This is a genomic window from Streptosporangium sp. NPDC005286 (assembly GCF_040607515.1).
Lineage (GTDB): Bacteria > Actinomycetota > Actinomycetes > Streptosporangiales > Streptosporangiaceae > Streptosporangium.
Genome location: NZ_JBEXGU010000003.1, coordinates 1 through 56766, shown reverse-complemented (window position 1 = coordinate 56766; position 56766 = coordinate 1). Strand labels below are relative to the sequence as shown.

The following is a 56766-nucleotide window of genomic DNA, read 5'->3' as shown; positions in this document are numbered from 1 at the left end:
CGGTAGGCCCCGGGCCTGACGAACTTGGTGAGGTGGCCGGTCGTGTAGTACTCGATGGTGTAGTCGACCTGGCCGGCGCGGGAGCCGCCCTCCTGGACGGTGATCAGGCCGGTGCAGGTGCCGCAGCCGCCGTTGTGCGGTCCCATGCTCTGGTTGAGCGCGAGGCTCCACTTGACCAGGCTGCCGCTCCAGTTGCGGGTGTAGCTGACGATGTCGGAGAGATCCTCGTTGTGCTGGTTGCCGATCCAGGTACCGCCCGAGTGCTCGGTGCTGAACTGGCGTACCGCCGGGTACTGGTTGTGCACCTGCGTGCCGACCGCCGGGTCACCGAAGTAGCCGTGCCAGGCGATGCCGCCGAAGAGCGGGTCGTTCCGCACGCCCGCGTCGTTCAGCACGCCTGAACCGAAGTTGGCGTAGTCGCCGTAGTTCCAGTCGTGGACCAGAACCTTGGTGGTGATGCCTGCGGCGCGGAAGGCCGGGTAGACGTGGTTCTTGGTGAACTCGGCCAGCCCCGAGGGGTTCCAGCTCATGCCGGGGTAGTTCATCGCGGTCGGGTTGCCCGCCTGGCAGCAGTTGGGCTCGTTCTGCACCGAGATGTAGTTCACCGGGATTCCGGCGGCCTGGTAGCTCTGGATGTACTTGACCAGGTACTGGGCGTACATGGGGTAGTACTCCCACTTGAGCCAGCCCATCTGGTCCATCCGGCCGTTGTCCTTCATCCAGCCGGGGGCGCTCCACGGCACGCCCTTGACGCGCAGATCCGGGTTGAGCGATTTGGCCTGCCCGGTGAGCAGGCGCACGTTGGTGTCGTACCCGTTCGCGCCGAAGTCGCCCAGGTCGCAGCAGGTGTCGTCGAGGGAGACGTGGCCCGGCCGGGAGAGATCGGAGGCGCCGATCGGGTTGCGCACGAACGACAGGCCGATGCCGTCCGTGGGGTGGAAGAGCTTGCGCATCACGGTGTCGCGGGTGGTCGCGCTGATCGCTCCGCCGCGCAGCAGGTAGGCGGTGGTGTCGGTGATCGAGGCGCCGCCCCCTTCGAACTGCTGGTAGGTGGTGCCCTCGTTGACGGTGATGGTGTGGTTGGCGCTGCCGCCGGCGGGCCCGAAGGCGATGGGGGACTGCTGCTGGAGGCCCCGCGTGACGGTCCGGCCGCCCGAGTCGGAGGTGGTGGTGAGCCAGATGTTCACGGGCTCACCCGCGGCGAGGGCGGGCGAGGCGACGCCGGGCCCCGCCATCCACAGGGCGGCGACGCAGGCGAGGGCCAGGGTGAGGGCCCGGCGGGGAGGTCGAAACACGGCAGGGGTCCTTTCGGGGGGTGCGACAGGGGCCGCGGGTGGGGCCGCGACGCTCTGGGCTGCTCGAATCGGGTCGCATTCGGCACCCCGGGAGCCGTCACTGTAACAAATGTAACAAGTAAGAAACCTGTCTGTTACAGAGAAGAACAACACGGTCGGGAATTGGTTGTCAAGGCCAGAATTACAGTGCTTCGCGCGCGCTTTGCCGAGGGCGAGTCAGCACTGAAACAAATGAAACAATCAGTAAGGGGCGGGTCCGGTGGAGCCGCGGACGACCAGGTCGGTCCCCAGGGAGACGTGCAGCGCCTCCAGCCTGTGCCGGCTGAGCAGTCGCGTCAGCAGCGTGACCGCCATCCGGCCCATCTCCTGCAGGGGCTGGCGCACCGTGGTCAGCATCGGCAGGGTCGCCCTGCCGATGTCGATGTCGTCGAAACCCGCGACCGAGAGGTCGCCGGGGACGCTCAGGCCGCGCTCGGCCGCCGCCCACAGCGCGCCGACCGCCATCTTGTCGTTGAACGCGACCAGGGCCGTCGGCCGCTCGGGCAGGTCGAGCAGTTCACAGGCCGCGCGGTAGCCGTTCTCCGTGTTGGGCTCCGGCACGTTGCGCAGCAACTCGGCCGAGGGCAGAACACCGACGTCGGCCAGCGACGCGGTGTAGCCGGCCAGCCTGGCCTCGCTGGGCAGCCACTTCACCGGACCGCCGATGATGCCGACCCGGCGGTGACCGAGCTCGACCACGTGCGCCATCAGCCTGCGCGCGCCGGCGAAGTGCGCCGCCGACACCGCCACGATGTCCTTGGGAGGGGGTGTCCTGGGGTCGATCACCACGAAGGGGAAGCGCCGGTCACGGAGCCGTACGAGCTCGTCACCCGACTCCGGGGGAAGGATCAGGATCGCGCCCGCGATGTCGGGGCGGTCGGGCAGGCCGGAGAGCACCGGGGTGTGCTGGGCGGACTCTCCGGTGCTCAGGATCATCTGCCCGCCGTGCAGTTCGACGGTCTCCCCGACGGAGGAGACGATGAGCCCGAAATAGTCGGTCAGCAGGTAGGGGCAGCGCACGTAGATCGTGCCGCCGGCCATCGCCTCCTGCCTCGCGCGCGGCCGGGGGGCCTGCTCTCCGAGGCGGCCGACGGCCTGTAACACCAGCTCCCGGGTGTGCGGGGCGACATTGGTCTGCCCGTTCAGGACCCGCGAGACGGTGGCGATCGACAGACCCGTCTCCGCCGCGATGTCGCGCACGGTCGCCCGCATCCCGGGTCTGGCCATTCGCGCCCCCTGGTCGCCGCGTCCCTGCCGTCAGAATAACCACCGGTGACCCTGACCCGCCTCGCCGGCCGCGTGATGCCCGGGGCATGACGCCTTGCGGGGATAGCGGGTCACCTAGTCTGATGCGCGAAGGGTGAAGAGGAGGGTTGGCTCTCTGTCGTGGAGGCGTCTGTCGAGCAGCTGGTGTACGTCCGGGAGGACGAGTACACGATCGCGCGGATGAGCGCCGAGGGCATGCCCGGCTTCGTCGCCTCCGGCCGGGCTCTGGGCGGGGTCCAGCCGGGGGAGACGCTCCGGCTCATCGGCGCGTGGGGCGAGCATCCGCGTCACGGCAGGCGTTTCGAGGTCACGGCGTGCGAGCGGCTGGTCCCGGCCACGGTCAGGGCCATCCGGATCTATCTGGGCTCCGGTCTGATCCGGGGTATCGGGCCGAGGCTCGCCCACGCCATCGTCAGCCACTTCGGTGACACGACGCTGACCGTCATCGACACCGAACCCGGACGGCTCACCGAGGTCGTCAACATCGGCCCCGCGCGGCAGGCCCAGATCGCCGACGCGTGGCAGGAGCAGAAGGCGATCGCCGAGCTGATGGTGACCCTGCAGGGGTTCGGGATCAGCCCGCTGCTCGCGGCCAAGATCTACCAGGTGTTCGGAGCCGAGTCGGGCGACATCCTCACCTCCGATCCGTACCGGCTCATCGGCAAGGTCAGGGGCATCGCGTTCACCACGGCCGACCGGATCGCCCTGCGCTCCGGGGTCTCCGAGAGCAGTCCGCAGCGGATCAAGGCGGCGATCCTGGACAGGCTGGAGACGGCGGCCAGCCGCGACGGGCACTGCTACGTACGGCTGATCGCCCTGGTCACCCGGTCCGCGGAACTGGTCGAGCAGGACCACGACCTCGTCCGCCGGATGCTCGACGCCCTCGTCGCCGACCGCAGGGTGGTCGTCGAGGTGTCGCCCGACGAGGCGGGGCAGGCCGTGGTGTACCTGAAGGAGACCCACAGCCGCGAACTCACCCTGACCGCCCAGCTGACCAGGCTCATCCAGGCCACTTCGACGCTGCCGATGCGCGCCTTCCAGGAGGATGCCGGGCTGGACGAGGATCAGCGGGCGGCGGTGAACATGGCGCTGACCAGCACCGTGTCCATCATCACCGGCGGTCCGGGCTGCGGGAAGAGCCATACCGTCAGGACCATCGCGGCGACCGCGAAGGCGATGGGCGGCTCGGTGACCCTTACCGCGCCGACCGGCAAGGCGGCCAAGCGCCTGTCGGAGCTCACCGGCATGCCCGCGATGACCGTGCACCGGATGCTGGCCCACCAACCGGACTCCGACAGCGGTGCGCTGTTCGAGCAGACACCCGCGCAGGCCGACCTGATCGTGGTCGACGAGGCCTCCATGCTGGACCTGCACCTGGCCACCCGGCTCACCGCGGCCATCCCGGTGGGCAGTCACCTGCTGATCGTGGGCGACAGTGACCAGCTGCCCAGTATCGCCCCCGGCAGCGTGCTGGCCGACCTGCTGCGTGTCGAGGAGATCGCGCGGATCCGGCTGACCCGTGTCTTCCGCCAGGCCGAGGGGAGCGGGATCATCAGGGCCGCTCACCGGATCCGGACCGGAGAGGTGCCTCCGATCCCCGGTGGCGGGGGCTTCTGGTTCGAGGAGGTCGACGACCCCGAGCAGGTCGCCGAGCGGGTGATGCACCTGGCGACGGTGGCGATCCCGCGCAAGCAGGGGGTGAGTCCGGACCAGGTCCAGGTGCTGTGCCCGATGCGCAGGGGCCTGACCGGGACCGCCGAGATCGGCCGGATGATCCAGGAGCGGCTCAACCCGGCTCGCGAGGGAGTCGCGGAGCACTGGTCGGGTGCCTCGGTCTTCCGGGTCGGCGACCGGGTCATGCCGATCCGCAACAACTACGACAAGGGTGTCTTCAACGGAGACACCGGCACGATCACCGCCATCACCCCTGAGGAGAGGCTCGTCGAGATTCGCACCGACGACGGGCAGATCGTGAAGTACGGCTTCGGCGAGCTCGACGAGCTGACCCACACGTACGCCATCAGCATCCACCGCTCCCAGGGCAGTGAGTATCCCTTCGTGGTCGCGCCCCTGGTCACCGAGTCCGGCGGCGTCATGCTCCGCCGCAAGCTGCTCTACACCCTGATCACCCGGGCGCGGTCCTGGGTGGTCGTCGTCGGTGAGCGAAAGGCTCTGGAGTTGGCCGTCCAGCGGCTCGGCCACCGCCGCAACACCGGGCTCGCCCGCCGGCTCGCGCTGAGCCTCGGAACCGTTCTGACCGATGACTGACGAGGACCTCCGAAGTGACTCCTCCGCTCCCCGGCCGGGGCAGGCGCCGGCCGGGCCCTGACCGTTTCGAACACCGGAACCATGCCGGGTGAGCCCGGCAGGGGAATCGCCGAACATGACGACGGGTGAGCGGGAGGGCTCAACCGGGTCGTCCGGCTCCCTCAGAGGGTGAAGATGAGGTGCCAGATCATGGTGCGCCCGCCCTGGGGTGTGCGTCTGCCATGAGATATGGGGATAAAGACCTGCATATGCAAAGGTATGGTGATTGTTGTGACGACGTTTCGGATCAGTGAGGCCGCCGCGCTGCTGGGGGTGAGTCCCGACACCGTCCGCCGCTGGGTGGACGCCGGGCGGCTCGCGGCCCGGCGGGACGAGCACGGTCACCGGATGGTGGCGGGTGCGGATCTGGCGGCGTTCGCGCGTGCCCAGATCGAGTCCGAGAACGGCTCGGGGCTCTCCTCGGCGCGGAACCGTTTCCGCGGGATCGTGACCGAGGTGATCAAGGATGCGGTGATGGCCCAGGTGGAGATCGCCGCGGGTCCCTACCGGGTGGTGTCGCTGATGAGCCGCCAGGCCGCCGACGAGCTGGGCCTGGAGGTGGGGGTGATGGCGGTCGCCGTGATCAAGTCCACCAACGTCGTCGTGGAGATCCCCGACCACGCCCGTACGGCGGGCTGACAGCCAGATGAGCGGCGGGGCACGTGGCGTGGCGGGCGGTCCGCCCAGCGGTACGGCGGGTGCCTCTTCCGGTGGGGTGGCGGGTCGCCTGCCCTGGGTGCTGGTGCTGCCCGCGGTGGTCGGCATGATCTTCCTGACGCTGCCGCTGGCCGGGCTGCTGGTGCGCGCCCCCTGGTCCACGCTGGTCGAGAGGCTGGGCGAGCCCCATGTGCTGGAGGCGCTGCGCCTGTCGCTGGTGACCGCGACCCTGGCCACGCTGGTATGCCTGCTCCTCGGCGTGCCGCTGGCCTGGCTGCTGGCCCGTGTCGACTTCCCCGGCCGCCGCCTGGTGCGGGCGCTGATCACGGTTCCCCTCGTGCTGCCCCCGGTGGTCGGCGGGGTCGCCCTGCTGCTCGTGCTGGGGCGGCGCGGCCTGATCGGCCAGTGGCTGGACGCCACCTTCGGCATCACCCTGCCGTTCACCACGGCGGGAGTCGTCGTCGCCGAGGCGTTCGTCGCCATGCCGTTCCTGGTCATCAGCGTCGAGGGCGCGCTGCGCGCGGCCGACCTGCGCTTCGAGGAGGCCGCCGCGACGCTGGGAGCGTCCCGCTGGATCATCTTCCGCCGTGTCACCCTGCCCCTGATCGCCCCCGGCATCGTCGCCGGAGCCGTGCTGTGCTGGGCCCGTGCGCTCGGCGAGTTCGGCGCCACCATCACCTTCGCCGGCAACTTCCCCGGCCGGACCCAGACCATGCCGCTGGCCGTCTACCTCGCCCTGGAGACCGAACCCGAGGCCGCGATCGTGCTCAGCCTCGTCCTGCTCGCCGTCTCGGTGATCATCCTGGCCGGCCTGCGCGAGCGGTGGGTGAGTGCCCCGTGACGCTGAACGCCCGTCTTGTCGTCACCAGGCCCCGCTTCCACCTGGACATCGAGCTGGAGGTCGCCGCGGGACAGGTCGTCGCCCTGCTCGGCCCCAACGGCGCGGGCAAGACCACGGCGCTGCGCGCGCTGGCCGGGCTCACCGCCCTGTCCGGCGGGCAGATCAGCCTGGACGGCGAGGCGCTGCACACCCTGGCGGCCGAACGACGCCCGATCGGCGTGGTCTTCCAGGACTACCTGCTCTTCCCGCACCTGTCCGCGCTGGACAACGTCGCCTTCGGGCCTCGCTGCCGTGGCGCCTCCAGGGCGGAGGCGCGGCGGGGGGCCGCGGTCTGGCTGGAGCGCGTCGGCCTGGCCGGGCACGCCACGATGAAACCCCGGCAGCTCTCCGGCGGTCAGGCCCAGCGCGTCGCGCTGGCCCGCGCCCTCGCGGTGGAGCCGCGCCTGCTGCTGATGGACGAGCCGCTGGCGGCCCTGGACGCCCACACCCGCCTGGAGATCCGCTCTCAGCTCCGCCGCCATCTGGCCGACTTCGGCGGCGCGACGGTCCTGGTCACCCACGATCCGCTGGACGCCATGGTGCTCGCCGACCGCCTGGTCGTCATCGAGAACGGCGCCGTCGTGCAGCAGGGCACCCCCGCCGAGGTCGCCCGGCGCCCGCGTACCGACTACGTCGCCCGCCTGGTCGGCCTCAACCTCTACCGGGGCACCGCCGCCGGACAGCAGGTCTCCGTCGGAGAGGTGCTCTTCAGCGTCGCCGAGCATCTGGAGGGCCCCGCGTTCGTCGCCTTCCCGCCCAGCGCGGTCGCGCTGTATCGGACCCGTCCCGACGGCAGCCCGCGCAACCTCTGGCAGGCCACGATCGAGGGCATCGAACGGCACGGCGACAGCGTCCGCATCCACCTGGCCGGGCCGATCGCCGCCGCGGCCGACGTCACCCCCGCCGCCGTCGCCGACCTCGACCTCACCCCCGGACAGCGGATCTGGGCGTCGGTCAAGGCCACCGAGACCCACGTCTACCCGTTCTGACGCCCTGGCCGGCGGGATGGACGGCGATCCGCGTGGCGGCACGGCCGCCAGAATCCCGGTGAGCATAATGACGTGGAGGGGGGATGACCTATGCGCGTTGCCGTGCTCGGGATGGGCATGATGGGGCGGGCGCTGGCCCGGCGGTTGCTGGGGCTCGGTTTCCAGGTCACGGTGTGGAACCGTACGCCGGGCCGGGCGGACGAGCCGGTCAGCCTCGGCGCCGTCGAGGCGGCCTCGCTTGGAGAGGCGGTGCGGGCGGCCGATGCGGTGCTGCTGTCGCTCGCCGACGGCCGGGCGGTCCGCGAGGTGATGGCCCAGCTCGTCCAGGCAGGCCCGATCGAGTCGACCAGGCCGGTCGTGGCCGACCTGAGCACCGTCGCCCCGGCCACGGCCCGCGAGATGCGGGACCTGGCGCCGGGAGGCCGATTCGTGGCGGCCCCCGTGCTCGGCGGTCCCTCGGCTGTCGCCGAGGGGAAGGCCACGGTCCTGGTGGGTGGCGAGCGCGACCTCGTCGACGAGCTGAAGCCGGTGTGGACGGAGGCCTTCGCCTCCTACTCCTACTGCGGCGCCGACCCCGGCGCCGCGCTCGCTTTCAAGCTGCTGAACAACTACCTGCTGATGTCCGGAATCGCGGCGCTCGCCGAGGTGACGGCCACGAGCCAGGCCGCCGGCCTCGACAACGTGCTGCTGCACGACTTCCTCTTCCAGTGGCCCACCGTCGCGCCCGCCCTGCACAACCGGATCGACGACGTCCTGGCCGGCGACCACCAGGGGTGGTTCACGACGAGGCTCGCCGCCAAGGACGTGCGGCTCGCCGCAGAGCTGGCCGAGTCGAGCGGTCTTGAGCTGCCCGTCGCCCGGCTGGTCGAGCGGCGTTACGAGGAGGCGGCCGAGCGCGGCTGGGGCGACGCCGACATCGGCGCGATCGTCGAGCTGTTGCGCGGCGGATCACGCTAGGCGTACTGCCCGGACGTCGCCCATGACTCCGTCATGAGCTCCTCCTCCGCCGTGCGGGGCGTCCGTCCGGCCGATCCGCAGCACAGGCGAAGATCCACAGAACACGTCCTCGGGGCGTCCTCCCGCGGCCGGGCCGGCGTCAGCGGGTTCTCGCCACCTCGGCGGCCACGGCGCGGAACGCGGCCAGCGTCTCACCCTGGTTCTGGTCCGAGGCGGAGCGGGCCGACTTGACGACGACCACCCCGTGCCTGGGCGAGACGTAGATGTACTGCCCGCCGAGCCCGGCGGCCATGAAGTCGCCCCGGCCGTCGCCGCCGAGCCACCAGTGCAGCCCGTAGCCGGGGCTGAAGGAAGCGGAGGGGGTGGTCGACTTCCTGACCCAGGAGCGCGGCACCACCTGGTGCCCCCCTGCCCGCCCGTCGCGGAGGTAGAGCAGGCCGAACCGGGCGAAGTCGCGGTCGGTGGCGTGGTAGCAGCAGTAGCCGAGGCTGTCGCCGCCTGAGTCGCTGTCGACGCGTACCGTGGACGCCATGCCGGCGGGCTTCCAGATCTTCTTCTCCACGTACCGGTGGTACGGCGTGCCCGTGGCGCGGCTGACGAGCTTGGCGAGCACGAAGGAGTTCATGCTCGTGTACTCGAACCTGCTGCCGGGTTTCCAGCCGCGTACCTGCCGCGCCGCCAGTTTCGTGACCGACTGGCCCCGGATGGCGCTCATGTGCAGGTCAGGCACATCGGAGCGCTCGTCCCAGTCGATTCCCGACGACATCCGGAGCAGGTCGCGGATGGACACTCCGTTGTAGCCCGAGCCGCGTAGTTCGGGCAGGTAGCCGGTCACCGGGTCGTCGATCGAGCGGATGTGCCCCTCGTGCAGGGCGATGCCGACCGCGGCCGACGTGAAGGACTTCGCCATCGACCAGGACTGGAACCGGGTATCGGGATCGGCCTGGACGTAGCGCTCGTTCACGATCTTCTGGCCGTCCAGGACGACGAAGCCGTTGGTCTTCGTTCGTGCGAGAAAGCTGTCAAGGGTGTGCTCGCGTCCCTTGTAGGTGTAGGTCACGGAGAGCCGCCTGGGGGCGCTCCGCAGTTCGACCGGATGTGCCGACGGCCACATGAGGTCGAAGGAGTCCGCCCTGGTGGCGGCCGGGGTGAAGGAGACCGGCGCCGTCCGGGCCAGGGCGGGAGCCGCCCCGGCGGTCAGTGCGAGCGCGGTGATCGTCGCGACGACCGGTCCTCGCAGGCGGTGGCTGATGTCGATCCTTTCCATGTTCCCTCCGGTGAGCTCGGCGGTGGGGGAGTCGCTCGCGTACGGAGGGGATCGTGGCACGCTTTTCTGGCAGTTCTCTAGCAGGGGCCGGCTGGTTTCCCATACGGTCACCGCCCGGAGTCCTCCGGGTGAGGTCTCCCCGGCGAGGGCTCCCGGTGGTGGGCGCGGGCGGGCAGCCCGCCCGGGTCACGAGCCGCCCGATGGCCCGATGCGCCCGTACAGCACGAGGGCCCAGGCAAGGCAGCCGAAGGCGGCGACGCACGCCACGGTGCGGGCGAGGTTCCAGCGAACCCACATCGCCTCGAACCGCTCGCGCACCGCCGCGAGGTCGGCGACGCCGTCGGGCTCCCCGGCCGCGTCGAGCGCGTTGTTGAGCGGCACGTTGACCCGCATGGTGATGACGAGCACCACCACGTACAGGACGAGCGCGGCCACGATCCAGGGCAGCACGGGGCGTCCCTCCCGGTGGAGGTGGAGCAGCGCGGCCAGGACGGTCAGCACCAGCGCGCCGCCGAAGCAGACGGCGAACCAGCCGTTGAGGATCGCCACGTTGATCCGCCGCATCGCGCCGACGAAGGTCCGGTCGTCCGTCTGGCCCAGGCCGGGCATGACGGAGCAGGTGTAGGCGTAGAAGAGGCCCGCCATGAGCCCCACGGTGATCGTCGCCGCGACCAGCGCGACGCCTCGGAACAGCATCAACATCACATCCTCCATGACTGTCGTCGAAACTCCGGCGGCGGGAGCGGACGCGCTCGCCGCCACCGGGGCCCCGGGCGGGCGGAACCCGGGCGGGGTGGCACCCGTGCGCCCCGCTCGCCGCCACCGGGCCGTCGGTCCAGAGCGACCGCGACTGAGATCGCGACCGTGGCGGAACCCGGGCGGGGTGGCACCCGTGCGCCCCGCTCGCCGCCACCGGGCCGTCGGTCCAGAGCGACCGCGACTGAGATCGCGACCGTGGCGGAACCCGGGCGGGGTGGCACCCGTGCGCCCCGCTCGCCGTCGTCCCGCTAGCCGCCCCAGACGCCGGTGGCGGCGGCCTCTCGCGCGTAGTCGGTGAAATCCCCGGGCTCCCTGCCCAGGGCACGCCGGACGCCGTCCGTCAGGTGGGCGTTGCGGCCGTCCAGGACATCGGTGAAGAGCCCGGCCAACTGCGTCGCGTACCCGGCCGGTACGCCGTGCTCGACCAGCCCGGCCGCGTACTCCCCGGGGGAGACCGGCAGGTAGCCGATCTCGCGGCCGGTCGCCTTGGAGATCTCCGCGGCCGCGTCGGCGAAGGTCAGCAGCCGGGGACCGGTCAGCTCGTAGAGCTCGCCCGCGTGCCCGTCCTCGGTCAGCGCCGCGACCGCGACGTCCGCGATGTCCTCGGCGTCGACGAACGGCTCGGCCACGTCCCCCGCGGGGAACGCGATCTCGCCGCCCATGACCGGCTCCAGCAGGTAGTCCTCGCTGAAGTTCTGGCAGAACCAGCTCGCCCGCAGGATCGTCCACTCGGCGCCGGACTCCCTGACCGTCCGCTCGCTCACCTGGGCCTCCTCCTCGCCCCGGCCGGACAGGAGCACCAGCCGTCGGACGCCGCTCCCGACCGCCCGCGAGACGAACGAGCGGACCGAGTCCGCGGCCCCGGGGAACGCCAGGTCCGGGTAGTAGACCAGGTACACCGACCCCACCCCCCGCAGCGCGGCCGCCCATGTCGCCTGGTCCTCCCAGTCGAACGGCGGCTCGCCCGAGCGGGAACCGACCCGCACCGGCAGGCCGCGCGCGGTGAGCCGCTCCACCACCCGGCGGCCGGTCTTGCCGGTGCCTCCGAGGACCAGCGTCGTGCTCTTCTCGTGCGTGTTCTCCGTCATACCACCAGTGAACCGGGCAATGCTGAGACGGTCCATGGTTGAGAAGCGCAATTCCATGTTCCAACGTCTAGAGTGAGTCCGTGGACGCACTCACCGACCTCCTGGACGGGCCGAGAGCCCGGGGAGCGTTCCTGCTCCGCTCGATCCTGAGCCCGCCCTGGTCCCTCCGCATCCAGGATCGGGCGCCGCTCGCCCTGGCGGCCATGGTGCGGGGCGAGGCGTGGGTGGTCCCCGACGGCGGTGACGCGGTGCGCCTGGGCCCCGGGGACGTCGCGATCATCCGCGGTCCCGATCCCTACACCGTCGCCGACGACCCGGCCACGTCTCCCCAGGTGGTGATCCACCCCGGGCAGCACTGCACCACCCTCGACGGGCGGGACCTGGCTCAGGCGATGGATCTGGGCGTCCGCACCTGGGGCAACAGCCCGGACGGGTCGACGGTGATCCTCACCGGCGCCTACCAGATGCGCGGGGAGATCAGCCGGCGTCTACTGGAGGCGCTGCCCACGCTGCTGGTCCTGCCGGAAGGCGCCTGGAACTGCCCCATCATCCCGTTGCTCGCCGACGAGATCGTCAAGGACGAGCCGGGGCAGGAGGCCGTTCTCGACCGGCTGCTCGACCTGCTGCTCATCGCCGTCCTGCGGGCCTGGTTCTCTCGTCCCGAGGCCGGGGCCCCCGCCTGGTACCGGGCGCACAGCGATCCCGTGGTGGGCAAGGCCCTGCGCATGCTGCACAACAACCCCGCCCACCCCTGGACCGTGGCCGCCCTGGCCACCGGGGCCGGCGTCTCCCGCGCGGCCCTGGCCCGCCGTTTCACCGAGCTGGTCGGTGAGTCCCCGATGGCCTTCCTCACCGGCTGGCGGCTGGCCATGGCCGCCGACCTGCTGCGCGAGACCGACGCCACGGTCGGCGCGGTGGCCGCTCAGGTCGGGTACGGCAGCTCGTTCGCGCTCAGCACGGCCTTCAAGCGGGTACGCGGGGTCAGCCCGCAGGAGCACCGTGCCGGGGCGAGGTAGCCGGCTCCCCGGGCAGGAAGTCCTCGACACAGGTCGTGACCTGGGTGTTCATTCTCGTACCGACCGGGAAGGCTAGCCGGTCGAGGGGGACGACATGGAATACAAGGACTTCATTCGCGCCGTGGCGGAGCGCGCGGCCCTGTCGCGCCAGGAGGCGGAAGACCTCGCTCGCGCGACTGTGGAGATGCTGGGAGATCAGCTGAGCGCGGGGGAGGCCAGGCGTCTCGCGACATCACTGCCGGAACCCCTGCGGGGTTCGCTTCACGTACGGGACAGGGGCGAGGACTTCGGGCTGCACGACTTCGTCACCCGGGTCAGCGAGCGCACCGGCCTGACCATGAAGGAGGCCACCGCCGGGGTGCGGGCCGTTCTGGTCACGGTGCGCGAGATGGTCGACGACGAAGTTTTCGATCATGTTCTGGCACAGCTTCCCGGGGAATTCCAGGAGATGGTGGAGACCACCACCTGACCCGGGGGGCCGGCGGGCGGGGGGCCTGGCGAAGCGGACAGCCTGGTTCCCCGCCGCGGACCGGAAATCCCGGAACCGGTGGGCGTGACGGCAGGTGTTCCCGAGCAGGGCGACCCGAGGGGAGGAAAGGGCTCATGACAGCGGATCCATCGGTGAGCGCGCTGCACGGCCCCTCTCCCTTCCCGCCCATCGCCGACTACGCGTTCCTGTCCGACTGTGAGGTCACCGCGCTGATCGCGCCGAGTGGGAACGTCGAGTGGCTCTGCCTGCCCAGGATGGACTCTCCCAGCGTCTTCGCCGCCATCCTCGATCGGGGCGCGGGAGGCTTCAGGTTCGGTCCCGCGGATCTGAGGGTGCCCGCCGCGCGCCGCTACCTGCCCGGCACCATGATCCTGGAGACCAGCTGGGGCACGCCCACCGGCTGGATCATCGTGCGCGACCTGCTCCTGGTGGGACCCTGGCACCACCACGAGGAGCTCTCCCACACGCACCGGAGGGCACCGACCGACTACGACGCCTCCCACGTGCTGCTCCGCACGGCGCGCTGCGTCAGCGGGGAGGCACAGGTCACGCTCGGCTGCGAGCCGATGTTCGACTACGGCCGCATCCCCGCCCGCTGGTCGTACACCGACAGGGGCTACCACCAGGGCGTCGCGAGGGCGGCGGGGCAGAGCCTGGAGCTCAGGCTCACCACGGACCTGCGGCTGGGGTTCGAGGCCGGGCGAGCGACGGCGCGCACCCTCCTGAAGGAGGGGGACACGCGCTTCTGCGCGCTGTCGTGGACCGTGCACGAGCCGCCGTACACCTTCGAGGAGGCCTACGAGCGGTTGGTGTGGACCGCCCACCACTGGCAGCACTGGCTCGCCAGGGGGAACTTTCCCGACCACCACTGGCGGAGCTACCTGGAGCGCAGCGCCCTCACCCTCAAGGGCCTGACCTTCGCCCCGACGGGCGCGCTCGTCGCGGCGGCGACCACCTCCCTGCCCGAGACCCCGGGGGGCAGCCGCAACTGGGACTACCGCTACTCCTGGATCAGGGACTCGACCCTCGCCCTCTGGGGCCTCTACACGCTGGGCTTCGACTGGGAGGCCGACGACTTCTTCTGGTTCATCGCCGACGTCGCGGAGCGGGACGAGGAGCTCCAGATCGTGTACGGCGTCGACGGTGAGTGTGAGCTGAAGGAGTACGTCCTCGACCATCTTCACGGATACGAGGGCGCCAGGCCCGTCCGGATCGGCAACGACGCCTACCAGCACCGCCAGAACGACGTCTGGGGTGCCGTCCTCGACTCCTTCTACATCCACACCCGGTCGCGGGACCGCCTGGACGAGCGGATCTGGCCCGTCCTGAAGCGACAGGTCGAGTCGGCCATCAGGCACTGGCAGGAGCCCGACCGGGGCATATGGGAGGTGCGCGGAGAGCCACGGCACTTCACCTCCTCGAAGGTCATGTGCTGGGTGGCGATCGACAGGGGCACCCGGCTCGCCCTGCTCAGGGAGGAGTTCGAGCTGGCCGCGCACTGGCAGGCGATCGCCGACGAGATCCACGCCGACGTGTGCGCCAACGGCGTCAGCGAGCGAGGCGTGTTCAAGCAGCACTACGACTCCGACGCTCTCGACGCGTCACTCCTGCTCATCCCGCTGGTGCACTTCCTGCCGGCCAGTGATCCCCGGGTCCGTGCCACCGTTCTGGCCATCGCCGACGAGCTGACAGCCGACGACCTGGTCCTGCGCTACAGGACGGAGTACACGGACGACGGCATGTCGGGCGAGGAGGGCACCTTCACGATCTGCTCGTTCTGGCTCGTCTCGGCGCTGACCGATATCGGGGAGTACACCCGGGCCCGCAGGCTCTGCGAGAGGGTCCTCTCCTTCGCCAGCGCCCTCGGGCTCTACGCCGAGGAGATCGACCCGGTGACCGGGCGCCACCTCGGCAACTTTCCCCAGGCGTTCACCCACCTGGCACTCATCAACGCGGTGATCCACATCATCCGCGCGGAGCGAGAGCAGTTCATCCCGACCGCCTGGCCGACGTAGGAGACGTAGGAGCAGTCAGACCGCACGCGGACGTGCGAGAGCACCCGAACGGCCTGGCTAGGCTTTCGGGTATGAACCGTCGGGTGATTGCGATAGTGGTGCTCGTCGGCCTGCTCGCGACGAGCGGTCTGTCGGTGGTGCTGGCCTGGGGACTCAGCGGCTGAACACGCGGGGCCGCTGAGTGGCCGAGCCGTCGCGCACGCCCCCCGACGCCGCGACCGCTCCCTCCGCGGCTGTCGCTAGGCGACCACCATCGAGTTCTGGCCTGCGGGCTGTGCGTTCTGCTGAGGGGTGTGCGCGGGCTGCGGGTGCGCGACCGGCTGCTCCGCGACGGGCTGGGGCTGCTGCTCGGTGACCTGCTCGGCAGGGGCCTGCGCGGCAGGGCAGCCGCAGTAGCCGTTGGTCAGGATCAGGCGACCTCGCTGTGCCGTGTAGGTGCGGGAGTCGGTGGCGAGGAGAACGCCCGTACATTTGACGCAGACGACGGACTGATGATCCATGGCCGGCTTCCTTCCTTGAGGGTAGCCGTCGAACGTCTCTCTGTCCGGCCGGCTGGCTGCTCGTGCCCCGCCGGAGAGAGGTGAATCTCCCTATTGGGGTTTCTATCTTACTTCGTAGCGCAGGGCGATCATTGAGCGACCCCAAGTGACAGATGTGAGACTTGGTGACGCTGCTTCATAACGGTCTCATGTGAAGCGATCCCGCGGGTGGGGAATGTCTCTCTCACCCCTCGGCTGATTCCTGGTACGACCGGGTGTCTCCCCGTGGTCTCGGGGCCTTCTCCCTCTCCCGCACCACCGGCCGGAACAGCAGCGCGTTGGCCGCCACCGCGATGCAGACCAGGCCGAGCAGGAAGCCCCAGCTCACGTCGCTCAGGTGGTGCATGCCGCGATACATGCGCGAGTAGCCGATGCCGAGGGGGATGCCCAGGCCGACCAGCCACCACAGCACGTTCAGGATCTTGTAGCGGTGGGTGTGGACGGTCAGCACCAGGGCGACGCCGCAGTAGAAGGCGACAGCGGCACTGGTGTGGCCCGAGGGGAAGCTGGAGGTGGGCGGGGCGGGGTCGAGATGCTCGACGGCGGGTCGCTTGCGCTGGGCGAAGACGGTGGCCAGCAGGAAGATCGCCGACTGGGAGAAGACCGCCAGCGCGAGGAAGATCGATTCGTTCCAGCGCCCGAAGACCAGCCGGAAGCCGATGACGAGCAACGCGGTCGCAGTGATGATCACCGGGGTGTCGGACAGGCCCGACACCACGTCGGTGATCGAGCTCCAGTAGGCGGTGCGGCCCTGGGCCAGCTGCTCGTTGACCCCCTGGTCGTTCGCCACGAGGGTCGTCGTCTGCAGGATCTTGGTGATGAGGAGTCCGACGCCGATCGTCAGGGCGGCCATGATGGCCAGCGGCACCAGGATGAGGCGCGTCACGCCTCTGAAATCCACCGACATTTTTGACATGGCGCGCCAGCTACCCCGAATGGCCTCACCGGAACGCCTCGGGTTCGATGCCCTCCATGGGCGGCTCGACGGGTTTGCGGCCCTCTCCCCGGCGCCAGGCCTCGAAGCCCGCGGCCGTCCCCACCACGACCACCACGCCCAGCGCGACCCCGGCGACGACGTCGCTGGTCCAGTGGACGCCGAGCGCCACCCGGCTGTAGGCGACGAACACCACGACGACCGCCGCGACGATCCAGGCGGCGATCCGGGAGGCCGGAGCCCGCAGGAAGGGCAGCAGGATGAGCACGAGGATGCACGCGCCCAGCGCGGCGCCCATCGCGTGGCCGGAGGGGAAGGAGGCGCCGGGCGCCGAGGCCACCGGATCGGGCAGGTCGGGCCGGGCGCGGTCGACGATCCCCTTGACCGCGAGGTTCAGCAGGCCGCCGAAGGTGATCGTGGCGACCGCCCAGGCGGCCAGCCGCGGCGCGCCCCGGTACCAGAGCCAGGCGGCGGTCAGCAGCACCAGCCCACGCCATGTCCAGGGGCCGAACACCTCGGTCGCCACGTTGAGGAAGGCCGTGTAGCCGGGGTGCTCCAGTGCCTGGGCGTGCAGCTGGAGGGCGATGCTCTCGTCGAAGCTCCTGAGCGGTGAGGAGGAGGTCTTCACGAGCACGAGCAGGACCACGAACGGCACCGTGAAGATCGCCACCGCCACCACCGCAAGCGTCAGGCGTATGCCCAGGCGCAGGTCGGCGGAGTTGTCATCGGGATTTCCGTGCGCTGGTGACTCACCTTGGACAGTTCGGACCATCGTTCATGGCTACCCGATTTCCGGTGAATATTCTTTCCACTTCGGGTAAAGCCTCAGGCCGCGGGCCGGGATTCGCGCCGGGTGGTCCAGCGCAGGACGTCGCAGTGCCGCCGCTCGGCCTCGGCGAGTGCCGCCTCGTCCGTGTAGGCGTCGAGGACGGCCCGTAGCTGCGGCATCTGCGCCGCGACGTCGTCCCATGCCTGGGACGGGTCGTCGACGCCGAGCTCGATCAGCGCGTCCAGATGCGCGGCGTAGGCGGTCCACCACTGCCGGCTCAGCTCGGCCAGAAACCCGCCGAGTCCGTCGAACTCCCGCTGGATCTCCTCCTCCCACCAGACAGGGACTGTGACATCACCGGTTTCCGCGAGGTCGCGGAGCACGATGTGCGCCAGGGTGCGCCGCCGCCGGGCGATGGCCGAACGTGACAGGGTGTTCATGTACCCACCCTGCCGATCTCTGTTTGCCGAACGCTTAACGATGTGTTGACGGCGATATGTGGCCAGGGAGAGGAACCGCTTGGCCGGAGTCATCGGGCAGCACTAGGCTCTGATCCGCAGATCATTCCGCCCTGTGTCCGCGGAGCTACCTCGACGTGGAGGAAGCCCGCCCATGACACAGGCCCTCGAACTCTCCCGGCTCATCGATCGCACCCTCGGTGCTCTCGCCGACGTTCTCGGCGCCGACGGCGCGGCGCTCATGCTGATAGACGACCACGACCGGTTGCGAGCGATCGGCGGTTCCGACGACCACGGCCGGCGCCTGGAGCTGATCCAGGAGCAGATCGGTTCCGGGCCGGCCATCGAGAGCCTGGCCCGAGGGGAAGACGTCACGGTCGACGACCTGCGGGCGGCCAGCCCCCTCGGGTTCCCCGGCGTGGCCGCGCGGGTCTCGGAGGTCCGTGCGGTGCTCTCGGTGCCGTTGCGAACCGAGGAACAGCTGATCGGCACCCTGAATTTCTACGACCGGATGAGCCATGAATGGCAACCCGCGAAAGTCCGGGCCGGAGAACGCCTCGGCGAGCTCATGGTGATGGTTCTCCAAACGCTGGCCAATAGATCTCCTATTTCTGGGCAGTCGTAGTGTGCATGTCAAGTAGCCAGGTCGACGCTGAAAGGCGCCCCACATATGACTCACATTGATCCGGAAGCGCTGGTCGCGAGCTTGAGAAAGCTCAGGACGACCTCGTCCGCCACAGGCATAGTCCATCAGTTGGAGCGTGCCGTGGACGTGGTGAACTCGCTGTTCGGGTATTCGGGTGCGGGGTTGATGTTCGCGGAGGAGGGCAAGGATCTTCGTTATTTGGTCGCCACCGACGATCCGGGGCGGAGTCTTGAGGGCGCGCAGCTCCATCTTGGTCAGGGGCCGTGCGTTTCCGCGTTTGAAGAGAATTGCGCGGTGACCTCAAGCGACGTGAGCGTCGACCCGCGCTGGCCGAAACTCGCCGACCGGCTCCACCCGGAGGTGCGGGCGGTGGCCGGGGTGCCCGTCCGGCTCGGCAGCGAGCCGGTGGGTACGTTGAACGTCTACCAGGCCACGGTTTACCAGTGGGACGAGTCGGACATTCAAGCCCTCTACGGCTACGCGGACGTGATCGAGCAACTGCTCGCCGCCGCGATGGCCGCCGAGGAGAAGAGCGCGCTGGCCGAGCAGCTCCAGTACGCCCTCGACTACCGCGTGGTCATCGAGCGGGCGATCGGCTACCTGATGGGAAAGCACGACCTGACCGCCACCCAGGCCTTCACCGGCCTGCGCAAGCAGGCCAGGGACAGTCGCCGTCGCGTCGCCGACCTCGCAGCCGAGCTGCTCGGTGAGGGAGCCGGAGAAATGCGGTGATCCTGCTCACGTCACGGGGCTGAGCCCGATGGATGCCCGCTGATCAGGCACTCCGGCGACCTGGCCGACGCGTGCCCTACCCCGTAGGGGCACTAACCTGATCGGTGATGTACAGATTCGTCTTCTCGCAGGTCCTCAGCCGCCTCGACGCGGAGGACGCGCACCATCTGACGGTGCGCGCGCTCCGTGCACTCTCGGTCACGCCCGTGGTCAAGAGGCTGCTTCACCGCAGCCTCGCGCCGCGCGATCCCGCACTGCGCGTGCAGGCCTTCGGCGTGCACTTCCCCGGCCCGTTCGGGCTGGCGGCCGGCTTCGACAAGGACGCCGGCTGCGTGGAGGCCATGTCCGCGCTCGGCTTCAGCCACGTCGAGGTCGGCACGATCACCGCCCACGCGCAGCCGGGCAACGCCCGGCCCCGGCTGTTCCGCCTCGTGGGAAACCGGGCGATCATCAACAGGATGGGGTTCAACAACGCCGGAGCCTCCGCGGCGGCCCGGCTGCTGAGCAGGCCCAGGGGCGTTCCGGCGATCGTCGGCGTCAACATCGGCAAGACCAAGGTGGTGCCCGAGTCGGGGGCCGTCGACGACTACGTGACCAGCGCCAGAAAGCTCGCTCCACTGGCCGACTACCTGGTCGTCAACGTCAGCTCGCCCAACACCCCCGGGCTGCGCGACCTCCAGGCCGTGGAGCTGCTCGGCCCGCTGCTGCGGGCGGTGAAGGAGATCGCCGACGCCACCCCCAAGCGCACCCCGCTGCTGGTCAAGATAGCGCCCGACCTGGCGGACGACGATGTGGACGCGGTCGCCGACCTGGCCCTGGAGCTCGGTCTCGACGGCATCATCGCCACCAACACCACGATCAGCAGGCAGGCGCTGACCGGCACGGAGCGTGACCGGGCTCAGCAGAGCGGTGGTCTGTCCGGCAGGCCGCTGAAGGCCAGGTCGCTGGAAGTGCTGCGCAGGCTGCGCGCGAGGGTGGGCGACCGCCTGGTGCTCGTCTCCGTAGGCGGCGTCGAGGACGTGGACGACGTCTGGGAACGCCTGCTCGCCGGGGCCACGCTCGTTCAGGGCTACAGCGCGCTGATCTACGAGGGGCCCTTCTGGGCGCATCGCGTCAACCGCGAGCTCGCCCGCAGGCTCCGCCGTCACGGCGTGGTGGACCTCCGCCAGATAATCGGCCGTACCGCGGCCTGATCTGCCCCCTCCAAGGAGGCGATATACCCTGGGTGGGTAACCTTGGGGCATTGGAGGCACGATGAGCGTGATCACATACACCGTCACCGGCATGACCTGTGGCCACTGCGTGAGCTCGGTCAAGGAGGAGGTCGGCGAGGTCTCCGGCGTCACCGGTGTCGACGTCGACCTCGAAACCGGCAGGGTCGACGTCTCCGGTGACTCTCCCGACGACACGGCCATCCGCGCCGCCATCAAGGAGGCCGGCTACCAGGTGGCGGGCTGATCCGCTGCCGGTCCTCTCCGGCCGACCGGGGCGGTCAGGGGTCCTCCGCCCCGGCCCGCTCCGGCCCGCCGGGGTCAGAGGCTGGGCCGGGTCGAGTCGGCGTCGTGGGTCTTCTCCTCCAGATGCCTCATGGCCTCGTCCGCCCTGACGACCCCCGGCCGGTGCCGCCGATGGCCGGTACCGCCCAGCTGCCAGGGGTGCGGGCCGGCCGGCGGCCGGTACTCGACGCCGAGCGCGTCGAGGCGGCCCAGATGCGTCTCCAACCGGGCGTCGAACCCGGCCCCGGCCGAGCCCGACCAGGTGACCTCGGCCAGCGCGCACCCCCGGGGCCAGGCCCGGTAGTCCACCGCGCGCCCGTCGGGCAGCCGCTCGCTCCACAGCTGGAACTGCGCCCCGAGCACGCGCTCCCGCTCCCCGGCCGTCCACTCCGGTGGCGCCGGGGCGAAGGCCGCGACGTCCGAGACGGTGATCGCGTCGCCGATCGCCACCGGCTCCAGCTCGGACGCGGCCTCGGCGTAGTCGAAGTACAGCGGGAAGACCGGAGTCTGCACCACGTCGTGCCCGGCCGCGGCGGCGCGCCTGGCCACCCCGGGGCCGCGCCAGGGCATCACGATCGTGTCGGGCCTGAGCATGCCGCTGACGAACGCCTCGTCCCACACCACGGCCCGGCTGCCACGCGTCGCCAGCACGTCCGCCAGCCGGCGCAGGAACCAGGCGTGCAGGTCGGCGAGGCTTCCCAGCCCCAGCTCCGCCTGGAAGGCGACGATCTCGGGGGAGGCCGCCCAGTCGTCGAGCACACATTCGTCCCCGCCGATATGGACGTACGGGGTCTCGCCCAGCGCCGCCAGGATCTCGTCGAACACGTCGGTCAGGAAGTCGACGGTGCCGGGCAGCGGGGACAGGATCGCGGGGGAGATGCCCCAGCGCTCCAGCACCCGGAAGGGCTCGGGTCGCCGGCCGCCGGTGGCGCGGGCGTCCAGCTCGGGATAGGCGGCGAGGATCGCCGAGGCGTGTCCCGGCACGTCGATCTCGGGCACGACGGTCACGGCGCGGGCCCGCGCGTAGGCGCCGATCTCGGCGAGGTCGTCCAGCGTGTAGTAGCCGCCGTGCGGCACGTCGTCGAAGGCGAGGTCCTCCCGGTAGTAGCTGGTGACCGTGCGCGGGCGGTGCGAGCCCACCTCGTGCAGCCGCGGGTGCCTGCGGCTCTCGACCCGCCAGCCCTGGTCGTCCACCAGGTGCAGGTGGAGGCGGTTCAGCTTGTGCGCCGCCATGAGGTCGACCATCCTGAGCACCTCGCGCTTGGGCATGAAGTGCCGTGCCACGTCCAGGTGCACCCCGCGCCAGGAGAACCGGGGCGCGTCCCGCACCTGGCCGAGGGGGACGCTCCAGCCCGTCCCCGCCACCGCGCGGAACGCCGCGGCGGGGAGCAGCTGCCGGAGCGTCTGGCCCGCGTAGAAGGCCCCGGCGCGGTCTCCGGCCGCGATCCGCACGCCCTGGGCCGTCACGTCCAGGGTGTACGACTCGGCGCCGAGCGACGCGTCGGGTTCCACCCTGATCACACCTGCCCCGTCGGGACGCGGGTCGAGTACGGCGAGTGCGAGCCGTACCGCGTCGACCAGCCCGGCGGGGCCCTGGACACCGACTTCGGGAGAGAGCCCGAGGGAGCCGTCCACAGACGTGTACGCGGCAGGAAGCGGAAGGAGGTCAGTCATGGTTCGCATCATGCCAAACCCATCGGCGGATAAGCCGTTTACTTTGCCGATCCGGATCATGAGGCCAAGAACCACCCAAGACCGGCGGGGGAGGAACGCGGAGGATCTTCCAGATGGACATGCTGCTGCTCATGTTCCAAACGTCCTGGCATTCGGCCCGTACACCGCTGATGACCCTGATGGCGATACTGCTGGTCGCCGGATGTGGCGCCACCGCCGAGCGGCCCGCGGAGCCGCCCTCGCCCACTCCCTCGACGTCGGCGTCCGCGGTGCGGAGCGCCGGGGCGGCGGACGCCACCGCGATCGAGAACGCCAGGCCGGGCACCCCTGACTGGCGAGTGCGCCACCGCGGCGCCGAGCACGAGATCGAGGGCTTCGCCGACCGGGTGAGCGTGCCGCCGGGAGAGAGCTTCCGGCTGTACGTCTCAACCACCGCCGACCGCTACACCGCAAGGGCCTTCCGCATGGGCTGGTACGGCGGAGCCGGGGCCAGGCAGGTCTGGCGGGCGAGCGGGCTGCCCGGCATGAGGCAGGCCCCGGCCAGGACGATCGCCGCCACCCGCACGGTGACCGCCGCCCACTGGAAGCCGGGCCCCGAGGTGGACACCTCCGGCTGGCCGGAGGGCTCCTACCTGATCAGGCTGGACGCCGCCAGCGGAGGCAGTCGCTACGTGCCGCTCACCGTCAGGTCCACCTCCACCAGGGGACGCCTGGTCGTCGTCAACGCGGTCACCACCTGGCAGGCGTACAACGACTGGGGTGGCCGCAGCCTCTACAGAGGGCCCGGCGGCTTCGAGGACAGGTCCCGCGCGGTCAGCTTCGACCGCCCCTACGACACATCGGGAGCGCGGCTCTTCCTGGACATGGAGCGCGACGCCATCGAGGTCGCCGAGCACAGCGGTGTTCCGCTCGCCTATGTCACGAGCGCGGATCTCGACCGCGACCCGCACCTCCTCGACGGGGCAAGGGGCCTGGTCTCCCTGGGCCACGACGAGTACTGGTCGGCACGCATGCGCCGCACCGTCGAGGCGGCCCGTGACCACGGCACCAACCTCGCCTTCCTCGGAGCCAACGCCGTCTACTGGCGGATCCGCTTCGCCGCGACGCCTCTGGGCCACCGCCGCCTGGTCGTCTGCCACAAGGACGCCGCCGAGGACGCCCACACGGTCCTGTGGCGCGCGACCGGCAGGCCGGAGAGCTCGCTGACCGGCCCGATGTACGACTGCTTCCCCTCCGAGTCCGCCTACGTGGTCTGGCGTCCCGGCAACTGGATCTTCAAGGGGACCGGGGTGCGGCGCGGCACCACCTTCCCCGGCATGGTGGGGGTGGAGACCGACCGGGTCGGTGCGGGCGTGCCTCGCCCGATGGAGGTCCTGTCCGTCTCCCCGGTCGACTGCGGCGGACGCTCCACGGTCGCGCACAGTGCCTACTACACGGTGCCGAGCGGCGCCGCCGTGTTCTCCTCGGGCACGATGCGCTGGGTGTGCGCGATGCGGGGAGCCCGCTGCGGCCACGGCGTCACGGAACGGGCCGCCTCCTTCGTCCGCAGGGCCACGGGGAACATCCTGCGGGCCTTCGCGGCCGGTCCGGCCGCGCGCCGCCACCCGGCCGAGGACAACCTCAGGTCGCTGGGCCTGGCCGGTCCGGCGAGAGGCTGAGCGGGCCTCAGTGGGTCAGGTACTGCTGCAGCCCGTTGGCCAGGGAGAGTGCGATCTTCTGCCGGAACGCCGCCTGCTGGAACTTGGCCGCCTCGGTCGGGTTCTTCATGTTGCCGCACTCGACGAAGATCTTGGGAACCGTGGAGAGGTTCAGTCCGCCGAGGTCGTTGCGGTAGTCCAGGGCCGCCTTGCCGATGTAGGTGGAGTACGACAGGCCGGTGCCGCGCTTCATGGCGTCGCGCACGTCGATGCCGAGCCCCTCGGAGTCCTTGACCACCGGGTCGACCGGGCCGTTGATCTTCTTCGGCATGATCACGTGGAAGCCGTGGTTGGCGGGGCCCGCCCCGTCGGCGTGAATCGAGATCGCCGCGTTCGCCTTGGCCTTGTTGCCGATCGCGGCCCGCTGGGTGATGCACGGTCCGACGCCGTTGTTGTTCTGGCGGGTCAGCACCACCTTCGCGCCCCGGCTCTTGAGGATCTTGTCCAGGCGCTGGGAGACGTCCCAGGCGAAGGCGGCCTCGCTGTAGCCGTTCGCGGTGGCGGTGCCCGTGGTGTCGCAGGCCTTCCGCTTGGTCAGCACGTCGACCTGCTTGTTGATCTCCGCAGGGTGACGGTAGTTCTGCCCGTTGTGGCCGGGGTCGATGACCACGACCTTGCCGCTCAGCGGTTTTCCGGCCGCGGTGGGACTCGCCGCGGAACCGCTCGCCGCGCCGGCCGCGGGGCCGGTCAGGGGGGCGGCCGTGTCGCCGGTCACGGGGCGGGCGGTCGTGGCGGCCGCCGGTGGGACTCCCACACGATCTCGCGCGAGGTCCGCGGTGCCGCCGCCGCAGGCGGCGGCGCTCAGGCCGCACAGGACAAGGGCCGTCGCGAGTGCTCTGCCGGTCACGCTCATCGCCCCCAAGTAGGTCGTCAACCACCCAACTTACGCGGCGCGACGACATGGGTAGGCCGTTGTCGCGATATGTACCCGGCTGTCACCTTCTGTTACCAGGCGTGCTCGCCGACCTCCTGCTTCTGCAGGAGCGAGGCGAGTTCCCTGGCGTCCTCGGCGTCCAGCCCGAGGACCACGCGCGGACGCCCCCACGGGTGGTCGATCGAATGGGCCACGTAACTGGCGACGGACTCGGCTCCGGCGTCTCCGCTGCGGCCCCGGGCGGCCCGCCAGTGCGCCCACGCCCGCTCAAGCTCGGCGGCGGCCCGCTGGGCGCATGACACCAGTTCTGGATCACGCATTGTTACCCCCCTCGTCTCGGCCAGAGTCAACACCGGCGGCACACCGGCGTTCGCGATGTTGACCTGATTTTGGGGAGTTGATGAAGCCTGCCTGGGCGTCCTGTAACGCTCCAGGCAGGCGCTTCAGCGCTCGGTGGAACTCGTGCTGTTCCGTACGACCAGCTGCGGCGCGACCTGGCGCAGGCGTGAGGCCTTGCCGGGGTCGCCGATCCGGTCGTTCAGCAGCGCGGCGGCGGAACGGCCCATGGCGCGGCGGGGCTGGTCCACGGTGGTCAGCGAGATCGGCTGGGTCCCGGCACGGTGGATGTTGTCGTACCCGACCACCGACAGGTCCTCGGGAACCCGCAGGCCCAGCTCGGCGGCCGCGGAGAGCACGCCCATGGCCACCAGGTCGTTGGCGGCGAAGATCGCTGTGGGCCGGGGGTCGCGGGTGAGCAGGCTGTGCGCGGCCCGCGCGCCGCCCTCCTCGCTGGAGGCCCCCTCCTCGACCATGATGTACGGGGCCAGGGAGTGCCTGCGCATCGCGACCAGGTAACCCTCGCACCGGAAGCGCCCGGAGGAGATGCCCGAGGCCTCTATGTGGGCGATTCGGCGGTGGCCGAGCTCCACGAGGTGGTCGACGGCCAGACGGGCGCCGAGTTGGTCGTCGTCGACAACGATGTCCACGCCGCCGAGGTCGATGTCGCGCTCGCCCACCACGACCGTGGGCGTGTAGCCGGTGGCCTCGATGAGCGTCCCGCTGGTGGGCGCGATGCCGAGCAGGACGAGCCCGTCGACGCGCAGTTCGAGGAATGCCTCGACCGCCTCGTCCTCGAAGGCGGGGTCCCACTGGCTGTTGCCGATGAGGAGCCTCAGCCCGTCGCCGTGCAGGCTCTCCTGCAGGCCGTCCAGGAACTCGGCGTAGAACGGGTTGTGCAGGTCGGCGACGAGCGCCCCGACCAGATGGGTACGGCCCTCGACCAGGCTGCGCGCGACCGCGTTGGGCCGGTAGCCGAGGTCTCTGGCCGCCTGGAGCACGGCCTGCCTGCGATGCTCGCTGACGTGTGGCGATCCGCGCAGAACGAGCGAGACCAGTGATTTGGAGACACCGGCCCGTTCGGCCACATTGCGGATCGTGGGTCTCGGGCGTGGTCCGCACCCGTCGGATAAGACGGGCTCGGCGAACCCGCGGGCTCGGGTGACGGTGGTGTTGACCGGCGGTCCTGACATGGCTCTCCCCCGCGATGGTGGATGGGCACCTGTCACTCAAAACGATCGAGTTCCGAATGGGGTACGGCCTCCGGGGTAGGGAACTCCGATCTTGACCTCAACGCCGTGCATACCGACTCCGATAGTCTGCACGGTGTGGGTTCGACATCCGGAGCCGCCGAACAGGCGAAACCTGCGGCGGGTGACGCGCGACCGGCGCGGCGCAGGCTCAGCGTGGACCGGCGCCGTGAGGAGCTCATGGCGGCGGCCCTGGAGCTGTTCAGCAGGCGGGACGCGGAAGACGTGTCGATCGATGACGTGGCCTCCGCGGCCGGCGCGTCGCGGGCTCTGGTCTACCACTACTTCGGCGGCAAGCAGGAGCTCTACGTCGCCGCGCTGAAAAGCGCCGCGGCCCAGTTGGAGGCAAGGCTCAAGCCCCACGAGGACGGCCGCCCGCTGGACGAGCTGGCTGGAGGGCTCACCCGATACTTCGACTTCGTGGAGGAGCACGCGGCGGGTTTCGCCGCGCTGCTCAGGGGCGGTCCCGCCAACCGCAGCGGCGACATCGGGGAGATCGTCGACTCGGTCAGGAACCGGCTGTTCATACTGATCATGAAGCAGATGCGGGTCGAGGAGCCCGGCCCCGCGCTCCGCATCACGCTGCGTTCCTGGATCGCCTCCGTCGAGACCGCGGGCCTCGACTGGCTGGAGCACCGCGACATCGAGCGGCCGGCCCTGGAGCGCATGCTGGTCGACCACATGGTGGCGCTGCTCGGTGTGGCGGCCAAGCACGACTCGCAGGTCGGCGAGTTGCTGGACAACCTGCTCCGGGACCAGACGAGCTGATCCACGGTCCGGGAAAGACGCCGGGCAGGTGGCTGGGGCGGCGCCGGGCGGGCGACGCCGCTCCCCATAAACCTGTGTGGCCTACGCGCTCACAGGGTGAGCGCGCACCAATCCCCCTAGGTCAGTGACGGCCCCCGTCTTACTCTGAGCGCTGCTGCGGAATCCCCGCGAGCAGCGCGCGAACCTCGGTCTCCCGGTACCGGCGGTGTCCACCCAGGGTGCGGATGGACGTCAACTTGCCCGCCTTCGCCCACCGGGTCACGGTCTTGGGATCGACGCGGAACATGGTTGCGACCTCCGCCGGGGTGAGCAGCGGCTCTGCCTCGGGTGTACGAGCTGACATTTGTGCGGCCTCTCCTCCATGTGGACCGGCGACAGCGATCCTGCGACTTGACGCTTGTCACGGATGTCCGCCTATGGCCATTGCGTGCGGCAGTTTGGGCCATATACGGCATCACCCGATGTGACCATACAGCCACGTAGAGCGATTGGCGAGTCTTTGAGTGACTCATCTCTCTTGTGCACGTGTTGTTGTCACGCTCGGTGATTCTAGCGACACGTTTCGTGGTATCGCAGTGAAAACGGCAAACTACTCAGTTCGTAGGTGCATCCCCGGTCATCGACGGACCTACTTACGCAGGTCGAAGGGATGATTTGCGAGTCAGTTTGCCGATTCGAGAAGTTGTATTGATCGCCAGCGGAGGATGACGCGCTGGTACATGGCGAACGCCAGTTCTTCCTCGCCTTTTTCCAGACCTGTCAGCGCCGCCGCGAGCTCCGCCACGGACTCGTCGGCCTGGAGCGTCTCGTCGTCCATGAGGTTGACGATGCCGCCGTAGTCGAGCTCGACCAGCGAATGCGGGTGGAACTCCTCCAGCCAGCGCGCCACGTCCTCGACCTCGGCGGTGATCGAGACCTCGCCGACCTGCCTCCTGATGATCTGCAGGGCACGGGCGCTGCGGCGCCTGGCATGGGCCATGGAGGTGACGTAGATCAGATTGCGCGTGGTGGTCGTGCCCCCCTGGCCCCCGTCGCCGTCGATGACCAGCCAGCGCTCGTTGCCGTCGAAGGGGACGAACCACGAGGTCGGAACGTGCCAGGTGGAGCCGCGGATGTGCGTGCGCAGCGCGGCCGAGTCGGTACGGCGCTTGAACCGGTCGAAGTCGTCGGCGGTCTGCTCCGCGACGGCGGGTGGCACGAACCGCTCCATCAGCTTGGGCGGGGTCGCCCCACGGAAGCGTGAGAAGGCCAGCCACGACCTCAGCCTGCTCTGCCATGGGCAGACGTACAGGACCTCCTCCACGCGCCTCAGATAGGCGTTGGGGCTCTCCTGGGCGGGTGCCGGGGTCGGTGGGATCCCCAGGAGGCGCCGCACCGCCTCGCCGTGTTCGGCGTGGAGGGCGCCGGCTCGGCGCGGTCGGTCGGCCGCCTCGGCGTAGGCGGCCCACGAGACGCGCTCCGCGGGGGTGAACGCGACCAGTGGCTCGTAGACGCGGAGGTACGCGGCGTAGGGCAGCACGTCCGCATCGTGTCACGAACGACGGGCCGCTGTCCGTACCGGACCGGCTTTCGTGGCCGCCGTCCGGGCGACTCCTCCGCTCCTTCGAGAGCCTGACCGTTTCGAACGCGGGAGCCACGGCGGCGAGGCGGCGTACCCGGCGGCCCCCTCGTCAAACGTGATGAGACCTTCGCGTGAGTCGTCCCGCTGCGGGGTTGTGGTTACGCTGAAGGTGATCTCCGCCGCGACGGAGCGGCGGGAACTGACGACTGGGAGTCACCACAGTGACCGACGTCTTCGGGCTGTCCCACAAGGACGCGGGCCCGGTAACCGGCCAGAACAGGCACGAGCAGGTCGTTTTCTGCTCCGACGAGCACAGTGGCCTGCGGGCCATCATCGCCATCCACAACACGGCCCTGGGCCCAGGCCTGGGCGGCACCAGGTTCTACCCCTACGAGAGCGAGCAGGCCGCGCTGGCGGACGTGCTCAATCTCTCACGGGCGATGGCCTACAAGAACGCCCTGGCGGGACTCGACCTCGGTGGCGGCAAGGCCGTCATCATCGGCGACCCGGCGAAGGACAAGAGCGAGGCGCTGCTGCGCGCCTACGGCCGGTTCGTCCAGTCGCTCGGGGGCCGCTACTACACCGCGTGTGACGTCGGCACCTACAGCGAGGACATGGACGTCGTGGCCCGCGAGAGCTCCTACGTGACCGGCCGCACGCTGGCCAACGGCGGAGCCGGGGACTCGTCGATCCTGACCGCCTACGGCGTTTTCCAGGGCATGCGCGCCGCCGCCGAGTACGCCTACGGCACGCCGACGCTGCGCGGCAGGCGCGTCGGTGTCGAGGGCGTGGGCAAGGTCGGCCACCGCCTGGTCGATCACCTGGTCGAGGACGGCGCCGAGGTCGTGGTCTGCGACGTGAGCGAGGCGGCCGTGGAGCGGCTGCTGCGGCGCCACCCGCGGGTGGAGGTGGTCGCAGACCGGCTGGAGCTCACCGGATCCGACATCGACGTCTACGCGCCGTGCTCCCTCGGCGGGGCGCTGGACGACGAGACGGTGGCCCGCCTGCGCGCCACGATCGTCTGCGGCGGGGCCAACAACCAGCTGGCCCATCCCGGGGTGGAGAAGCAGCTCGCCGACCGGGGAATCCTCTACGCGCCCGACTACGTGGTCAACTCCGGCGGGGTGATCCAGGTCGCGGACGAGATCGCCGGGTTCAACATGGACCGGGCGCGGGCAAAGGCCACCCAGATCTACGACACGACTCTTAAGATCTTCTCCACTGCGGCGGAGGACGGCGTTCCTCCGGCTGTCGCAGCCGATAGGCTGGCTGAGCGAAGAATGTCGGAAGTCGGGCGAATTAGGGGCATTTGGCTGGGCCACTAGCCCCACACGCCCATACGGCGTACCGAGCCGGGCGTAAAACGGGTACGGTTGTAGGCGAACGAGAGCTGGCGCCTCAAGTCAGGTGGCGTCAGTGCGTGGTGCGTTAGCGACGAGGGGTCGGGCACGACCCCACACGAGGGGGTCGAGCCAATGGGGCGCGGCCGAGCAAAGGCCAAGCAGGTCAAGGTTGCTCGCCAGCTGAAGTACAACAGCGGTGGCACTGATCTTGAGCGTCTTCGCGACGAGCTCGGAGTCAGAGATGACTCCAACCACAACGACGACTCCAACGACGCCTACGACGAGCTGGCGGATCGGTACGCCGATTACGCCGATGACTTCGGCTCCAAGGATGACCGCGACGACGGGACATCCGGGCGCCGCTAGGCGGGTTTCGGTTTGACGGTGAGCAGGGCACCCGGCGGTGAGCACATAGCGGCCGGGTGTCCTTCTCGCTGGGAGTCGACAATATGCGGCGCTCCGGTGGTCCGGGGCGCTTTTCGTGGTACTCGACTCATCCGGGATCTTCCCCGCCCCGGCCCGGGGCGGGGAAGATCCATCGGGTCATCGGAAACGTGCCTGGCCGGAGCCCTCGACGATCTCGCCGAGCACCCAGGCCGGAAGGTCACGCTCGCCGAGCAGCGCCAGGGCGGGCTGCACGGCCTCCGCGGCGACGATCGCGGTCATGCCCACGCCCAGGTTGAACGTGCGGTCCATGTCGGCCTGGGCCACCTGGCCGTGTCCGGCGAGCACCTCGAAGACGGCGGGCGGGGTCCATGACGAGCGGTCGAGCAGCGCGTCCAGCCCGTCGGGCAGCGAACGGGCCAGGTTGCTCGCCAGGCCGCCGCCCGTGATGTGCGCGTACGCGTGGACGTCGACCGTGCGGGCCAGCTCCAGGCAGTCGAGTGAGTAGATCCTGGTCGGCTCCAGCAGCTCCTCGCCCAGTGTCCGGCCCAGCTCGGGCAGTTCGGCCTCCAGCGACAGCCCGGCCCGGTCGATGATGTGCCGGACCAGCGAGTAGCCGTTGGAGTGCACGCCGGAGGAGGCCAGCGCGAGGACCACGTCGCCCTCGCGGACCCTGTCCCGGCCGAGCATCCGGTCGGCCTCCACCACGCCGGTGGCGGCGCCCGCGAGGTCGTACTCGTCGGCGCCCATGGCTCCGGGGTGCTCGGCGGTCTCCCCGCCGATGAGGGCACAGCCCGCCAGGCGGCAGCCCTCGGCGATGCCGCCCACGATCTCGGCGATCCGCTCGGGAACGACCTTGCCGCAGGCGATGTAGTCGGTCATGAACAGCGGCTCGGCGCCGCAGACCACCAGGTCGTCCACGACCATGCCGACCAGGTCGAGGCCGATCGTGTCGTGCTTGCCCAGCCGCTGGGCCAGCATGACCTTGGTGCCGACGCCGTCGGTCGACGTGGTGAGCAGCGGCCGCCGGTACGACAGCAGGGCCGAGGCGTCGAAGAGGCCGGCGAAGCCGCTGGCGTCGTCCACGACCTCGGGCCGCCGGGCCCGCGCGACCTTCGACCTCATCAGCTCGACGGCGCGCTCACCCGCGTCGATGTCCACTCCTGCGGCCGCGTAGCTGGTCATGGGGCCTCTCTCGTCGGCCGGGCGGTCTGACTGCCTGACCTGCTCAATGCTTGGCCTCCAGCACGTATTTGCCCACGTTGTCCTGGTCGATCGGGATCGGGTAGTTACCGTCGAAGCAGGCGCGGCAGAGCCGGTCGGCGGGGATCGTGGTGGCCTTGGTCAGGCCCTCCAGCGAGATGTATCCGAGCGAGTCGGCGCCGAGCGAGGCGCGGATCTCCTCCACGCTGAGCGAACCGGCGATCAGCTCGGCCCGGGTGGCGAAGTCGATGCCGTAGAAGCACGGCCAGCTGACCGGCGGGGAGGAGATCCGGACGTGCACCTCCCTGGCGCCCGCCTCGCGCAGCATCTTGACGATCGCCCGCTGGGTGTTGCCCCGGACGATCGAGTCGTCCACGACGACCAGACGCTTGCCGGCGACGACCTCCTTCAGCGGGTTGAGCTTCAGGCGGATGCCCAGCTGGCGGATCGTCTGGGACGGCTGGATGAAGGTCCGGCCCACGTAGGAGTTCTTGACCAGGCCCTGGCCGTACGGGATCCCGCTCTCCTCGGCGTAGCCGACGGCGGCGGGGGTGCCCGACTCTGGCGTGGGGATGACCAGGTCGGCCTCGACCGGGTGCTCGCGGGCCAGCATGCGGCCGATCTCGACGCGCGTGGTCTGCACGCCGCGCCCGGCGATCGTGGTGTCCGGACGGGCCAGGTAGACGTACTCGAACAGGCAGCCCTTGGGTTCGGCGAGCGCGAACTTCCGCGAGCGCACGCCGCGCTCGTCGATGGTGATCAGCTCACCCGGTTCGATCTCGCGGACGAACGTGGCGCCCACGATGTCCAGGGCCGCGGTCTCGGAGGCGACCACCCAGCCGCGCTCCAGGCGCCCCAGGACCAGCGGGCGGACGCCCTGGGGGTCACGGGCCGCGTAAAGTGTCCGCTCGTCCATGAAGACGAGCGAGTAGGCGCCCCTGACCTGCGGAAGAAGTTCGGCGGCCGCGTCGTCGATGGACTGGCTGCGATCCTGGGCCAGCAGCGACGTCAGCACCTCGGTGTCGGTGGTCGCCCGGGTGGAACCCGGGGCCAGACGCCTGGCCAGCACCGGGGTGTTGATCAGGTTTCCGTTGTGGGCGAGTGCGAGCCCGCCACCCTCGGTCGAGCTCAGCGTCGGCTGCGCGTTCTCCCAGACGCTCGACCCGGTCGTCGAGTAGCGGCAGTGGCCGATCGCCAGGTGGCCGCGGAGGGTGCCGAGCACGGACTCGTCGAAGACCTGGGAGACCAGTCCCATGTCCTTGTAGACGAGGATCCTGCTGCCCTCGCTGACCGCGATGCCCGCGGACTCCTGACCGCGGTGCTGTAACGCGTACAGTCCGTAGTAGGTGAGTTTGGAGACTTCCTCCCCAGGAGCCCAGACCCCGAAGACGCCACATGCGTCCTTCGGAGGCCGGTCGTGGGGGTCAAGGTCATGGCTCAGATGGCCGTCGCCCTTCAACACATGCTTCATTCTAGGTCGGCTTCTTCCCTGCTCGCACCTAGGGTCCGTTCCGTGGCATGTCGCACCCTGACCGAACGATCATCGGTGTTTTGCCGTGTCAGCCTGTTTCGTCGGCAGGTGACAGGGGAGTGTGAGATATCCGGCATGCCCAAGCGTCGGGAGAAGAGACGTGACAACACCTGTGGACCCGAACCAGCCCGATCCGCGGCGGGAGCCGTGGAAGGAGCCGGATCCCGAGTCGCCCGTACCCGACCCCGGCGAGACGCCGAACCGGCCACCGCCCCCCGTTCCCGAAGAGCCGAGGGTGCCGCCGCATCCGGACACGCCGGTCGCGCCGGAGGTCCCCCAGCCTGACCAGGCCGGTGATCCGGACGCCCCCAAGGGGGACGAGACGCCGGAGTCCGGTGGGCGGGAGCGGGAAGTCCCCGAACCGGAGGAACGGCCGCCGCACCCCGTGCCCGGTGCCACGCCCGCCGCGTATCCCGGCTGGGAGGGCGCCTCGGAGGCTCCGGGCGGCCCTGACCACCCCGGCCCCACCCAGCCCTCGCGCTACGAACCGCCTGAGCCCTCAGCGGAACCCGCGGCCCAGCCTCGGCCCACCGAGCCCACCGAGCCCGCTCCCGGCACTCCCCAGCCGGGCTATTCGGGCCGGCACGGCTACGGGGAGCAGCCGAGATACGGGGAGGCCCAGCAGGCCGGGCAGCCCTACGGAGGTCCCGGCCCGCAGACGCCGTCCGCGGAGGGCCCCTACCAGCCGCCTCAGGGCGCGCCAGGCCCCTACCAGCCGCCGCCGTACCCGCCGCCTGGCATGCCCGCCTATCCGGGCGCCGCGCCTTACCCGGCGTATCCGGGTGAGGGGCGCAGGCAGAGCGACGGGCTCGGCACCGCCGCGCTCGTGCTCGGGATCGTGGCCATCGTGTCGCTCGTCGTCTGCGGCCTCGGTGTGCTGGTGGCGATCGTCGGCCTGATCGTCGGCATCGTCGCGCTCGTCAAGAAGTCCGCCCCGGGCAGGGCCTGGGTGGGCATAGCGCTGAGCGTCCTCACTCTGATCATCGCGGCGGCGTTCCTGAGCTGGCTCTACAGCAAGATCGGCGACTGCGCCAACCTGCCACCGGAGCTACAGCAGCGCTGCATCGAGGACAGGTTCGGCGTCCGGATCCAGCCCACCCCCTGAGGGGCGGCGGGACGGCGGGCCTTCAGGGGGCTCGCCGTCCCGCTGTGCGCAGAGCTATCGCAGCGGCAGGTGCTCCGACAGGTCGGCGCGGGCTCCGCTCGCCGCGACCTTACCGGCGGCCATCGCCGCGGACCAGGTCAGACGGCCGGTGGCCAGGTCCAGCCAGGTGCGCGCGTCGGTCTCCACCACGTTGGGCGGGGTGCCGCGGGTGTGCCGGGGACCTGCCACGCACTGCACCGCCGCGTAGGGCGGGACCCGGACCTCGACGGTCCGGCCGGGAGCGGCCGTCGCCAGCCTGTCCAGCAGGTGCCGTACGGCGAAGCGGGTGATCTCCCGTTCCGGGCGGATCTCGTGCTCGAAGGCTCGCAGCACCACGCTCACGCAGGCGTCCAGCAGCGCCGTGACCCCGGTAGGACCGTCGTAGGGCGGCTCGTCGAGGGAGCTCAGCTGGGTGTCGAGAGCGGCGTGAACCTTGGCGGGGTCGGGCTTGTAAGGCGGCACGCCCTCCATGATGCCCGCCGGAGCGGGCCGTCCCGACGACAGGACACCGCCGAGCTGCTTGATTCCGATGATCGCCGGGCCCGCTCCACCGAACGGTTCACCGTCCGGGCAAATGTCGTTCACCTCAGGTTTGGCCGGCGCACGTAGCGTCCGGGCGGTAAGACTCCACCCCTTTTTGGAGGACCCTGTGGCGAACATGTCGCCGCGCCGCCTGCTGCCCCTGCTCATGAGCCCTCACAAGGGTGGCCGCAGCGCGCTCACCTGCCGGTTCCGTTGCGGTGACCAGTGCGCCCACGATGTGATGAACACCAGTGACAACACCTACTTCGGCGACGTGGTCGCCGAGGCGATGACCCGGCGCGGGGTGCTGCGCGCGGGCGCCCTGGGCGCCGTCGTCGCCGGGGTGGGGGTCGGTACGGCGCTCCCGGCCGTCGCCGACCCGGACCGGGGGGCGAAGGCCACCGGCCGGAAGGGCGGCCCGCGCTTCACCGCCATCGCGCCGAACACCGACGACAAGGTGACGGTCCCCACGGGCTACCTGTCGGCGGTCGTGGTGGGCTGGGGTGACCCGGTGCTGCCCGGCGCTCCGGCGTTCGACTTCGAGAACCAGACGGCCGCCGCGCAGGCCAAGCAGTTCGGCTACAACTGCGACTACGTGACGCTCTTCCAACTGGGGCAGCACCGTGGCCTGCTCTGGGTCAACCACGAGTACACCGACGAGAACCTGATGTTCCGCGGTTACACGGACGGCACCGCCGCGACGGAGGAGCAGATCAGGATCGCGATGGCCGCGCACGGCGGCTCGGTGGTCGAGGTCGAGCGGGTGGGCGCCTCCGGCCAGTGGAGGCTGGTGACCAAGGGCTCCCGTCGCTACAACCGTCGCATCACCGTGCAGACCCGGATGAGGTTCACCGGCCCGGCGGCCGGCAGCGACCTGCTGAAGACCGCGGCCGACCCGAAGGGCACCACGCCGGTCGGCATGCTGAACAACTGCGCGGGCGGCACCACGCCGTGGGGCACGGTGCTCAGTGGCGAGGAGAACTTCAACCAGTACTTCGTCAACGGCAACGGCGTGCCCGAGGCGCAGAAGCCCTACCTCACCCGGTACGGGGTGAGCGCCACGACGGGCATCCCGAGTGGAAACCGCAGGTTCGACCGGGTCGAGGACCGGTTCGACCTGGCGAAACACCCGAACGAGATCAACCGTACCGGCTGGATCGTGGAGATCGACCCGTTCGATCCGGACTCCACCCCGATCAAGCGCACCGCCCTGGGCAGGCTGGCCCACGAGGGCGCCACCACCTCCCTGGCCGCCGACGGCCGGGTGGTGGCCTACATGGGGGACGACTCCCGGTTCGAGTACGTCTACAAGTTCGTCTCCAGGAAGCGCTACATTCCCGGCTTCGACCGGAACAACCGGGACCTGCTGGACGACGGCACGCTGTACGTGGCCAGATTCACCGGAGACAGCCCCGCCACCGAGATCGACGGCACCGGCAGGCTCCCGGCCGACGGGCAGTTCGACGGCTCGGGCGAGTGGATCCCGCTGGTCACCGGTAACGTCTCGCACGTGCCGGGGATGACGGCCGCGGAGGTGCTCGTCTACACCCGGGTGGCGGCCGACAAGGTCGGGGCGACCAAGATGGACCGTCCCGAGGACGTGGAGCGCAACCCCGTCACCGGCGGCGTCTACGTGGCGCTGACCAACAACACCAACCGGACTCCGGCCCAGGTGGACGAGGCCAACCCGCGCCCGGCCAACAAGCACGGCCACATCCTGGAGATCGTCGAGCGGCGGAACGACGCCGGGGCCACGACCTTCGCCTGGTCCCTGCCGCTGGTCTGTGGCGATCCGAACGACCCCGCGACCTACTTCGCCGGGTTCGACAAGACCAAGGTCTCGGCGATCTCCTGCCCGGACAACGTGGCCTTCGACGCCGACGGCAACCTCTGGATCGCCACGGACGGCAGCCAGCTCGGTGCCAACGACGGCCTGTTCGTCATGCCGGTCCGCGGTTCCGAGCGCGGCCACCTCAAGCAGTTCCTGAGCGTGCCGGTCGGCGCGGAGACCTGCGGCCCGCTGGTCAGCGCGGACCAGCGCAGCGTCTTCGTGGCCGTGCAGCACCCCGGCGAGACCAACGGCGCCACCCCCGAGGCTCCCAGCAGCCACTGGCCGGACGGCGGCACCTCCCAGCCCCGCCCGTCCGTCGTGGTCGCCTGGCACGCGAAGGGCGGCAAGATCGGCTCCTGATCGCCGTCTCCGCTTCCGGGAAGCACTGGTCTGATCCTCGTGGCTCAGGTGAGAGCCACGAGGATCGGACCCGTTGGCGACACCCGATCAGTCGAAGAACTGCCAGATGCTGAACCTCCGTACGAAGAGCGGGGCAGAGGCCCGGCCGGTCACCCGGATCCGCCTGATCCGGGTTTTCTTGTTCATCGTGACCTTCACGCACTTCAGGCAGGCTCCGTGGGGTCCGGGCAGGGCGAAGTAGGAGATGGACGCGGCGCGGTGTGCCAATCCCCGGTCGGAGAGTCCTACCCCGATCTCCCGGTAGATACGGTTCGACCCCTTCAGGTTGAGCGCGGTGGAGCCGACGATCGCGTGGTTCGACGAGGGAGGGCAGTGCACGAATATCCGGACGTGGCTGGCCTGGCGGGGCCACGGGGGAAGGATGCGGAGCGACGGGACGTTCTTCAGCGCCTTGGGGATGGTGTTCCTGCCCCCTATAGGGGGCATTTTCACTGTCTGGTTGGTTTTGCTGGTGACGTTGGTCGTGGCGCCGGACGTGGATGTGGCGCTGGTCGTGACGCTGGGTGTGGCGGTGGGTGTGGCGGTGGGTGTGGCGGTGGGTGTGGCGGTGGGGCTGGGTGTGGTGCTGGGGGTTGGCGTGGGGGCGGCACCCGGCTCGGCCAGGACACCCGAACCCATCATGAGTGCGGCGGCCACTCCCATCAGTGTGACGGAACGCATGTGCTCCTCCTGCCGGACGCCCAGGTGGCGACGTGCTCGCCGAGCGGCGTGACGTGGGTTTCGAGGGGGAGCGGGACGACCCGGGGCAGGACACCAGGTGTCCGATCCGACCGGGCCGACCATCTCAATTATGTCGGTCATGCCGCATATAGGAGGGAGCCGCGCTGTGACGAACGCGATCCGTACCGGCTCGGGCCCTCCCAAGAAGGGCGCGAGCCGGTCCCGGTTCTAGCCGATCGGTACCGCCGGGCGCTCGGCGGGTGTGACGGGCCGCTCCGGGGAGCGGGGAGTCCGCAGTGACAGCAGGCTGACCGGCACTCCCACCAGCACGATGAGCGCGGCGACGACCAGCGTGTACCGGTACGCGTCCAGGAAGGCGGTCAGCTGCCCGGCCCCCTCGGCCAGGAACGTGGCCTGGCGCGCGCTGAGGATCGCCCCCAGAATCGTGATCCCGAGCAGACCGAAGATCTCGCGTGAGACATTCAGCACGCCCGAGGCGACCCCCGACCTGCCCGCGGGGAGCGTGCCCAGGATCGCCGTGGTGAGCGGCACCAGCATGCCGCCGCCCAGCCCGTAGACGAGGAACCAGGGCAGCAGGTCGCCGAACGACCCGTCCTGCCCGACGAAGGAGATTCCGAAGATCGCCACGGCCATCAGCAGGAGCCCGGCCGCCACGGTCCGCGCGGTTCCCAGGGCCCGGTCCAGCCTTGGGGCCACGGCGGCGGTGACGGCCATCAACAGTGCCATCGGCACGAACGCCGCCCCGGCCTCGATGGGTGAGAAGCCCAGGGCGTTCTGCAGGTACAGCGCGGTAAAGAAGTAGATCCCGAACACCCCGAACGACCACAGGCCCATTGACAGCGTGCCTCCGCTGAACACCCGCGACCGGAACAGCGACAGGTCGATCATCGGCTCCCGGCTCCTCAGTTCGATCGTCACGAAGGCAAGCGCGGACAGGGCCGCGATCCCGAACGCGCCCAGGATCTCCGGCGAGGTCCACCCGGCCCCCGCACCCTCGATGAGCGCGTAGGTCAGCGCGAACAGGGCCAGACTCGACGTCACCAGGCCCGGGACGTCGAGGCCGCGCCGTACCGGCTCGTCGGAGGGCGTCCTGATCGCCCAGAGCCCGAGCCCGAGCGTCACGGCGCCGATCGGCACGTTGATGAGATAGATCCAGCCCCAGTGCCAGTGCTCGCTGATGAACCCGCCGGTCAGCGGCCCCAGGGCGAGGGCCAGCGCGCCGACCGCGCTCCACAGGCCGACCGCCGTCGCGCGCTCCCTGGTGTCCGGGAAGATCGAGGTGAGCAGCGCCAGCGCCGTGGGAGTGAGGAAGGCCGCCCCCACGCCCTGCACCGCCCTGGTGGCGATCAGCATGCCGCCGCCGGTGGCCATCCCGGCGGCGAACGACGCCGCGGTGAACACGACCAGGCCGATCAGGAAGATCCGCCGCCGCCCGAAGACATCGGCCAGGCGCCCGCCGACGAGCACCAACCCGGCGAACACCAGGATGTAGCCGCTCACGATCCATTCCAGCCCCGAGATGCTCAGCCCGAGGTCGCGCTGGATCGTCGGCAGTGCCACGTTCACCACGTTGTTGTCGAGATAGGTCATGAAGGTGGCCAGCGAGATCGCTCCCAGAGCCCACCACCTGCGACTGTCTGTCATTCCTCGCCCTCTACGTTGTACTTATACGTCGTACATGTACGGTGCACAGTTGAACCCGTACGGCGTATAGTTGTCAAGCGTGATGGGAAAACTGACCCGCGAGGCGGTAGTCGAGCAGGCGCTGGAGATCGGCGACGCCGAAGGGCTACAGGCGGTGACCATCCGGCGGCTCGCCCAGGAGTTGGGTGTCACCCCGATGGCGCTCTACTGGCACTTCAAGAACAAGGAGCAGTTGACCGTCGGCATGGCCGATCACCTGGTCGAGGGCTTCGTGATCCGGGACGACGGGGGGGACTACGCGGGCCCGTGGCAGGAGCGGCTCCGCGGGCTCGTCGCCGGTCTGGTCAGGGTGCTCCGGCGCCACCCGTGCGCGGCGGGCGTGCTGAGCGAGGTCGACCACATGGAGGTGCCCGCCTTCCTGCGAGTGTGGGACATGGCCCTCGGCCTGGCCAAGCGCGGTGGATTCTCCTACGAGGAGAGCTGCCTGATCTCCCAGTTCCTGCTCCAGGGCGCGATCTCGCTGGCAGCCGGTCCGACGAAGCACTGTGTCCCCGGGCTCACCGAGCGGGAGGCGGCCGAGCGGACGCGGCTCAAGCGTGTCAGGCTCCAGTCACTACCGCCGGACGTCTACCCGCACATCGTGGAGATGGCCGTCCCCCTCTCCGAGGACGGCCGTCCCGACCTCTACGACACATTCGGCGTCGACCTCCTCATGGCGGGCATCGAGACGCTGTCCGCCCGCTCCGGCGAGCGCTGACCCTCAGGCCCGGCGGCGGGGACGGGCCAGCGAGGCCATCAGGGCGCCCGCCAGGGCAACGGCGAACAGCATGGCGTAGGTCCGCTGGAAGCCGGCCATCAGGTGGTCCACGGCGACGGGGGAGAGGCGCGACAGCGTGCCCGCGTACACCTGCCCGCGTAGCTCGGCGCTGACCGAGCCGGTCAGCACGCTGAGCGTGAGGGCGACCCCCAGCACGATCCCGACATTCATGATCATAAGCCGGAAGCCGTTCACCACTCCCAGGCTCCCCGCCGGCAGAGCCGCCATGACCTGGGTGGTGTTGCCGGTCAGGAAGGTGCCGCTGCCGCAGCCACACAGGAACAGGCCAACCCCGATGATCCAGTACGGCGTGGCGGGAGCGGTGTTCAGGAGCAGTATGCCCAGCCCGGCCGCGCTCATCAGGGTGCCCCCCACCGACAGCGCGTACGGCCTGATCCGGCGGCCGAGGGCGCCGGTGACCGGGGAGGCCAGGGCCATGCCGATCGGGACAGGGAGCACGCCCAGGGCCGCGGTGACGGCGTCGACGCCCCTGGCGGCCTGGAAGTAGAGGGCGATCAGCAGGATCAGCGCCGAGCGCGCCAGCGCGTTGCAGAAGGAGGCGAGGTTGGCGAAGGCCAGCATGCGCTCGCCGAACAGGCGCACGTTGAGTACGGGGTGCGACGCCCGGCGCTCCACCAGGACCAGCACCGGGACCAGCGCCACCGCGATCGCCATGCCGACGGTCACCACGGGGCTGGACAGGCCCCGGGACCCCGCCTCGGAGAGCGCGATCAGGGCCGCGGAGAGGGCGGCGAACACGATCAGGTTGCCGAGCGCGTCCACCGGCCTGCGCGCCCCCCGGGGCCCCCGGCGCAGCGTGAGCGCTCCCCAGACCAGGGCGGTCAGCCCGGCCGGTACGTTCATCCAGAAGATCCACTGCCAGCCGGCGGTCTCGGCGATGAGGCCGCCCAGGGTGGGGCCGGCGAGCTGGGCGACCGAGAGGGTGCCGATGTAGACGCCCATGCCCTGGCTGAGCCTGTCCGGCGGGAAGGCGTCGGTGATGATCACGGTTCCGTTGGCGAGGACCATCGCGGCTCCGATCGCCTGCACGGCGCGCATCGCGATCAGGAACCAGACGCCGGGTGAGAGCCCGGCGAGCAGCGATCCGACGGTGAACAGGAGGAACCCCGCCAGATAGATCTCCCGCCGGCCGAGCAGGTCGGCCACCCGGCCGAAGAACACCAGCGTCGCGGTGTTGACGAGGAGGAAGGCCAGCAGGACCCAGCCGGCCGCGAACGCGTCCGCGTGAAAGTGCCTGACCACGGTGGGAAGTGCGACGTTCAGCGTGCTGCCGGAGATGCCGATCATGACCATGCCGAGGCTGGTGACCGAGCAGACCCGCCACGCGTAACGGAGTTTGGATAGGTATTCAGGGGATCCGGGCAGGTCTTGGGGGATTGCGACCATGAGCTACAGTCTGACGTACGTTGTACGTCGATCTTGATCCAGACCCGCCACAGAGCACGGCCAACCCGCTCGCGCCTCGCGTCAGGCCACATCCGGCACGGACGGCAGCCGGGTGGCGGGGCACGGCACGCCCGTCCGGATCGCGTCCCGGGCCAGGCCGGAGGCGATGATCGTGGTGCTCGTCACCGCCGGGGGCGGCGCCTCCCCTCTCGCGGGTAGGCGCGCCCTCAGCGCGCCCGTCTGCGCAGACCCTCCAAATCGTGGATGATCACGCGGCGGCGGCCCGTCTCGATCAGCCCGCGGTCGCGCAGGGAGCGCAACGCCTTGCTGACCGCCTCGCGGGAGGCCCCGGTCCAGCCGGCCAGCTCGTCCTGGGAGAGCGGCAACGTCACCCGGACCCCGCCGTTGGTGGGCTCGCCGTACCGCTCGGCCAGCTCGACCAGCCGGGTGGCCACCCGGCCCGTGGTGTCGAACGCGCCGTACTCGATCCGCTTGCGGTCGGAGTCGCGCATCTTGCCGATCACCATCCGCATGAGCAGCACCGCGACTCTCCCGTGGTCCCGCAGGTAGGCGGGAAAGTCGCGGACCGTGACCCCTTCGACGGGTTCGAGGGCGGTGATCGTGGCGGACCTGGGCAGCCCGTCGATCGCCGCGAACTCGCCGAGCAACGCTCCGGGTCCCCGGATCGCCAGGACCACCTCGCTGCCGATCGCGGTGTGCGAGGACACCTTGACCCGGCCGGATGTCAGGATGACCACCCAGTCGTTCACGTCGCCTTCGGTGAACATCGTCGCGCCCCTGTCCCAGCGCCGGGGACGCCCGGCGGCGTACAGAGCCGCTACCTCATCGCTCGTGAGCAATGTGATGAACTCACCCGGTTCGGGGGAAGAAGTCATAACCACCTCATGGTGATCTCGATCGTGTCCGTACGACTCCCGGGACGAGAGGCGCTGCTACGAGAGCCCGGACAGCACGTGGGCATGGACGGGTTGTTCCCTGCCCTTGAGGTTGAGCGGGCCCAGGGAACGAGTCTGGGCCCGGGGGCCGATCAGGTCGAGGGTGCTCTGGCCGATCACGACGCTGCCGGGGTCGGCGATTCCCTCAAGTCTGGCGGCCACGTTGACGCAGTCGCCCATCGCGTTGAAACCGCGAAGCTCGGGGCTGCCGATGTTTCCGACAAGCGCCTCACCGGTATTGATGCCAATCCTGAAGCGGGGATAGCCGGGCATCCCCGCCGCGATCTCCTCGGCGGCCTCCTGCATCGCCAGGCCCGCCCGCACCGCGGCGAGGGCGTGGTCGGACTGCCGGGCGGGGGCGTTGAACAGCGCGAGCAGCGCGTCACCCACGAACTGCACGATCGTGCCGCCGTTGCCGAGCACGATGGGCACGGCCGCGGTGTGGTAGCGGTTCAGCATCTCGACGATCTCGCCGGGCGCCACCCGCTCGGAGAAGCTCGTGAAGCCCTTCAGGTCGGCGAAGAGCGCGGTCAGCTCCACCAGCTCGCCGCCGAGCGCCGCGGTCTGCGGGTCGGCCAGCAGTGACTGGGCCACGTCCGGCGACATGTACTGCCGAAAGAGGGTCTCCAGCTCGCTGTAGAGGCGGGCGTTCTCCAGGGAGATGGACAGCTGACCGGCCAGCATGGCGGCGAGCGCCTCGTCCTGCGGGGTGCTGCCGGTCGGCACCTCCAGCGCCCCGGCGAGCCTGCCCTTCACGGTCAGGGGGTGGACGACCTTCCTCTCCAGCCGGATCGGCTGGTCGCCGGGGAAGTCCTTCGGGCCGTACTCCCTGGAGTTCACGGTGACCCGGCCGTTGTCGACCAGCTTGATCCGGACGTCTCCGTACGCCTGCCGTACGCGGTCGAGGCTCTGCGCCAGCAGTTCGCGCTCCGGCAGGCCCACGCGGGCCTGCCTGCCCACCTCGACCAGCGCGGCGAGCCTGTCGGTCAGCTCCCGCTCGTTGGCCAGTGCCTCACCCGCCCGGTCGAGCACCGCCACCTGGGACTCGGTGAGCCCGAACTTGCCCGCCAGCCTGTTCGCGATCGGAACCCTGCTCTCCTCCCTGCGCCGCAGGTGGCCGACGAGTTCCTCCAGGGCGGCCTCGTAGTCGGCCCTGATCCTGCGGACCGTCGCCGACAGCGCCACCGAGTCGAACAGCCCGGCGCTCGTGCCCTCCCGCCGGAACTGCAGGTAGGCGCTGTAGGCGACGAAGAGGAACGCCGTGGTCAGCAGCACGTGCCAGAGCCACCACGACAGGTGCCAGTTGTGGTGGGACAACCCCGCGACCAGGGACTCGGCGAGCAGCGCGTACGCGGTGACCAGGCTGATCAGCACGACCGCGGGGCGGCCACGGTGCAGCTGGAACATCATCGCGGCCGCCACCAGGTACAGGGCCACCCCGATCCACTCCAGGCCGCCCAGGCCGGTGCCCTCGGGGGGCGAGTCGCTCAGCGGGGTCAGGCCCGGCACCAGGCAGGCGATCCCCCACCCGGTGATCAGGGTGGCCAGACCGCCGCGTAGCCACATCTGGCGCCGCAGGACGGTCTCGGCCGCTCGGTCCCCCAGGGGCAGCGCCGATATGAACGCGAACACCGAGGCGATGAGGAGGCCCACCGGGTGGGACAGGTCGAACCCGTAGCTCGGGGTGCCCAGGATGATGCCCGGGGTGCTCAGCCCGTGCACCAGGAAGGATCCGGCACTGCTCAGGAAGACCAGCGAGACCAGGAGCAGGCGTGCGTCCGCCCGCCTGGCCGACGCCTCGCTGATCATGAGGCCCAGAACCAGGTTGATCCCGGCGACAGTGATGATCAACCAGAAATGACTGGGATTGTCCTGCAGGACGATGTTCAGGTCGGGCTGGGCCAGCAGCAGCCAGAGTCCGAGCATCGGCAGTGCCAGATGCAACGCCCACACCAGGGTGCGGACCGGCTGGGTCGCGGGCGGCAGGTACGGTTCCCGTTCGGAACGGTCTTGTAGGGCCGTGTCCGTCGGGTTGATGGTCGGCACGGTGGCCTCCGTGTCTGGAGAACCCGGTTGGTTCCCTGTGTTGTTCGTCCACGCCCAGCGGGCGGGTTCCCCCGAACGGCCCGATTATCCCGCACGCGGCCGCTGTCGGCAGGCATCCGGACATTTGTGCTTCCGAGATCAAAGCGTGATGTTTCGCGAGTCAACCATTGGAACGGTTGAACCGTGTACTACGTGTATCTCTCCCATCACACCAGACTCTGGTGTCGCAGAAAGGAAGCCCAGTGGCTATCAAGTTGCCGGGCGGACGCACGCTCGCCGTCGTGACCGTTGGCGTGCTCGCCGGAACGTTGTTCACCGCGAGCGGCAGTGCCGTAGCCTCGTCGGCGGGTGCGGAGATCCACGCGTGTGTCCACAAGCAGACGCGTTACGCCCGCATCGTCAATGCGACGGCCAAGTGCAAGCCCACCGAGATCCGGATCAGGTGGGGGCAGCAGGGCGAGAGTCAGCAGCAGGGCATCGCCACCGCCGGCCCGCAGGGCGAGCGTGGTCCGCAGGGCCTCAAGGGCGACGCCGGACCGCAGGGTCCGCAGGGGCTGCGCGGTCTCCCCGGCAAGAACGGCGCCACCGGTCCGCAGGGCCAGAAGGGCGACACCGGGGCTCAGGGTCCGAAGGGCGAGGACGGTAAGGACGGTAAGGACGGCGCCACCGGTCCGCAGGGTCCCAAGGGCGACACCGGTGCCCAGGGTCCTGCCGGACCCGCCGGTCCGAAGGGCGCCGACGGCCAGGACGGTGCGAAGGGCGCTCAGGGTCCCGCCGGACCCGCTGGTCCGAAGGGCGCCGACGGCCAGGATGGTGCGAAGGGCGCTCAGGGTCCCGCCGGACCCGCTGGTCCGAAGGGCGCCGACGGCCAGGATGGTGCGAAGGGCGCTCAGGGTCCTGCCGGACCCGCTGGTCCGAAGGGCGCCGACGGCAAGGACGGCAAGGACGGCAAGGGCGCTGTCCCCACCATCACCACCGTGACCGGGTCGTTCAACTTCGGCGGTCAGGGCGGAAGCCAGAGCGTGAGCTGCGGTTCGGGCAAGGTCGTCACGGGCGGCGGCTTCAGCAGCAGCGGCAGCGGTTCCGGTCAGATCTACACGAGCGCGCCCACCGGCTCCGGCTGGACCGTGAGCGGCAAGAACAGCAGCGGCACCGTCTACGCGCTCTGCATGAGCGCCTCCTGATCTCCGGCTGAGCGTGACAGCACGTGAGAGGCCCCCGGACGGGCTGTCGGGGGCCTCTCACGTGCCGTGGAACGGGACGGCCGTGCGGTCCACCGTGTGACGTCACCGGTGGCACGCGGAGGTGACCGGATGAGAACGGAAAGGGGAGTACGGCTCGGATGAGCCGTACTCCCCTTTCCGTGGTGCGTGAGGATCAGCCGAAGATGCCCGGCAGGGTGGACGTGTGGGTCTGGCGGAGCTCGGTGACCGGGATGTCCAGCACGCCCCTGATGTTCAGGGAGTCACCACCGGTGGTGCCCAGGCCGTAGCAGGGCACCTCGTGGGCCGCGCACAGCTTCGCGAAGGTGTCGAACGACTCGGGCCTGACGGTCACCAGCGCGCGGGCCGACGACTCGCTGAACAGCTCGACGAACGCGTCGTCGCCGGTCAGGGAGACCGCGCAACCGATGCCCTGGGCGAGGCAGGCCTCGGCGAGGGCGATGGCCAGCCCGCCGTCGGACAGGTCGTGGGAGCCGGTCAGCAGTCCCTGCGAGGCGGCCGTGGTCAGGACGAGAGCCAGGTCGCGCTCCGAGGCCAGCCGTGCCTTGGGCGGCAGGCCGCCCAGGTGGCCGTGGGCCACGTGCGCCCACTCCGAGCCGCCGAACTCCGCCTCGGTCTCGCCGAGCAGCACGATCCGGTCGTCGTCACCGGTGAAACCGGACCGTACCCGGGTGGCCACGTCGTCGATGACACCGAGCACGCCGACGACCGGCGTCGGGTGGATCGGGACGGATCCCGTCTGGTTGTAGAACGAGACGTTTCCGCCGGTCACCGGGACGCCGAGGGTCTTGCAGGCGTCGGCCAGGCCGCGCACGGCCTCGGCGAACTGCCACATGACCTCGGGGTCCTCGGGGGAGCCGAAGTTGAGGCAGTTGGTCACCGCCAGCGGCGTCGCGCCGGTGGTGGCCACGTTCCGGTACGCCTCGGCGAGGGCGAGCTGGGCCCCCGCGTACGGGTCGAGGCGGGCGTAGCGGCCGTTGCCGTCGGTGGCCAGCGCGATTCCGCGCGTCGTCTCCTCGGCGCCGGGCATGGCCTCGCTGATCCGCAGCACGCCCGCGTCGGCGGGCTGGGCCAGCACGGTGTTGCCGCGGACGTAGCGGTCGTACTGGGAGGTGACCCACTCCTTGGACGCCAGGTTCGGTGAGCCGAGGAGCTCCAGCAGCGCCGCGCGCAGGTCGGTGGGGCGGGCGAGGCGCTTGGGAGTGTCGCTGTTCAGCGCGATCTGGCCGGTCGGCTCCTGGAACGGCCGCTCGTAGACCGGGCCCTCGTCGGCCGCGGTGCCCGGCGGGATGTCGACGATGGTCTCGCCGTGCCAGGTCATCACGAGGCGGCCTCCATCGGTGACCTCGCCGATCACGGTCGCGGGGATGTCCCACTTCGCGCAGATCGCCATGAAGGCATCGATGTCGTCGGGTGTGACGACCGCCATCATGCGCTCCTGCGACTCGCTCATCAGGATCTCCTCGGGCCGCAGCGAGGGATCGCGCAGCGGCACCAGGTCGAGCCTGACGTTCATGCCACCGGTGCCCTTGGCGGCGAGTTCGGTGGTCGCGCAGGAGACACCGGCGGCGCCGAGGTCCTGGATGCCGACGACCACGTCCGCCTGGTAGAGCTCCAGGCAGCACTCGATCAGCAGCTTCTCCATGAAGGGGTCGCCGACCTGGACGCTGGGGCGCTTGGCGTGCGAGGAGTCCTCGAAGGTGGCCGAGGCCAGCACAGACGCGCCGCCGATGCCGTCGGGGCCGGTCAGCGCGCCGAACAGGACCACCTTGTTGCCCGGTCCGGGGGCCACCGCGAGCTTGATCTGGTCCTTGCGGAGCAGGCCCACGCAGAGGGCGTTGACCAGCGGGTTGCCGATGTAGCAGGGGTCGAAGACGACCTCGCCGCCGATGTTGGGCAGGCCCAGGCAGTTGCCGTAGTGGCTGATGCCCTCGACCACGCCGGGCAGCACCCGCCGGGTGTCGTGGGCGTCGGCGCCGCCGAAGCGGAGCGCGTCCATCACCGCGACCGGCCGGGCGCCCATCGACATGATGTCGCGGACGATGCCGCCGACGCCGGTCGCCGCGCCCTGGTGGGGCTCGACGTAGGACGGGTGGTTGTGCGACTCGATCTTGAAGGTGGCGGCCCAGCCGTCACCGATGTCCACGACCCCGGCGTTCTCCCCCATGCCGACGAGCAGAGCCGCCGACTTGGGGGCCTTGGTGCCGAACTGGCGCAGGTGCACCTTGGACGACTTGTAGGAGCAGTGCTCGCTCCACATGACGCTGTAGATGGCCAGCTCGGAGCCGGTGGGACGGCGGCCGAGGATCTCGCGGACCCGCTCGTACTCCTCGACCTTCATACCCAGCTCGGCGTACGGCTGGCGCTCGCCGGGGGTCTCCTCGGCCCGCTTGACGGTGTCGAGACTCATGCGTTCACCAGCTTCTTCAGGATCGAGGAGAAGAAGGCGCGCCCGTCGGTGCTCGGGGCGCCGGTGAGGTCCTCGACGGCGTGCTCGGGGTGCGGCATGAGACCGACGATGTTGCCGGCCTCGTTGCGGATGCCCGCGATGTCGTTCAGGGAGCCGTTGGGGTTGCCACCCGTGTAGCGGAAGACGACCTGGCCGCCCGCCTCCAGCGCGCCCAGGGTCGCCTCGTCGGCGACGTAGCGGCCCTCCCCGTGCTTGATCGGCAGCACGATCTCCTGGCCCTCGGTGAAGTCGGAGGTCCAGGGGGTGGTGTTGCTCTCGACCCGGATGCCCTGGTCGCGGCAGATGTAGTGCAGCCCGGCGTTGCGCATCAGCGCCCCGGGCAGCAGGTGGGCCTCGCAGAGGATCTGGAAGCCGTTGCAGGTGCCAAGCACGGGTAGCCCGGCTCTGGCGGCGGGGATCAGCTCCTCCATCAGCGGGGCGAACCTGGAGATGGCCCCGCAGCGCAGGTAGTCCCCGTAGGAGAACCCGCCGGGCAGGAAGACCGCGTCCACCCCCTTGAGATCGGGATCCGCGTGCCACAGCGGCACGGCTTCGCCACCCGCGTGGCGCACGGCGCGGGCCGCGTCCTGATCGTCAAGAGTTCCTGGAAAAGTGACGACGCCCACGCGGGCAGCACTCATGGCAACGTTCCCCTCCGCAAACGGGCGCCGCGCCGGCGTCTCTTACATCGGACGTCGGTCTGCGGCGGTGCGTCCAGGCTATCCGCTCCGGACAAGCGGTCATACGCGGAGTACCGGATCACACAACCGGGCAGCCCGGATGGGCGTCTTCCGGCCCGTACGGGGCCGGGAAGAGCCGGATTCCCGGTGAGCGGCGGGGCTATACGGCGGCGAGCACCCGGTCGCGGGAGAAGGCGGCGTCGTCATCCCAGTCCAGGTGCTTGCGCAGGTGCACGACGGTGCCCCTGCCCGGGGTGATGTCGAAGGAGATCTCGTCCACCACCGCCTGCATGATGAGCAGGCCCCTGCCGTTCTCGACGTCGGCCGACGGGTAGTGCTCCGGTACTCCGACGAGGCCCTGGCCCCGGTCGATGATGCGGACGTCGCAGCGGCCGTGGCCGATGGCGGTCTCGACCTCGTAGCGGTTGGCCGGACCCCCGTGCCGCACGGCGTTGGCGCATGCCTCGGTCACCGCGAGCAGTATGTCGGAGACGCAGTCCTCGGTGACGCCGAGTGAGCGCAGGGAGTCGCCGAGCGCCCTGCGGACCATCGGGATGCCGATGGCCTGTCGTGGCAGAGCCAGCGAGAACTCCATGTCCACCGGTTTCCTCCCGGGGTCAGACGTCACCTCGTGAAGGCTTCCCTGCAGAATCCGGGCTAACCGCAAAATAACCGTAATGTTATTGACTAGTGGTCAAGCCGTGGGATTGCTCCGCCCATATTGCCGGATATAGCTGGATCTGGGCGGTTGATCTGCGTGGAGTGACGGCCTAGGACTCGACGGTGACGGTGTAGTCCTCGATCACCGTGTTGGCGAGCAGGGTTTCGGCCATTTTCCGGACGTCCGAAAGTGCCGCCTCGTCGGCGGGCCCATCGACCTCCACCTCGAACCGCTTGCCCTGCCGTACCGCTGAGACACCGGAGAAGCCGAGCCGCGGCAGCGCGCGGGCGATCGCCTGCCCCTGCGCGTCGAGAATCTCGGGCTTCAGCATGACGTCGACGATGACGCGCGCCACGATGTTCCTCCTGGTTGCGACGGGGACGGTTCGGCGCCTCAAGAGTAACCGGCTCCGGCCGTGCTCAGGCGCGGGGGCCGGACCCGCGCCACGCGGACGAAACGGGCGGGTGAAAGGGAGCGCGCGGGGAACGGGGAGCATATGGACGCCGAGGTAGGTCTTGCGCACACGTATGTGACCTCTGCCACGATGGCCACAAGCGCGTACGAACCACCATCAGACGGGTCGAACGCGTCGCGAATCGGCCGGACAGCGGTGGCGAACCCATCCAGACGGCCCCTAGCACACAGGAGTGGCACGTGACAGCCGACGCCTCTCGTGGTGCGGAAGCACCCCCGGAGCTCATTCAACTGCTGACCCCGGAAGGAGAACGGGTCGAGCATCCCGACTACGACATCGATCTGACCCCCGAGGAGATCCGAGGTCTCTACCGGGACCTGACCCTGGTCCGCCGCGTCGACCTGGAGGCCGTGGCCCTGCAACGCCAGGGCGAACTGGGTCTGTGGGCATCGCTGCTCGGGCAGGAGGCCGCGCAGATCGGCTCCGGCCGGGCGTTGACCGAGGCCGACATGGCATTCCCGACCTACCGCGAGCACGGGGTGGCCTGGTGCAGGGGCGTCGACCCGGTGAACCTGCTCGGCCTGTTCCGCGGCGTCAACCACGGAGGGTGGGACCCCGCGGAGCACAACTTCCACCTCTACACCATCGTGATCGGCAGCCAGACCCTGCACGCGGTCGGCTACGCCATGGGCATCCAGCGCGACGGTGCCGAGGCCGCCTCGATCGTCTACTTCGGCGACGGCGCCACCTCCCAGGGTGATGTGAACGAGGCCTTCATCTGGGCCTCCGTGTTCAACGCGCCGGTGGTGTTCTTCTGCCAGAACAACCAGTGGGCCATCTCCGAGCCGCTGGAGAAGCAGACCCGCATCCCCCTGTACCGCAGGGCCAGCGGGTTCGGGTTCCCCGGTGTCCGGGTCGACGGCAACGACGTCTTCGCCTGTCTGGCCGTCACCCGAAAGGCACTGGCCGATGCCAGGTCGGGGCAGGGGCCCGTGCTGATCGAGGCGTTCACCTACCGGATGGGCGCCCACACCACCTCCGACGACCCGACCCGCTACCGGGTGGCCGCCGAGTTGGAGGGGTGGAAGCTCAAGGACCCGATCGAGCGGGTCAGGGCCTACATGTTCAAGAACCAGATCGCCGACCAGGACTTCTTCGACACGATCGACGCGGAGGCCGACGAGCTCGGACGGGACGTCCGCAAGCGCTGCCTCGCGCTGCCCGACCCCGAACCGCTGGCCATCTTCGACCATGTCTACGCCGAGCCGCACTCCCTGATGGACGCCGAGCGCGCGGAGTTCGCCACCTACCTTGAGGGGTTCGAGGCATGACCATTCTCACGCTGGCCAAGGCGCTCAACGAGGGCATGCGCAAGGCCATGGAGGACGACTCCAAGGTCCTCGTCATGGGGGAGGACGTGGGCAAGCTCGGCGGTGTGTTCCGGGTGACCGACGGCCTGCAGAAGGACTTCGGCGAGCAGCGGGTCATCGACACCCCGCTGGCCGAGTCGGGCATCATCGGGACGGCCATCGGCCTCGCACTCCGGGGCTACCGCCCGGTCTGCGAGATCCAGTTCGACGGATTCGTCTTTCCCGCGGCCGACCAGATCATCACGCAGCTCGCCAAGATGCCGTTGCGCTCGCTGGGCAAGCTGAGACTGCCGGTGGTCGTCCGGATCCCCTGCGGCGGTGGCATCGGCGCGGTGGAGCACCACAGCGAGTCGCCCGAGGCGTACTTCACGCACACCGCGGGCCTGCGCGTCGTGGCCTGCTCCAACCCGGCCGACGGCTACGCCATGATCCAGCAGGCGATCCGCTGCGAGGACCCCGTCGTCTTCTTCGAGCCCAAGCGGCGCTACTGGGAGAAGGCCGAGGTGGATGTCGACTCCTCGGACTGGACCCCCTTCGACGAGGCCAAGGTGGTACGGCAGGGCACGGACGCCACCCTGCTCGCGTACGGGCCGATGGTGAAGACCTGCCTGGAGGCCGCGAAGGCGGCCGAGGACGACGGCCGGTCCCTGGAGGTCCTGGACCTGCGCTCGCTCAATCCGCTCGACGTCCCGAAGATCACGGAGTCGGTGCGCAGGACCGGGCGCTGCATCGTGGTGCACGAGGCGCCCGTCTACAGCGGCTTCGGCGCGGAGATCGCCGCCCGCGTCACCGAGGAGTGCTTCTACAACCTGCAGTCCCCGGTCCTGAGGGTCGGAGGGCCCTCCACTCCCTATCCGCCCTCGCGGCTTGAGGACCACTACCTGCCCGATCTGGACAGGGTCCTGCACGCCGTCGACCGCGCGTTCGCGTTCTAGGGGAGGGCTGAAATGAAGGAGTTCAGGCTCCCCGACGTGGGAGAGGGACTGACCGAGGCGGAGATCGTCCGCTGGCACGTGAAGGTCGGAGACCCGGTCAAGGTCAACCAGACCATCGTGGAGATCGAGACCGCCAAGGCGGTCGTCGAGTTGCCCTGCCCGTTCGAGGGCGTCGTGGCGGCCCTGATGGCGGACGAGGGCGAGACCGTGGACGTCGGCAGGCCGATCATCTCGGTGGACGACGGTGCCGGTCCCGCTCTCGTCGCGGAGCGGCCGGCGGCCCTGGCCGACGCCGCCGCCGACATGGTGCCCGCGCCACCTGCCGAGGTGCGGCAGCCGGTGCTGGTGGGCTACGGCGTCAAGCCGGGTGCGGCCAAGCGCCGCCCCCGCAAACCGTCGCCGTCCGGCACCTCTCCCACCGGCGGCTCCCCTGCCGGTACGCCTCCCGCCGGTGCGTCCCTTGCCGGTACGGCTACCGGGTTGCGGTCGCCCGAGGCGGTGCCGTCCGGTGTGCAGGAGGGCGGCGTCGGCACGGCCGCACCGCCCACGAGCGCCGCGGTGCTGGCGAAGCCCCCGGTGCGGAAGCTGGCCAGGGATCTGGGCATCGACCTGACCGCTCTCACCGGGACCGGCCCGCACGGCTCGATCACCAGGGACGACGTCCAGGCCGCGGTCGGCACCGCGCCGGCCTGGCCGCAGGCGGCAGTCGCGACGCGGGAGGCGGAGGACGAGGAGCGGATCCCGATCAGGGGGGTGCGCAAGGCGACCGCGCAGGCCATGGTGGCCTCCGCGTTCACGGCGCCGCACGTGACGGAGTTCCTCCAGGTGGACATGACGGAGACCATGGACGCGGTCCGGCGCCTCCGGGAGCTGCCCGACTTCGCCGAGGTCAAGGTCTCGCCGCTGCTCCTGGTCGCCAAGGCCGTGCTCGTCGCCGCCCGCCGCCACCCGATGATCAACTCTGCCTGGGACGAGGCGCGTCAGGAGATCGTGGTCAAGCACCGCGTCAACCTGGGCATCGCCGCGGCCACCCCGCGCGGCCTGCTCGTCCCCAACGTCAAGGACGCCCACCTGCTGTCGCTACCCGCTCTGGCCGGTGCCCTCGGTGCTCTCGCCGAGACCGCCAGAGCGGGCCGCACCCAGCCCGCGGACATGGCCGGGGGCACGATCACGATCACCAACGTGGGCGTCTTCGGGGTGGACTCGGGCACCCCGATCCTCAACCCCGGCGAATCGGCGATCCTGGCCTTCGGCCAGGTCAGGGATATGCCGTGGGTGGTGGACGGGCAGGTCGTGCCGCGTAAGGTCTGCACGCTCGCGGTCTCGTTCGACCACCGGGTGGTGGACGGGGAGATCGGCTCGCTGTTCCTGCGCGACGTCGGCGCCATGCTTGAGGACCCTCTCCGGATGCTCGCCTGGGGATGACCCGGTGATTCCGGAGCCGGTTTCATGACAGAGCGGTGATTCGCCTGCCGGGTAAATCCGGCAGGCGAATCGCTAAACATGACGGCCGGGCCTGTCAATTGGTGTTACGGGAAATGGGCGAGGACTCCGGGACGGCCCTCCCGGCCGCTGCGACGCCGTGCGGGCCGCCGCCCCGGCGATAATCAGGAAACCTCTTTTTGTCCCCTGTGGATCAGGGTTTATGGTGCGTATCCCCAGCTCGGGCAAGGGGTCGGGTTGCCGTGTGAAACTTTTGTCAGGCTTTACTCTCGATACGTTTTACGGCCTTTCTGAATTGGTTGTTAAAACATCTTTAATGCGCGTCGATATGGGGTGTTTGTCTGGGTATGGGTGCTAGTGTCGTGATTGATAAGCGCGACAGGCTCAGCACGAAGGGGGAAGCCATGACTTTCAAGCAGCTCTTCCCGTCCAGCCAGTACGTGACCTGGGGTGGATGTTGCTGTCGGCGCCGCCGCCGCTGCGGATGTGGGTGTGGTGGTGGCGGCGGGTGGTGGTGGTAACCAGATCCGGTGCTAGCAGAAACAAATGAGAGCCGGCGGGTCAACCGCCGGCTCTCATTCTCAGAGTCGCTCTCGCCCAACGGGGCGAGGGCAGCGGTGCGTCGTGCTCCCACGGCGCCGACGGTCTCCATCCGCAGGACCTTCCGGGAGTTCTGGCCGTACACCCGCGGCCTCCGCCGGCTGCTCGTGGCCGGTGGCGTGCTCGCCATCGTCGCGGCCGTCTGCGAGGTCGCCGCGATCGGCCTGTTCGGCTTCATCACCGACGAGGTGCTCAGCAAGCAGAACCTGGGGGCCTTCTGGCTCCCCGCGGCGGCCTGGCTGGGCCTCGCGGCCGTCGCGGGGCTGGTCTCCTTCGTGGGGTCCTACCTCACGGCCCTGGGTGCTGAGCGCTTCCTGCTGCGACTGCGAGACAGGGTGTTCGAGCACCTCCAGACGCTCACGCCCGACTTCTTCGACAACCGCCGCCTGGGTGACCTGATGGCCAGGCTCACCGACGACATCGAGGCCATCGAGGAACTCGTCGCTTCCGGCCTGGTCAAGCTCTTCACCACGCTCGCCAGTGTCGTCTTCTTCGCCGGTGCGGCCTTCTACATCCGGTGGGACCTGGCACTGCTGACGTTCCTGCTGGCCCCGGCCTTCCTGCTGGTCTCCAAGGTCTTCGCGGGCAGGTTCAGGACCGTGTCGGCGCGCGAGCGGCTCAGCAACGGGACCATGAACAGCGTCATCGAGGAGAGCCTGTCCAACCAGGCGCTCGTCCAGTCCTACAACCGCCAGGGCGCCGAGGCCGAGCGGCTGCACGCGGAGGGGAGCACCTGGATGCGGGCCAACGTGGCACAGGCGTGGCTGTCCTCCCTGTACGGGCCCGTCGTGCAGGTGATCGAGACCATCTGTCTGATCGCCATCCTCGGGTTCGGCGCGTGGGAGATCTCCTCGGGGCGCCTCACCATCGGCGGACTGCTCGCCTTCGCCGCCTACCTCGCCTACCTCTACCCGGCGGTGCAGAGCCTGGGGCAGATCGCCCTCACCGTCTCCGAGGCGGCGGCGGGCTCCGACCGGGTCATCGAGATCCTGCGGGCCCGGCCGGCCATCACCGACCGCGAGGCCCCCGTCCATCTGGGGCGTGGCCGTGGCCGCATCGAGTTCCAGGACGTCGGCTTCACCTACCCGAACAGGAGGAGGCCGACGTTGCGCGACATGTCCTTCGTCGTCGAGCCCGGGGAACTGGTCGTGTGCACCGGGCCGAGCGGGGTGGGCAAGTCCACGCTCGCGAAGCTCCTGCTCCGCTTCTACGATCCCACCGCCGGGCGCATCCTGCTCGACGGAACCGACATCCGGGATCTGTCGCGCGAGTCGCTCCGTGACAACATCACCATCCTGCAGCAGGAGAACCTGCTCTTCTCCGGGACCGTACGCGACAACATCGCCTACGGCCGCCCCGGCGCGGACCTGGACGACATCGTCCGCGCCGCCGTCATGGCGGACGTCCACGACTTCGTCAACGCGCTTCCCCACAGGTACGACACGCCGATCGGGCAGCGTGGGCGACTGATGTCGGGCGGGCAGCGCCAGCGGATCGCCATCGCCAGGGCCATCCTGCGTGACGCCCCGGTGCTCGTCCTCGACGAGCCGATGACGGGGCTCGACGCGCTCACCGCGGAACGGATCATGGAACCGCTCAAGAGGCTCATGGCCGGCCGCACGACCATCCTGATCACCCACGATCTCCGCTTCATTCCCGAGGCGGCCCAGAAGATCGTGCTCGAAGCCGTGCCGCGGCCTTCCAGCCGGATAAGGATCAGCCGCCGTTCCGTACCGCGCCCGGTGTGAGCGCGGATCACCTCTCGACGGCGATTCAGGTCCCGGACGGGCCGCGACACCCGTCCGGGGCCCGCCGCCGCACATCCCCGCCCTGCCCCGCTCCGCGGTCGCGGGGCCGTTGCCGGTTCCGGTGACGCCTGGCCTTACGCTGGCCGGGCACCCAAACGAAGGGAAGATCATGTTCCGGCATGTCGTGCTGTTCACCTGGGCACAAGAGGCCACCGATGAGCAGAGGGGCAGGGTCGCGACGGAGCTCGGCAAGCTGCCCGAAGCCATCACGGAGATCCGCTCCTACACCCTTGGCACGGACGCGGGCGTGAACCCGGGCAACCACCAGTTCGCGGTCGTCGCGGACTTCGACAGCGTCGACGACTACCTGGTCTACCGGGACCACCCGCTGCACCAGGCCGTGATCGCCGAGCACATCAAGCCGATCGTGGCCTCGCGGGCGGCGATCCAGTTCGAGCTCTAGGGCCTGTCCCGCGGATCTTGCCGTGGCGAGGATCGGTCAGGTGGTGTCTCGCAAGGCGGAGGAGGGAGCCGCAGCGTGCTGCGGTGACCGA

The 56766-nt window shown here is 70.0% G+C and carries 52 protein-coding genes (1 of these 52 only partly in view); 25 read left to right on the top strand and 27 right to left on the bottom strand.

Going from position 1 to position 56766, the window contains the following annotated elements; all coding sequences use genetic code 11:
- Together ABZU75_RS02230 and ABZU75_RS02225 are read right to left on the bottom strand one after the other, a co-directional pair.
- Positions 1-1295: the 5' portion of a ricin-type beta-trefoil lectin domain protein gene (locus ABZU75_RS02230; RefSeq protein WP_355548399.1), read on the bottom strand. 577 nt of this gene lie to the left of the window's left edge; only the first 1295 of its 1872 coding nucleotides appear in the window; the start codon lies at positions 1293-1295; the stop codon falls past the left edge of the window.
- A gap of 240 nt (positions 1296-1535) precedes the next feature.
- Positions 1536-2561: a LacI family DNA-binding transcriptional regulator gene (locus tag ABZU75_RS02225; RefSeq protein WP_350927805.1), complete on the bottom strand. Its 1026-nt coding sequence runs from the start codon at positions 2559-2561 to the stop codon at positions 1536-1538.
- A gap of 159 nt (positions 2562-2720) precedes the next feature.
- Between ABZU75_RS02225 and ABZU75_RS02220 the strand changes: the two genes are divergently transcribed.
- The 5 genes from ABZU75_RS02220 (at position 2721) to ABZU75_RS02200 (ending at position 8390) form a co-directional block, all read left to right on the top strand.
- Complete coding sequence (locus ABZU75_RS02220; RefSeq protein WP_355548395.1) at positions 2721-4868, top strand: ATP-dependent RecD-like DNA helicase; 2148 nt, start codon at positions 2721-2723, stop codon at positions 4866-4868.
- 270 nt (positions 4869-5138) lie between these two features.
- Positions 5139-5546: a TOBE domain-containing protein gene (locus ABZU75_RS02215; protein WP_350927813.1), complete on the top strand. Its 408-nt coding sequence runs from the start codon at positions 5139-5141 to the stop codon at positions 5544-5546.
- A 124-nt stretch (positions 5547-5670) separates the two neighbouring features.
- A complete protein-coding gene (gene modB / locus ABZU75_RS02210) occupies positions 5671-6405 on the top strand; it encodes a molybdate ABC transporter permease subunit (RefSeq protein WP_355548654.1) in 735 nt (244 codons plus the stop codon).
- Positions 6402-7433 carry an ABC transporter ATP-binding protein gene (locus ABZU75_RS02205; RefSeq protein ID WP_355548390.1) on the top strand — a complete coding sequence of 344 codons (1032 nt, stop codon included), beginning with the start codon at positions 6402-6404 and terminating at the stop codon, positions 7431-7433. Before modB ends, ABZU75_RS02205 begins: the two co-directional genes overlap by 4 nt.
- A 90-nt stretch (positions 7434-7523) precedes the next feature.
- On the top strand, positions 7524-8390 hold the full coding sequence (locus ABZU75_RS02200) for an NAD(P)-dependent oxidoreductase (protein WP_355548387.1): 867 nt from the start codon (positions 7524-7526) through the stop codon (positions 8388-8390).
- A gap of 139 nt (positions 8391-8529) precedes the next feature.
- Here ABZU75_RS02200 and ABZU75_RS02195 read toward each other — a convergent pair whose 3' ends face one another.
- The 3 genes from ABZU75_RS02195 to ABZU75_RS02185 form a co-directional block, all read right to left on the bottom strand.
- Entirely contained in the window at positions 8530-9717 is a 1188-nt protein-coding gene (locus tag ABZU75_RS02195; RefSeq protein WP_355548384.1) for a serine hydrolase, read from the bottom strand.
- A 126-nt stretch (positions 9718-9843) separates the two neighbouring features.
- Positions 9844-10359 (bottom strand): anthrone oxygenase family protein, encoded by a 516-nt coding sequence (locus ABZU75_RS02190; protein ID WP_355548381.1) that lies wholly within the window; start codon positions 10357-10359, stop codon positions 9844-9846.
- Between the two features lie 305 nt (positions 10360-10664).
- A complete protein-coding gene (locus ABZU75_RS02185) occupies positions 10665-11504 on the bottom strand; it encodes an NAD(P)H-binding protein (protein WP_355548378.1) in 840 nt (279 codons plus the stop codon).
- An 80-nt stretch (positions 11505-11584) separates the two neighbouring features.
- Here ABZU75_RS02185 and ABZU75_RS02180 point away from each other — a divergent pair, with 80 nt between their 5' ends.
- The 3 genes from ABZU75_RS02180 to ABZU75_RS02170 all read left to right on the top strand — a co-directional run bounded on the left by ABZU75_RS02180 (position 11585) and on the right by ABZU75_RS02170 (position 15025).
- On the top strand, positions 11585-12520 hold the full coding sequence (locus ABZU75_RS02180; RefSeq protein ID WP_355548375.1) for an AraC family transcriptional regulator: 936 nt from the start codon (positions 11585-11587) through the stop codon (positions 12518-12520).
- Between the two features lie 94 nt (positions 12521-12614).
- Entirely contained in the window at positions 12615-12989 is a 375-nt protein-coding gene (locus tag ABZU75_RS02175) for a DUF2267 domain-containing protein (protein ID WP_355548372.1), read from the top strand.
- Between the two features lie 134 nt (positions 12990-13123).
- Entirely contained in the window at positions 13124-15025 is a 1902-nt protein-coding gene (locus ABZU75_RS02170) for a glycoside hydrolase family 15 protein (protein ID WP_355548369.1), read from the top strand.
- A 239-nt stretch (positions 15026-15264) separates the two neighbouring features.
- On the opposite strand, the gene ABZU75_RS02165 is transcribed toward ABZU75_RS02170, so the two are convergent.
- The 4 genes from ABZU75_RS02165 to ABZU75_RS02150 all read right to left on the bottom strand — a co-directional run bounded on the left by ABZU75_RS02165 (position 15265) and on the right by ABZU75_RS02150 (position 17707).
- Entirely contained in the window at positions 15265-15525 is a 261-nt protein-coding gene (locus ABZU75_RS02165; RefSeq protein ID WP_355548366.1) for a hypothetical protein, read from the bottom strand.
- 223 nt (positions 15526-15748) lie between these two features.
- The gene (locus ABZU75_RS02160; protein ID WP_355548363.1) at positions 15749-16450 is read right to left on the bottom strand and encodes a phosphatase PAP2 family protein; all 702 of its coding nucleotides are present in this window, start codon (positions 16448-16450) and stop codon (positions 15749-15751) included.
- A gap of 55 nt (positions 16451-16505) precedes the next feature.
- Positions 16506-17270: a phosphatase PAP2 family protein gene (locus ABZU75_RS02155; RefSeq protein WP_355548360.1), complete on the bottom strand. Its 765-nt coding sequence runs from the start codon at positions 17268-17270 to the stop codon at positions 16506-16508.
- A gap of 53 nt (positions 17271-17323) precedes the next feature.
- Entirely contained in the window at positions 17324-17707 is a 384-nt protein-coding gene (locus ABZU75_RS02150; RefSeq protein ID WP_355548357.1) for a hypothetical protein, read from the bottom strand.
- A gap of 172 nt (positions 17708-17879) precedes the next feature.
- On the opposite strand from ABZU75_RS02150, the gene ABZU75_RS02145 reads away from it, so the two are divergent.
- From ABZU75_RS02145 to ABZU75_RS02130, 4 genes are all read left to right on the top strand, one after another.
- Positions 17880-18350, top strand: coding sequence for a GAF domain-containing protein (locus ABZU75_RS02145; RefSeq protein ID WP_355548354.1), 471 nt, complete (start codon positions 17880-17882; stop codon positions 18348-18350).
- A 129-nt stretch (positions 18351-18479) separates the two neighbouring features.
- Positions 18480-19103, top strand: coding sequence for a GAF and ANTAR domain-containing protein (locus ABZU75_RS02140; RefSeq protein ID WP_350959040.1), 624 nt, complete (start codon positions 18480-18482; stop codon positions 19101-19103).
- Positions 19104-19210: 107 nt separating this feature from the next.
- Positions 19211-20296, top strand: a complete 1086-nt coding sequence (locus tag ABZU75_RS02135; RefSeq protein ID WP_355548350.1) for a quinone-dependent dihydroorotate dehydrogenase — start codon at positions 19211-19213, stop codon at positions 20294-20296.
- 61 nt (positions 20297-20357) lie between these two features.
- Entirely contained in the window at positions 20358-20561 is a 204-nt protein-coding gene (locus ABZU75_RS02130; RefSeq protein ID WP_355548347.1) for a copper ion binding protein, read from the top strand.
- Between the two features lie 74 nt (positions 20562-20635).
- Here ABZU75_RS02130 and ABZU75_RS02125 read toward each other — a convergent pair whose 3' ends face one another.
- Positions 20636-22273, bottom strand: a complete 1638-nt coding sequence (locus ABZU75_RS02125; RefSeq protein WP_355548344.1) for a beta-N-acetylhexosaminidase — start codon at positions 22271-22273, stop codon at positions 20636-20638.
- A gap of 113 nt (positions 22274-22386) precedes the next feature.
- Here ABZU75_RS02125 and ABZU75_RS02120 point away from each other — a divergent pair, with 113 nt between their 5' ends.
- On the top strand, positions 22387-23931 hold the full coding sequence (locus ABZU75_RS02120) for a N,N-dimethylformamidase beta subunit family domain-containing protein (RefSeq protein ID WP_355548341.1): 1545 nt from the start codon (positions 22387-22389) through the stop codon (positions 23929-23931).
- A gap of 7 nt (positions 23932-23938) precedes the next feature.
- Here the strand turns inward: ABZU75_RS02120 and ABZU75_RS02115 are convergent, their stop codons facing one another.
- From ABZU75_RS02115 to ABZU75_RS02105, 3 genes are all read right to left on the bottom strand, one after another.
- Positions 23939-24844, bottom strand: coding sequence for an N-acetylmuramoyl-L-alanine amidase (locus tag ABZU75_RS02115; protein WP_355548338.1), 906 nt, complete (start codon positions 24842-24844; stop codon positions 23939-23941).
- A gap of 71 nt (positions 24845-24915) precedes the next feature.
- Positions 24916-25164: a hypothetical protein gene (locus ABZU75_RS02110; protein ID WP_030917491.1), complete on the bottom strand. Its 249-nt coding sequence runs from the start codon at positions 25162-25164 to the stop codon at positions 24916-24918.
- Between the two features lie 123 nt (positions 25165-25287).
- Positions 25288-26268, bottom strand: a complete 981-nt coding sequence (locus tag ABZU75_RS02105; protein WP_051752919.1) for a LacI family DNA-binding transcriptional regulator — start codon at positions 26266-26268, stop codon at positions 25288-25290.
- 240 nt (positions 26269-26508) lie between these two features.
- Between ABZU75_RS02105 and ABZU75_RS02100 the strand changes: the two genes are divergently transcribed.
- Positions 26509-27198, top strand: coding sequence for a TetR/AcrR family transcriptional regulator (locus tag ABZU75_RS02100; protein WP_355548333.1), 690 nt, complete (start codon positions 26509-26511; stop codon positions 27196-27198).
- Between the two features lie 139 nt (positions 27199-27337).
- Here the strand turns inward: ABZU75_RS02100 and bldC are convergent, their stop codons facing one another.
- Positions 27338-27541 carry a developmental transcriptional regulator BldC gene (gene bldC / locus ABZU75_RS02095; protein WP_013133571.1) on the bottom strand — a complete coding sequence of 68 codons (204 nt, stop codon included), beginning with the start codon at positions 27539-27541 and terminating at the stop codon, positions 27338-27340.
- Positions 27542-27859: 318 nt separating this feature from the next.
- The gene (locus ABZU75_RS02090; RefSeq protein WP_355548329.1) at positions 27860-28717 is read right to left on the bottom strand and encodes a hypothetical protein; all 858 of its coding nucleotides are present in this window, start codon (positions 28715-28717) and stop codon (positions 27860-27862) included.
- Between the two features lie 263 nt (positions 28718-28980).
- Between ABZU75_RS02090 and ABZU75_RS02085 the strand changes: the two genes are divergently transcribed.
- Both ABZU75_RS02085 and ABZU75_RS02080 read left to right on the top strand, forming a co-directional pair.
- The gene (locus tag ABZU75_RS02085) at positions 28981-30084 is read left to right on the top strand and encodes a Glu/Leu/Phe/Val dehydrogenase dimerization domain-containing protein (protein ID WP_355548326.1); all 1104 of its coding nucleotides are present in this window, start codon (positions 28981-28983) and stop codon (positions 30082-30084) included.
- A gap of 150 nt (positions 30085-30234) precedes the next feature.
- Complete coding sequence (locus ABZU75_RS02080) at positions 30235-30468, top strand: DUF3073 domain-containing protein (protein ID WP_030917477.1); 234 nt, start codon at positions 30235-30237, stop codon at positions 30466-30468.
- Between the two features lie 177 nt (positions 30469-30645).
- On the opposite strand, the gene purM is transcribed toward ABZU75_RS02080, so the two are convergent.
- Together purM and purF are read right to left on the bottom strand one after the other, a co-directional pair.
- Positions 30646-31671 carry a phosphoribosylformylglycinamidine cyclo-ligase gene (purM, locus tag ABZU75_RS02075; protein ID WP_350929752.1) on the bottom strand — a complete coding sequence of 342 codons (1026 nt, stop codon included), beginning with the start codon at positions 31669-31671 and terminating at the stop codon, positions 30646-30648.
- Between the two features lie 43 nt (positions 31672-31714).
- Positions 31715-33160: an amidophosphoribosyltransferase gene (gene purF / locus ABZU75_RS02070; protein ID WP_355548321.1), complete on the bottom strand. Its 1446-nt coding sequence runs from the start codon at positions 33158-33160 to the stop codon at positions 31715-31717.
- A 160-nt stretch (positions 33161-33320) separates the two neighbouring features.
- Between purF and ABZU75_RS02065 the strand changes: the two genes are divergently transcribed.
- Positions 33321-34325, top strand: coding sequence for a hypothetical protein (locus ABZU75_RS02065; RefSeq protein ID WP_355548318.1), 1005 nt, complete (start codon positions 33321-33323; stop codon positions 34323-34325).
- A 54-nt stretch (positions 34326-34379) separates the two neighbouring features.
- On the opposite strand, the gene ABZU75_RS02060 is transcribed toward ABZU75_RS02065, so the two are convergent.
- Positions 34380-34835, bottom strand: a complete 456-nt coding sequence (locus tag ABZU75_RS02060; protein WP_355548651.1) for a sterol carrier family protein — start codon at positions 34833-34835, stop codon at positions 34380-34382.
- A 187-nt stretch (positions 34836-35022) separates the two neighbouring features.
- On the opposite strand from ABZU75_RS02060, the gene ABZU75_RS02055 reads away from it, so the two are divergent.
- On the top strand, positions 35023-37077 hold the full coding sequence (locus ABZU75_RS02055; protein ID WP_355548648.1) for a PhoX family phosphatase: 2055 nt from the start codon (positions 35023-35025) through the stop codon (positions 37075-37077).
- An 87-nt stretch (positions 37078-37164) separates the two neighbouring features.
- On the opposite strand, the gene ABZU75_RS02050 is transcribed toward ABZU75_RS02055, so the two are convergent.
- Both ABZU75_RS02050 and ABZU75_RS02045 read right to left on the bottom strand, forming a co-directional pair.
- Positions 37165-37797 carry a hypothetical protein gene (locus tag ABZU75_RS02050; RefSeq protein WP_355548315.1) on the bottom strand — a complete coding sequence of 211 codons (633 nt, stop codon included), beginning with the start codon at positions 37795-37797 and terminating at the stop codon, positions 37165-37167.
- A gap of 228 nt (positions 37798-38025) precedes the next feature.
- Positions 38026-39462: an MFS transporter gene (locus ABZU75_RS02045; protein ID WP_355548312.1), complete on the bottom strand. Its 1437-nt coding sequence runs from the start codon at positions 39460-39462 to the stop codon at positions 38026-38028.
- A gap of 82 nt (positions 39463-39544) precedes the next feature.
- Between ABZU75_RS02045 and ABZU75_RS02040 the strand changes: the two genes are divergently transcribed.
- Positions 39545-40219 carry a TetR family transcriptional regulator gene (locus tag ABZU75_RS02040; RefSeq protein WP_355548645.1) on the top strand — a complete coding sequence of 225 codons (675 nt, stop codon included), beginning with the start codon at positions 39545-39547 and terminating at the stop codon, positions 40217-40219.
- A 3-nt stretch (positions 40220-40222) separates the two neighbouring features.
- Here ABZU75_RS02040 and ABZU75_RS02035 read toward each other — a convergent pair whose 3' ends face one another.
- The 3 genes from ABZU75_RS02035 to ABZU75_RS02025 all read right to left on the bottom strand — a co-directional run bounded on the left by ABZU75_RS02035 (position 40223) and on the right by ABZU75_RS02025 (position 44688).
- Positions 40223-41686 carry an MFS transporter gene (locus tag ABZU75_RS02035; RefSeq protein ID WP_355548309.1) on the bottom strand — a complete coding sequence of 488 codons (1464 nt, stop codon included), beginning with the start codon at positions 41684-41686 and terminating at the stop codon, positions 40223-40225.
- Positions 41687-41913: 227 nt separating this feature from the next.
- Positions 41914-42582: a Crp/Fnr family transcriptional regulator gene (locus tag ABZU75_RS02030; protein ID WP_350929757.1), complete on the bottom strand. Its 669-nt coding sequence runs from the start codon at positions 42580-42582 to the stop codon at positions 41914-41916.
- Between the two features lie 57 nt (positions 42583-42639).
- Positions 42640-44688, bottom strand: coding sequence for an adenylate/guanylate cyclase domain-containing protein (locus ABZU75_RS02025; RefSeq protein WP_355548304.1), 2049 nt, complete (start codon positions 44686-44688; stop codon positions 42640-42642).
- 242 nt (positions 44689-44930) lie between these two features.
- On the opposite strand from ABZU75_RS02025, the gene ABZU75_RS02020 reads away from it, so the two are divergent.
- Positions 44931-45872, top strand: coding sequence for a hypothetical protein (locus ABZU75_RS02020; RefSeq protein WP_355548301.1), 942 nt, complete (start codon positions 44931-44933; stop codon positions 45870-45872).
- Between the two features lie 193 nt (positions 45873-46065).
- Here ABZU75_RS02020 and purL read toward each other — a convergent pair whose 3' ends face one another.
- The 4 genes from purL to purS form a co-directional block, all read right to left on the bottom strand.
- Complete coding sequence (gene purL / locus ABZU75_RS02015) at positions 46066-48321, bottom strand: phosphoribosylformylglycinamidine synthase subunit PurL (RefSeq protein WP_355548298.1); 2256 nt, start codon at positions 48319-48321, stop codon at positions 46066-46068.
- Complete coding sequence (gene purQ, locus ABZU75_RS02010; protein WP_350929761.1) at positions 48318-49001, bottom strand: phosphoribosylformylglycinamidine synthase subunit PurQ; 684 nt, start codon at positions 48999-49001, stop codon at positions 48318-48320. Before purQ ends, purL begins: the two co-directional genes overlap by 4 nt.
- A 199-nt stretch (positions 49002-49200) precedes the next feature.
- Positions 49201-49668 (bottom strand): ATP-binding protein, encoded by a 468-nt coding sequence (locus tag ABZU75_RS02005; protein ID WP_355548294.1) that lies wholly within the window; start codon positions 49666-49668, stop codon positions 49201-49203.
- Positions 49669-49810: 142 nt separating this feature from the next.
- Positions 49811-50056 carry a phosphoribosylformylglycinamidine synthase subunit PurS gene (gene purS, locus ABZU75_RS02000; RefSeq protein ID WP_350929763.1) on the bottom strand — a complete coding sequence of 82 codons (246 nt, stop codon included), beginning with the start codon at positions 50054-50056 and terminating at the stop codon, positions 49811-49813.
- A gap of 299 nt (positions 50057-50355) precedes the next feature.
- Here purS and pdhA point away from each other — a divergent pair, with 299 nt between their 5' ends.
- The 5 genes from pdhA (at position 50356) to ABZU75_RS01975 (ending at position 56675) form a co-directional block, all read left to right on the top strand.
- Positions 50356-51447: a pyruvate dehydrogenase (acetyl-transferring) E1 component subunit alpha gene (gene pdhA, locus ABZU75_RS01995; RefSeq protein ID WP_355548290.1), complete on the top strand. Its 1092-nt coding sequence runs from the start codon at positions 50356-50358 to the stop codon at positions 51445-51447.
- On the top strand, positions 51444-52421 hold the full coding sequence (locus ABZU75_RS01990; protein ID WP_355548287.1) for an alpha-ketoacid dehydrogenase subunit beta: 978 nt from the start codon (positions 51444-51446) through the stop codon (positions 52419-52421). The genes pdhA and ABZU75_RS01990 overlap by 4 nt, the downstream gene beginning before the upstream one ends.
- 12 nt (positions 52422-52433) lie before the next feature.
- The gene (locus ABZU75_RS01985; RefSeq protein WP_355548284.1) at positions 52434-53846 is read left to right on the top strand and encodes a dihydrolipoamide acetyltransferase family protein; all 1413 of its coding nucleotides are present in this window, start codon (positions 52434-52436) and stop codon (positions 53844-53846) included.
- Positions 53847-54481: 635 nt separating this feature from the next.
- A complete protein-coding gene (locus ABZU75_RS01980) occupies positions 54482-56212 on the top strand; it encodes an ABC transporter ATP-binding protein (RefSeq protein ID WP_355548281.1) in 1731 nt (576 codons plus the stop codon).
- Positions 56213-56381: 169 nt separating this feature from the next.
- Positions 56382-56675 carry a Dabb family protein gene (locus ABZU75_RS01975; RefSeq protein WP_355548278.1) on the top strand — a complete coding sequence of 98 codons (294 nt, stop codon included), beginning with the start codon at positions 56382-56384 and terminating at the stop codon, positions 56673-56675.
- The last annotated feature ends 91 nt before the right edge of the window (positions 56676-56766 follow it).

Excerpts from the sequence above, each read along its gene's own strand:
- ABZU75_RS02225 (WP_350927805.1), bottom strand. The coding sequence starts at position 2,561 with ATGGCCAGACCCGGGATGCGGGCGACCGTGCGCGACATCGCGGCGGAG.
- modB (WP_355548654.1), top strand. The coding sequence starts at position 5,671 with ATGATCTTCCTGACGCTGCCGCTGGCCGGGCTGCTGGTGCGCGCCCCC.
- ABZU75_RS02200 (WP_355548387.1), top strand. The coding sequence starts at position 7,524 with ATGCGCGTTGCCGTGCTCGGGATGGGCATGATGGGGCGGGCGCTGGCC.
- ABZU75_RS02190 (WP_355548381.1), bottom strand. The coding sequence starts at position 10,359 with ATGTTGATGCTGTTCCGAGGCGTCGCGCTGGTCGCGGCGACGATCACC.
- ABZU75_RS02185 (WP_355548378.1), bottom strand. The coding sequence starts at position 11,504 with ATGACGGAGAACACGCACGAGAAGAGCACGACGCTGGTCCTCGGAGGC.
- ABZU75_RS02175 (WP_355548372.1), top strand. The coding sequence starts at position 12,615 with ATGGAATACAAGGACTTCATTCGCGCCGTGGCGGAGCGCGCGGCCCTG.
- ABZU75_RS02170 (WP_355548369.1), top strand. The coding sequence starts at position 13,124 with ATGACAGCGGATCCATCGGTGAGCGCGCTGCACGGCCCCTCTCCCTTC.
- ABZU75_RS02165 (WP_355548366.1), bottom strand. The coding sequence starts at position 15,525 with ATGGATCATCAGTCCGTCGTCTGCGTCAAATGTACGGGCGTTCTCCTC.
- ABZU75_RS02155 (WP_355548360.1), bottom strand. The coding sequence starts at position 17,270 with ATGGTCCGAACTGTCCAAGGTGAGTCACCAGCGCACGGAAATCCCGAT.
- ABZU75_RS02150 (WP_355548357.1), bottom strand. The coding sequence starts at position 17,707 with ATGAACACCCTGTCACGTTCGGCCATCGCCCGGCGGCGGCGCACCCTG.
- ABZU75_RS02145 (WP_355548354.1), top strand. The coding sequence starts at position 17,880 with ATGACACAGGCCCTCGAACTCTCCCGGCTCATCGATCGCACCCTCGGT.
- ABZU75_RS02135 (WP_355548350.1), top strand. The coding sequence starts at position 19,211 with ATGTACAGATTCGTCTTCTCGCAGGTCCTCAGCCGCCTCGACGCGGAG.
- ABZU75_RS02130 (WP_355548347.1), top strand. The coding sequence starts at position 20,358 with ATGAGCGTGATCACATACACCGTCACCGGCATGACCTGTGGCCACTGC.
- ABZU75_RS02125 (WP_355548344.1), bottom strand. The coding sequence starts at position 22,273 with ATGACTGACCTCCTTCCGCTTCCTGCCGCGTACACGTCTGTGGACGGC.
- ABZU75_RS02120 (WP_355548341.1), top strand. The coding sequence starts at position 22,387 with ATGGACATGCTGCTGCTCATGTTCCAAACGTCCTGGCATTCGGCCCGT.
- ABZU75_RS02110 (WP_030917491.1), bottom strand. The coding sequence starts at position 25,164 with ATGCGTGATCCAGAACTGGTGTCATGCGCCCAGCGGGCCGCCGCCGAG.
- bldC (WP_013133571.1), bottom strand. The coding sequence starts at position 27,541 with ATGTCAGCTCGTACACCCGAGGCAGAGCCGCTGCTCACCCCGGCGGAG.
- ABZU75_RS02080 (WP_030917477.1), top strand. The coding sequence starts at position 30,235 with ATGGGGCGCGGCCGAGCAAAGGCCAAGCAGGTCAAGGTTGCTCGCCAG.
- purM (WP_350929752.1), bottom strand. The coding sequence starts at position 31,671 with ATGACCAGCTACGCGGCCGCAGGAGTGGACATCGACGCGGGTGAGCGC.
- purF (WP_355548321.1), bottom strand. The coding sequence starts at position 33,160 with ATGAAGCATGTGTTGAAGGGCGACGGCCATCTGAGCCATGACCTTGAC.
- ABZU75_RS02060 (WP_355548651.1), bottom strand. The coding sequence starts at position 34,835 with ATGGAGGGCGTGCCGCCTTACAAGCCCGACCCCGCCAAGGTTCACGCC.
- ABZU75_RS02055 (WP_355548648.1), top strand. The coding sequence starts at position 35,023 with ATGTCGCCGCGCCGCCTGCTGCCCCTGCTCATGAGCCCTCACAAGGGT.
- ABZU75_RS02050 (WP_355548315.1), bottom strand. The coding sequence starts at position 37,797 with ATGCGTTCCGTCACACTGATGGGAGTGGCCGCCGCACTCATGATGGGT.
- ABZU75_RS02045 (WP_355548312.1), bottom strand. The coding sequence starts at position 39,462 with ATGACAGACAGTCGCAGGTGGTGGGCTCTGGGAGCGATCTCGCTGGCC.
- ABZU75_RS02040 (WP_355548645.1), top strand. The coding sequence starts at position 39,545 with ATGGGAAAACTGACCCGCGAGGCGGTAGTCGAGCAGGCGCTGGAGATC.
- ABZU75_RS02035 (WP_355548309.1), bottom strand. The coding sequence starts at position 41,686 with ATGGTCGCAATCCCCCAAGACCTGCCCGGATCCCCTGAATACCTATCC.
- ABZU75_RS02030 (WP_350929757.1), bottom strand. The coding sequence starts at position 42,582 with ATGACTTCTTCCCCCGAACCGGGTGAGTTCATCACATTGCTCACGAGC.
- purL (WP_355548298.1), bottom strand. The coding sequence starts at position 48,321 with ATGAGTCTCGACACCGTCAAGCGGGCCGAGGAGACCCCCGGCGAGCGC.
- purQ (WP_350929761.1), bottom strand. The coding sequence starts at position 49,001 with ATGAGTGCTGCCCGCGTGGGCGTCGTCACTTTTCCAGGAACTCTTGAC.
- ABZU75_RS01990 (WP_355548287.1), top strand. The coding sequence starts at position 51,444 with ATGACCATTCTCACGCTGGCCAAGGCGCTCAACGAGGGCATGCGCAAG.
- ABZU75_RS01985 (WP_355548284.1), top strand. The coding sequence starts at position 52,434 with ATGAAGGAGTTCAGGCTCCCCGACGTGGGAGAGGGACTGACCGAGGCG.
- ABZU75_RS01975 (WP_355548278.1), top strand. The coding sequence starts at position 56,382 with ATGTTCCGGCATGTCGTGCTGTTCACCTGGGCACAAGAGGCCACCGAT.